This window comes from Lentzea sp. NPDC054927 (assembly GCF_053610285.1).
In genome coordinates, this window is record NZ_JBSGXZ010000001.1 from 225,322 (window position 1) to 272,987 (window position 47,666).

The following is a 47,666-nucleotide window of genomic DNA, read 5'->3' on the forward strand; positions in this document are numbered from 1 at the left end:
GACTTGTCCACCAACGAACTCAGAGTGTCCACATCGGACCCAGTGTTGTTCGAACCGGCGACGTCCAGAACCGCATCCAGGCCGGCGCCCCCGGAGAACACGGTGAACCGCGCGGCCAGGTCACGTTCGGCCTCGGTGAGCAGGTCCCAGCTCCACTCGACGACCGCGTGCAAGGTGCGATGCCTGGGCGCCGCGGTACGGCTGCCGCGAGACAGCAACCGAAACCGGTCATCGAGCCGCGCCGCGATCTCGGCGATGGGCAACGACCGCACCCGCGCCGCGGCGAGTTCGATGGCCAGCGCGATCCCGTCCAACCGCCGGCACACGTCCGCGATGACGTCCTGATCAGCACTGAACCCGGGCTTCACGGCCTGCGCGCGGTCCCGGAACAACCGGACGGCGGCCTCGGAGTCCAGCGCGGCGACCGGGCTCAACGTCTCACCGGTGATGCCCAGCGGTTCCCGGCTCGTCGCGAGCACCCGCACGTCCGGGCACGCGGAGAGAATCCCGCCGAGCACCCGCGCGGCCTCGTCGATCACGTGCTCGCAGTTGTCGACAACCAGCAACACCTCACGCGCCGACAACGCCGCCCGCAACCGTTCCTCGACGCTCACCGGCCCTGCCGACAGCAATCCGGCCTCCCGCACCCCCACGCCGTCGAGCAACGCGCGGGCGACATCCGTGGTGGCGCTGAGGTCGATGAACGCCGCCTCGCCGGGTTCGCGATGGGCGACCTCGACGGCGAGGCGGGTCTTGCCGGTACCGCCCGGCCCGATGAGCGTGACCAGCCGGTTCTCCTGCAGCCACTTGGTGACGCGGCGCAGGTCGTCGTCGCGGCCGACGAAGCTGGTCAGCTGCGCGGGCACACCTCGATGCGGCGCCGCGGCCCGCAGCACCTCGAGGTGGGCGGCGGCCAGGTCGGGGGAGGGGTCGACCCCGAGCTCGTCGGCCAGCAGCTCCCGTCCGGCCGCGAACACCTCGAGCGCCTCGGTCTGCCGCCCGTCCCGGTGCAGGGCACGTACCAGCGCCGCCCGGACGTCCTCACGCAGCGGGTGCTCCGAAAGCAACTCCCGGAGGTCGTTTTGGTCCCCGCCGGAAAGTGCGCATTTGATGAACACTTCAGCTAGCCGCTGCCGAGCGACCTGCACAAACGGTGCTTCGACGTCGGCCAGAGCGGGGCCACGCCACAACCGCAGCGCCTCGGCCGCGCGTCCGGCGTCGAGCAGCTCCAGGCACAGCAGCAGGTCCACCTCGGCCGGCGCGGCGACCAGCCGATAGCCGGCCGGGTGGTGTTCGATCACCAGCCCGGGGACGGTCCTGCGCAGCCGGGAGATCTGGGACTGCAGGGCATTCGCCGCTCCCGCGGGCGGCGCGGAGTACAAGCCGCCGATCAGCTGGTCGTGCCCCACGATCCGCCCAGCGTCGAGCGCGAGCATCGCCAGTAGCGCGCGCTGACGGGGCGCGGCGACCTCCACGCCGTCGACCAGCACCGGACCGAGCACCCCGAACCTCACAGGACGTGATTGTTCCCGAGTCACAAGATCCACGAGACCGGAACCGGCACTGGACCGAACTCAGGCGAAGGGGACCCCTCCCAGCTCGTGCCCGGTCGTCGCGTCCACGTGGTCCGGAACCTCGTCGTGCCGGTCGCCGACCGTCAGCGTTCCGGTGGGCTCGAACAACAGGATCGACGCACCCTGCGTGGATGACGGCTTGTGGAACGTCCCGCGCGGCACGGTGAACACCGCGCCTTGGGCGAGCACGACCGTGCGCTCGCCATCGGCCTCACGCAGCGCGATGCGCAGTTCGCCGTCGAGGACCAGGAAGAACTCGTCGGTGTCGTCGTGGACGTGCCAGACGTGCACGCCACGGACCTTCGTGACACGCACGTCGTAGTCGTTCACCCGCGTCACGATGCGAGGGCTCCACAGGGCGTCGAACGAGGCCAGGGCTTTGTCCAGGGCAATGGGTTCACTGTTCACACCGCCAACCCTGCCGCTGTACACGCGACGAGCGTGAGTGCTAGGAATCGCACATGTCGAAAGAATCCTCGCACCGGGTCGTCGTGATCGTCGACGAGAACTCCAACCCGTTCGAGCTCGGCTGCGCCACCGAGATCTTCGGCCTGCACCGCCCCGAGATCGGCCGCGACCTCTACGACTTCCGCCTCTGCTCACCCGAACCGCACACACCCATGCGCGACGGATTCTTCACCCTCACCGGCGTCGCCGACCTCACCGCGGCCGACACCGCCGACACCCTCATCGTCCCCAACCGCCCCAACGTCGACGCACCCCGCCGACCCGCCGTCCTCGACGCCATCCGCCGCGCCCACGCACGCGGCACCCGCCTCGTCGGCTTCTGCAGTGGCGCCTTCACCCTCGCCGAAGCCGGCGTCCTCGACGGCCGCCGCGCCACCGCCCACTGGCAGTGGGCCGACAACTTCCGCACCCGATTCCCCGCCGTGCACCTCGAACCGGACGTGCTGTTCGTCGACGACGGCGACATCCTCACCGCCGCCGGCAGCGCCGCCGCCCTCGACCTCGGCCTGCACATCGTCCGCCGCGACCACGGCGCCGAAATCGCCAACGCCGTGTCGAGGCGCCTCGTCTTCGCCGCCCACCGCGACGGCGGCCAGCGACAGTTCGTCGAACGCCCCGTGCCCGACCTCCCGGACGAATCCCTCGCACCCGTCCTGGCCTGGGCCCAGCACCACCTCGACCACGCCCTCACCGTCACCGACCTCGCCACCCGCGCCGCCGTCAGCCCCGCGACCCTGCACCGCCGCTTCCAGGCACAACTCGGCACCACACCCCTCGCGTGGCTCACCGGCGAGCGCGTCACCCTCGCCTGCCGGCTGATCGAACTGGGGGAGTCACGCCTCGACGTCGTCGCCCGCCGCACCGGACTCGGCACCGCCGCGAACCTGCGAGCGTTGATGCGCCGCGAGACCGGACTGACCCCGACGGCCTACCGCCGCCGGTTCGGCCAGGTCAGGCCAGCGCCCGCAGGATGATCCGCTCCACGATCGCCACCTTCGCGTCGGCGTAGTCCTGGACCCGATGCCACGTCCGACTCGCCAACGCGCGCTTGGTCCGCTCGTACTCCTCGCGGTCCTCGGGATGCGTGCGCAGCCTGTCGCGGAACCCCACCATCCGGTCCCACTCCTCGCACACGGGGGAGATGACGTGCAGGTTCACGTTCGGCTCCGAGCTCTTGAGCAACCGGTGCTCGTGCCAGCCGCGCTCCCGCAACCGGAACCAGTACCCGGCCTCGACCAACGCCGGCACGTAGGCGTCCTCGTCAGCCGAATCAGGCACCACCAGCAGGATGTCGATCACCGGCTTCGCCGCCAGACCCGGAATCGACGTCGACCCCACGTGCTCCAGCCGCACGACCACCTCACCCAGCGCCGCCCGGATCCTCGCCTCCTCGACCGCGTACCACTGCGGCCACGCCGGGTTGTAGTCCTCCAGCACCACCGGGGCGTCGTGCGGCGGCGTCTTCGTCACGTACTCCACCTCACCCGACGGCGGCCGCCACGTCAGGTACGCCCGCTCGAGGATCTCCAGCACCACCGCACCCTTGGCCGCGGCGTAGTCCTGCACCCGATCCCACTCCCGCGCCGCCAGCTCCCGCTTCGTCCGCGCGTACAACTCCCGATCACCGGACTCGGCCCGCAACCAGTCCCGGAACACCAGATGCCGCCGCACCTGAGCACAACCACGCGAGAACACGTGCAGGTTCACATTCGTGTCAGGCCCCTTGAGAATCCGATGGTCGTGCCAGTCGTCCTCACGCACCGTCACCCGATACCCGGCGGCCTCCAGAACGGGCCCGTACACCTCGTCCGCCGCCTGATCCACCACCAGCATCATGTCGATCACCGGCTTCGCACACAGCCCCGGCACCGACGTCGACCCGACGTGCTCCAGCTCGGCATCCGGCAGCACAGCCAGGATCCGCGCCCGCTCCCGTTCGTACAGACCCGGCCAGGCATCGTCGTACTCGGCAAGTTCGATGTTCACGCGCGACCCCCTCGTAGGCAGTCGGCCAGAATATCAACTCCCGAACAGGTCACCCGCCGAATCCACCCTGGCCAGCACCTCGTCCGCGGTGAACACCAGATCCTCCGCCACCCGGCACTCCTCGACCTCGTCCCACGTGATCGGCGTCGACACCGTCGGCCGCTCCCGCGACCGCAACGAATACGGCGCCACCGTCGTCTTCGCCGTGTTGTTCTGCGACCAGTCGATGAACACCTTCCCCGGCCGCTGCGCCTTCGCCATCGTCGCCACGACCAGCTTCGGCTCCTCCTTGGCGAGCCGCTGCGCGACCGCCTTCGCGTACTCCGACGTGTCCTTCGCCGGCGCATACGCGTACACCTGCATGCCCTTGTTGCCCGACGTCTTCGCCCACGAATCCACACCGTCGTCGTCCAGCACCGTCCGCACCAGCTCAGCGACCCGGCAACACTCCACCACCGACGCCGGCGCACCCGGATCGAGGTCGAACACCAGCAGATCAGGATCCCGCTTGCCCCCACGCGGCCCCACCGTCCACTGCGGCACGTGCAACTCCAGCGCCGCCAGGTTCGCCAGCCACACCAACGTCGCCAACTCGTCCACCATCACGTAGTTGACCGTCTCGTTGCCCTTCGAACTACCCGGCGACTCCAACCGCATCGTCCGCACCCACTCCGGACGGTGCTCCGGCGCGTTCTTCTCGAAGAACCACTTCCCGTCCACCCCGTTCGGATACCGCTTCAACGTCACCGGACGATCCTTCAGATGGGGGAGCAGCACCGGAGCGATCCGGGTGTAGTAATCGATCACCTCACCCTTGGTGAACCCGAACTCCGGATACAACTCCTTGTCCAGGTTCGTCAGCTTCACCACCCGATCCTCGACCCGCACGGTGACGTCTTTCCGGGCATCACTGCTCAACGCGACGCACCTCCTCAGGAGACTTGTCCGGCCGCAACCCCCGCCACGCCGGAAACCGCATCCGCCCGTCCGGCGTCCACTGCCGGAACACCACCTCCGCCACCAGCTCCGGCTCCACCCACAACGCGCCCTTCGCCCGTTCCCTCGGCATCTCCGTCACGAACGGCGAACCCTTGCGCGCCAACGCCTTCAACCGCGGCGTCAACACCGCCAACTCAGCGTCGTTGAACCCCGTGCCCACCGAACCCGCGAACGCCAGCCCGCCGTCCTGGGGGATACCCAGCAGCAACGCGCCCACCACGCCCGAGCGCTTGCCTTCACCCATCCGCCAGCCGCCGATCACCACCTCCTGCGCCATAAGGTCGGTGATCTTGCGCCACACCGGCGACCGCATCCCCGGCTGATAGACCGAATCCAGCCGCTTCGCGACCACCCCCTCCAACCCCTGCTCCCGGCTCGCGGCCAGCACCGCCGCGCCATCGGTGTCGTAAGACGGGGGAGTGAGCCAGTTCGACCCCTTCAACTCCAGGTCCCGCAGCAGCTCACGACGTTGCCGAAAAGGCAACTGCAGCGTCGAACGGCCGTCGAGGTGCAACAGGTCGAACAACAACAACGTGATCGGATACTGCCTGGCCGCCCGGCGCGCCGCCTCGGACTTCGTCACGTGCATCCGGTTCTGCAACGCGCTGAAACTCGGCCTGCCGTTCTGCAACGCGACGATCTCACCGTCGAGCAACGCCTCGGTCGAGCCGAGCTGCTCACCGACACCCTGGAGTTCGGGATACGCCACGGTGATGTCGTTACCCAGCCGCGACCACGCCTGAACCCGGCCACCCTCCACCCGCAGGATCGCCCGCACCCCGTCCCACTTGAACTCATAAGCCCAAAGATCATCATCGTCCTGGGGGAGGGGACCGGGCACCGCCAGCATCGGCTTCACCTGCTCCGGCAGCGTCTTCCAGTCCGGACGCGCCGGAGCGTGCCGGCGCTTCATCATCCAGTTCTTCCCGTCGTTGCCCGACCGGAAGAACACGAACTGACCCTCGACGCGGTGACCGTGCAGGATCACGTCCACCTCGCGATCCGACCACTTCACCGTCTCGTACCGGCCGCGATCCCAGATGAACATCTCGCCGCCGCCGTACTCGCCCTTCGGGATCTTCCCCGAGAACTCCGCGTACTCCAGCGGATGATCCTCGGTGTGCACCGCCAGCCGCACGACATCAGTCGTGGGCGGCAAACCCTTCGGCACCGCCCACGACACCAGCACACCATCACGCTCCAGCCGCACATCCCAATGCAGGCTGCTCGCGTGATGCTCCTGAATCACGAACGTGTCGTTCTCACCATGCGGAAGTTCCGCAGCATCAGGAACAGGCTCCGGCGTCCTGGCCGGATCCCGCTTCCGCCGGTACTCGTCGAGCCCGGCCATCTACGCCGACGAAGCCTTCTTCGGCGCGTCCTTCTTCGCAGCGCCCTTCCGCCCGGCCTTCGCCTTCTCCACACTGCGCTCCAGAGCCGTCATCAGATCGATGACATCGCCCTTCTCCTCCGCCTCAGGCTGCTCGGGCAACTCCGCACCCTCAGCCTTCGCCGCGATGACCTTCTCCAGCGCATCCCGATAGTCATCGGTGAACGTGTCCGGATCGAAGTCACCGGCCATCGACTCCACCAACGACGTCGCCATCTTCAACTCCTGCGGCCGCACCTCGACGTCCTGATCCAGGAAGTCGAACTCCGCCTTGCGGATCTCGTCCGGCCACAACATCGTGTGCATCACCAGCACGTCATCGCGCGCCCGGATCGTCGCCAGCGTCTCCTTCTGCCGAATCGTGATCTTCACGACCGCCATCTGACCCGTCTTCACAAGCGCGTCTCTGAGCAGCACATACGGCCGCGCCGCAGCCTTGTCCGGCTCCAGGTAATAAGTCTTCTGGAAGTAGATCGGATCGATCTCCTCCGCCGGCACGAACTCCAGGACGTCGATCGACTTGTCGGTCTTCACCGGCAACTTCTCGAAGTCCTCGTTCTCCATGATCACCATCCGGCCGTCGTCCAGCTCATAGCCCTTGGTGATGTCGCCGTACTCCACCTCGTTACCGCACACCGAACAGACGCGCTTGTACTTGATGCGCCCGCCGTCCTCCCGGTGCACCTGGTTGAAACGGAAGTCGTGCTCCTCAACAGCCGTGTAGAGGCGCACGGCGATCGTCACCAACCCGAAGGAGATGGCCCCACGCCACACGGATCTCATTCTCATTGGGTACCCCTGAAATGCGGTTTTCGCACTATCAGGTCACCCACTTGGCCTAACGACCCGGCAACTGAGCGACCCCCGGCCCACACGTGTCTCAGCCGAGAGTGCCCTACCGCAGTAGAGCCGGGCTAGATGTCCCTGAGCGCCCGATACGTCCTGTTGCTCGCCACCGCCGCCCTCCGCTCCCGCGCCGTCGCCTCGATGTAGTTCTGACTCGTCGCCAAACTCGCATGCCCAAGCAACGCCATGATCTCGCTCGCCGACGCCCCGTCCTCGGCAAGCCTCGTCGCGAACGTGTGCCGCAAAGCGTGCAGATTCGCCCCCGTCGGCACCCTGTCGTTCAACCCCGCCCACCGGAAACACGACTTGACCAGGTACTCCAGCCCACCCCGGCCGATCGGCTCACCGTGCCGATCCCTCAGCAGCGCGCTCTCCCGGTCGAACCGGCCCTGCGGGAAACGCTGCTTGCAGCTCTTGAGGTAAGCGTCGACGATCCGTTCCATCGGCGGCTCGATCGGGACGGACCTGTCCCGGTTGCCCTTGCCCTTCACGTGCAACCTCTGGTCACCCTCCCGCCCGACGATGCTCGCCAGCGTGAGGAGACGCATCTCCGCACTCCGCAGACCCGCGACCAGCCCCAGCGCGATGACCAGCACGTCGCGTTCAGGCCAGGGATCGCGACCCTTCCGCGCGCCCTCCGCGGCCGCCGTGAGCAACTGTTCGGGCGTGTCCTCACCCCGCAGCGGCTTGGGAACGAGCGGAGGAGTCTTGGGACGGGCGACGGCACCCATCGGGTTGCCGGCGATGAGGTCCTCGGCCACACAGAACGTCAGGAACTGGTTCCACGTCGACCAGGCCCGCAGCACGGAGCTCTTGGCGTGGGTGTCCGCGAACAACCCGAAAGCGTTGCGGAGGTTGGCGCCGGTCAGGTCCTGGACGACGAGATCCTCGACGGGGGAGAGGAGTGTCTCGGCCAGGAGCGTGTTCACGCCGGAGAGATCGCGCTGGTAGGCCGCGGTTGTGTGCGGCGAGTCCTTGCGAGTCCGGCGAGCGAGGAAGAAGGCGTCCTGAGCGGCGAGCACGTGCATATGGATCTTGTACCGCACACCACCGACAATTCCGTGATCCGTGCTGGATAATGGCGATTATGCATGAAATGTCCGTTTCGCCCGAGTTCGCCGGGCGCTGGACCAGGTGGCGTCACTTGTCGGGGATCGTGAGCGTAATGAGCCGCCGCTACGTACGTCTCACTGACGACACGTCGGTGTCGACCGCGCTCCGACATCGCCGAGGTTCGGATGTTGTGGCGTCTGCAAGCGCAGCCGGCCTGCCCGTTGGCTGACGCTTGCAGACGCGCCAACACGGGCGTTTCAGCCCCTTCTGAGACGATCTTCGCAGGTCGCCGTTTCGCCGATAATCTACATTATGTCAAGTAAAGTGGATCTGGGCGCCTGGAGGGCCCCTCCTGGTGTGCTTCTCGGCCGGGTCTGACTGGCGTCGGTTCGTGGAGTGCGTGCCGTGGTTCGTCGAGCTCGCACCGGAGGTCGTTGTCGCGGCGGCGCCGTGTCGCGGCGGGCCCGTCTGGGACGCGTGACGCACTTGCGGGGCTTCCGTCACTTCCGTCACCGTGGCGATACAGGCCGGCGTGGCAGGCTTCTGAGTCATGATCGACGATTTCGCGAAGGCGTACCTGCACAGCGATCTGCGTGAGCTGCGTGAAGCGATGCTGTGGAAGCTGGACGGTCTGTCCGATGCCGACATCCGTCGTCCGCTCACCGCCAGCGGGACGAACCTGCTGGGTTTGGTGAAGCACCTGACGTTGACGGAGTCGCGCTACTTCGGTGAGGTGTTCGGCCGGCCGTTCCCGGAGCCGTTGCCGCGGTGGGATGACCTGGCGGCGCGTGGGTTGGACATGCGGGCGGCTGAGGGTGAGACGCGTGAGGAGATCGTGGCGCGTTATCGGCGTGCGTGGGTGCATTCGGACACGACGATCGGTGCTCTTGCGGTGGACTCCCCTGGTCATGTGCCGTGGTGGCCGCGTCCGGACGTGATGTTGTTCAACGTGTTGGTGCACGTGTTGACGGAGACGGCTCGTCATGCGGGGCATGCGGACATCGTGCGGGAGCAGATCGATGGCGCGACGGGTGTTGGGCCGTGAGGCAGACTCCCCCGCATGCGTTTTGCGATCTACGTGCCTTGTTATGGCGAGACCTATGGCGATCCGGCGGTGTTGTGTTCTCTGGCCGTTGAGGCGGAGGCGGCGGGTTGGGACGGGTTTTTCATGTGGGACCACGTGGTGGCGGAGCCGTTGGTCGCTGATCCGTGGGTGACGTTGGGTGCGGTGGCGGTGCGGACGTCGTCGATCGTGCTGGGGCCGATGATCACGCCTGTCCCCCGGCGGCGGCCGTGGAAGCTGGCGTTGGAGGCGTCGACGTTGCAGCGGTTGTCGGGTGGGCGGTTGGTGCTCGGGGTGGGGATGGGTGTGCCGCGGGACTTCGCGTCGTTCGGTGAGGCTGTGGATGCGCGGTCGCGGGCGGCTCGGATGACCGAGGGTGTGGAGTTGGTGCAGAAGTTGTTGTCGGGTGAGCCTGTTGAGCATCACGGCTCGACGTTCGACGTGTCCGGGGTGCGGTTCGCGCCGGTGGAGGTGCCGGTGTGGACGTCGGGGATCTGGCCGCGGAAGGTGCCGTTCTTGGCGGCGTCGTACGCGTCGGGGTTGTTTCCGATCATTCAGGACGGTTCGGGTGGGTTCGCGGTGGCGTCTGCTGAGCAGGCGGCGCGGATGAAGGCTGATTTCGTCGCGGCGGGTGGGCCGGTGGACGGGGATCTGGCGATTTGGGGTGGTGGGGCGCGGCCGTCGGCGGCGGAGGTGTCGGAGTACGCGGACGCGGGGGCGACGTGGTTGTTGCTGGACGGGTGGAAGGCGTCGCTGCGGGAGCTGCGTTCGTACATTTCCGCTGGTCCGCCGCGTTAGAACGATCTTGTCGGGGGTGCTTGCCACACTTGGGGCATGCGATTTGCGATCTATGTGCCCAACTACGGTTCGTCGCTCGGTGACCCGTCGGTGCTGGTGTCGCTCGCTGTCGAGGCTGAGGCGGCGGGGTGGGACGGGTTCTTCCTGTGGGATCACGTCGTGCAGCCGGGTGAGTCGGTGGTGGCTGACGTCTGGGTGGCGTTAGGTGCGGTGGCGGCGCGGACGTCGTCGATCATGTTGGGGCCGATGGTGACGTCGTTGGGGCGGCGTCGGCCGTGGAAGTTGGCGTTGGAGGCGTCGACGTTGCAGCGGTTGTCGGGTGGCCGGTTGGTGTTGGGGGTGGGTGCGGGTGTGCCGCAGGACTTCTCCCCCTTCGGCGAACGGGTGTCGCGCGCCGAGGCGATGTCCGAGGGTGTTGCGCTGCTGCGGGGGTTGTTGTCTGGCGAGGTCGTCGAGCATCACGGTGACCTCTTCGACGTGTACGGGGTGCGCTTCGAGCCGGTGGACGTGCCGATCTGGGTGGGCGGGAACTGGCCGCGTGAGGTTCCGTTCCGTGCCGCGTCGCAGGCTGCCGGCGTGGTTCCGGCGACGTTCGGGGCTGAGGGTCTGGTGGTCCTCTCCCCCGGTGATGCCGCGCGGATGAAGGCTGACTTCGTGGCGTCGGGTGGTCCGGCGGATGGTGATGTGGCGTTGTGGGGTGGTGGCGTGTTGCCGGAGGAGGTGGCGGAGTACGAGGCCGCTGGGGTGACGTGGATGTTCACCGATGGCGGCGCTCTGGAGGTGGAGGAGCTGCGGGCGTTCGTGGCGGCTGGTCCGCCTTCAGGCGCTCAGGCCTCGTAGCAGGGTGTCGAGGTAGCGGCGGGCGGTGGGGAGCCGGTCGGCCGGGGTGTCGCTGTGGACGTAGGTGGCGTAGGCGACGCCGCACATGAGTGGGACGAGGTCGCCGTCGGCGAGGTCGGGTCGTACGGCTCCGGCGGTGCGGGCGCGGGCGAGCAGTTCGGTGCCTTGTGCGATGACCTGCTGCTTGAGTTCGGTGGTGCGCGGCAGGGTGTCCGCGGTGGTGGCGGCGACTTTGGCGAGTGAGGGGTCGCTGACCTGGGCTTCGACGAGCCGGGTGAGGAAGTCGGAGAAGGCGTGCCAGGCGTCGTCGTCCTGGAGTGCTTTGTCGCCGTGGGCGGCGAGTGCTTCGAGGCAGGGCGTGGCGACGGTCTCGAGGAGCGCTTCGGTGGTCGGGAAGTGCCGGTAGACCGTGCCGACGCCCAGTCCTGCGCGGCGGGCGACGTCGTTGAGCTGCAGCGGGGTGCCTTCGTCGACGAGTTCCCTGGCGACGGTGATGATGCGGTCCCAGTTGCGGGCGGCGTCCTTCCGCAGCGGCGTCATGTGCCCAGCTTAATTGGATACCCCATCCGCAACCGGGACGAGTGGCGCGTGCCTCTCGCTGAGCCTGCGCACGTTTTCGACGACACGCGGGTCCCTGGCAGCTCGAATCGGCGTGACGGGCACCCCGCGGCGTCCGACAACGGTGCCGGTGGGCAGGGTCTCGTCGATGGCGGCGATGATCGAGGGCCGCGCGGCGACCGATGCGGGCCCGGAGGTGGCGCGTTCGAACGCGCGTCGCACCAACGGCCACAGCAGCCGCAGCCCTGGTGACACGATCTGGGGCTTGCGCGTGCTGCCGTCGGTCATGTCGGTGGCCGCGCCGCCGGGGTCGGCCGCGAACACCGCGACGCCACTCCCCTTCGTCCGCCGGGCGAGGTCGAGCGTGTAGGCGAGGTTCGCGAGCTTGGCGCGCCCGTACCAGTGGAAGCCGTAGTAGCCACCGGGCGGCTCGACCTCGTCGAACACCTTCTTGGCCACCATCACGGACCCGGACGTCACGTTCACGACCCTGTGCAGCTGCGGCAGCAACAGCTCTGTCAGCAGGTACGGCGAGAGGTGGTTGACGACGAACGACGCCTCCACCCCGCCAAGCTCCGTGCGGTCCGCGAACATCGCACCGACGTTGTTGACCAGCACGTCCACCTCGCCCTCTGCCGCGATCCGCTCGGCCAGCGCCCGCACCTCGTCGAGCGAGGCGAGGTCGGCCTGCAGGAACCGTGCGGGCTCCCCTCCCCCGGCGTTGATCCTCTCGACGGCCCGAGCGCCACGCTCGGCGTTGCGCCCGACCACCGTGACCGCGTACCCGGCCTTGGTGAGCCCGAGGGCCGTCTCCAGCCCAATGCCTCCGGTCCCCGCCGTGACCACTGCCCTACGCACCATGACTCCTCCATCCGGATAGCCCATCCACTTACCCTTCCGAAGCTAGCACACATCCGGATCGACTATCCGTTTCATGCTTGTGGTGTTGTTCTCCGGCTGATCGGCCCAGTCGTGAGGTAGACACTTCGGGTGCGAAAGACCTACAGCTACAACGAGGCCGTGAAGATCCTCGGCGGCCGCGAGCACCCGACCGTCGCCGCCATGGACAAGCTGCTGAACGGCGCGCTGCTCGCGGGCTCGTTGGGGCTGTGGCAGGTGCTGGACCTGTTCGACGCCAAGCCGGACTTCATCAAGCTCAGCAACGAGCTGATCTCCAAGGTGTCGCAGAAGCGCCGCAAGGTCAGCCGCTACACCCGCACCCAGCAACTGCACGCCGCCCACGCCGTGCTGGTGATGACGGCGTTCTTCGAGGCCTTCGAGGAACAACGGGTCGGCGTGAAGCTGTCCACCCGGAACCGCGACCTCGTCGCCCAGTACAGCCCGTGGGATCTCAATCTGCCGTTGCCGTCGGTCGGGCGGCCGCACGAAGAGAACCTGTCCAGGATCAGGGAGGTCTACGTAAGCCTTGGCGCCGTCTTGTTCGAGGCGCTGACGAATCTGGCGTCCTGGGACGAGCTCGACGAAACCGAACGCGATCGCGTGCAGGACGCGGCCAGGGTCGCCGCGCCGGCTCGGGCGCTCGAACGGTACGAGGAGCTGCTCGGTGAACTCGCGGCCGAGTATCCCGAGGTCAGGTTCTGGTGCGCGATCCACGATGCCCGTTCGACGCGATCAGCGTTGGCGCGCCTGGAGGATGCACTGCGTGAGACCACGACCGACCTGGTCCCTGAGATGCGGATGGCTGAACTGGCCGGCGCGTACCGGGGTGCGTTGCGACGACCGCTGGTGAAGTCGACCGAAGTGCCTGACGGCGTCCAGATCCCGAGCCTGGCCGACGCCTACGTCGATCCGCGGTTCCAGGTGGTCATCGGCACCGAGCGCACCGGAGCGCCGTCGCTGCTGGCGTGGTGGGACGACGTGGCCGTGCGCGACGACCTCTACGCCTACCTGGTGGGCTATCTGACGTCTCCGGCAGCGTTGTCGGCTCCCCTGCTGGTGCTGGGTGATCCGGGTTCGGGCAAGTCGGTGCTGACGGAGATGTTGGCGGCGCGATTGCCCGCGTCCGACTTCGCCGTGGTGCGAGTCGAGTTGCGCAGCACTCCAGCCGACGCCGATCTGAAGCAGCAGATCGAGCACGGGCTGCGCACGTTGCTGCAGGAACAGGTGAGCTGGGCCGAGTTCTCCCGCACGACCGGTGGCGCGCTGCCGCTGGTGGTGCTGGACGGCTTCGACGAACTGCTGCAGGCCACCGGCGTGAGCCAGACGCGCTATCTGACGGTGATCGCCGAGTTCCAGCAGCGGCTCGAGGACATGGGCAGGCCGGCGGTGTTCGTCGTGACGAGCCGGTTGAGCGTGTGTGCCGGTCTTGAGTTGCCGCCGGGCACTCAGGTGGTTCGACTGCTGCCGTTCTCCGAGGACCAGGTGCGCGCTTGGCTGGACGTGTGGAACGCGGTCAACCGCCCGTTGCCCGCCGAAACCGTGCTGCTGTATCCGGATCTGGCGTCGCAGCCGCTGTTGTTGTTGATGCTGGCGTTGTACGACGCGGTCGACAGCTCGTTCCAGCGTGATCACCTCAGCATGAGCCGGGGGCAGCTGTACGAACGGCTGCTCGAGCGGTTCGCGCGGCGTGAGGTGACCAAGGACCACGCTGATCGGTCAGCCGCCGATTTGGCGGCGGACGTGGAGTTCGAGCTGGAACGGTTGTCGGTCGTGGCACTCGGGATGTTCAACCGGGGCGCGCAGTGGGTCGCCGAGCATCAGGTGACGTCCGATCTCGCACAGCTGCTCGACGTCGACTCCCCTGATCGACGGGTGGGGACCCGCACTCCCCTCTCCGCTGGCGAAACGGTGCTGGGGCGCTTCTTCTTCGTGCAGAAGACCGAGGCGGTGCGCGAGGACAACACCAAGCTGCGGACCTACGAGTTCCTGCACGCCACGTTCGGCGAGTACCTGGTGGCGCGGTTCGTGTGGGAACGGCTGCTCGTTCTCCAGCGTGAGGACGCGGCGCGATCGCGACGCAAGTCCACAGTGGACGACACGGAGCTCTACTCCCTGCTGTCATTCATGGCGCTGACCAGCAGCAAACCGTTGCTGGACTTCTTGCGTGAGTTCGCGCAGAAGTCCAGCAAAGACGGGTTGTTCGACCTCGTCACGCGGTTGTTCGCCGCACGGGGTGAGCGGCGACTGTCACGGGGCGAGTACGAGCCGGTCGCGCTGACGGACTCGGCCCGGGACGCGAAGTACTCGGTGAACCTGGCAGCGCTCGCGGTGGTGCTGAAGGACAACGTCTACGGCCCGGACCTGCGAACGGACGCGGACGGGTGGCATCGGGAAGCGCTGTTCTGGAAGTCACGGCTTTCGCCTGGCGAGTGGACGAGTGTCGTGCGGTACTTCTGGGTCGATGTGGACTTTGATCGTGACTTCGTACTGAGCCGGCGCCAGCCATTCCGGACACAGGACGTGCGTCCGGAATGGCTGGCGCTGTCACAACCAGACGTCATGCTTGACCCTGGCGCGATGACGCTGCGAGACGCATTGATGCCTCTGGCGTCGCAGCACAGCATGGAAGTGACCGCCGCCCTGATCGCGTTGACGGCGACGCCCCTTGAACGAGTCGCGCCCGCAATCCGGCGCCTCGCCCAGGCAGGCGCGCGCGGCGAGATCGTTCTCAGGGAGGCCGACGCCAGGCTGGGTCTCGGTGGTGACGATGTGGCAATCATCAGAGCGACCTACAACGTGTCCGGAACAGCGGACCGTGAGGTGCAGTTGGACGCCTGGCTGCGGCTGCACGAGCGGGGATTCCGGTTCGAGCTGGTGCCCGAGGTGCGGGACCTGACCTCGCTGTTGACCACTGTCGAGTTGCGGGACGTGCTTCAGCGAAGGCCTGATCTGTTCAAGCGGGCCACAGCGGCCGCTGCCGAGTTGGGTCTTGAATGGCCGCCGCCAGAGCGTCAGCCATCGCCGACAGATCGTCCTCGCTGAGGTCGCGCTCCCCCACCTGCCGCTGGATCTCCGACCGGGAGCACACCACCACCGCGCCGGTGTAGCCGCCCAGATCAACTGCGGCGACGATCTCGGTTGTGCCGTTGTGCACGACCAGGATCGGGTCGGGCGTTTCGGTGTAGAGCAGTCGCTCGATGTCCCGTCCGGTGATGGCCATGCTCAGTCTTGTACGGCGCGGGCGTAGCGGGCCGCAAGGGTGCGAACGTGTGCCACGAGTTCTGGTGGTGAGGTGACTTCGAAGTCGTGGCCGAGCATGCCGATCCACACGGCCATGGTTTCCACGGAGTCGGCGCCCGTCACGAGCACGCACGAGACGTCGTCCACGGCCTCGACGGTGCCGACCGCCGGGCTGATCCTGGCGGCCACCGCGTCGGCTGGGGCGTGGACGAGGATGCGGGCCTGGACGCGCCAGGCGGCGGCGCTGCTGCTGGAGGCGACGTAGGTGGTGGCGTCGAAGTCGCGGGGTGTGAAGCGCGGGCCGAACGGTGGTTGGGGCGGGGTGATGCGGTCTACGCGGAAGCTGCGCCAGTCGGCCTTGTCGCAGTCCCAGGCGACCAGGTACCAGCGGCGACCCCAGTTGACCAGGCGGTGGGGTTCGACGCGGCGGCGGGTCGGGGTGCCGTCGTGGGAGCTGTAGTCGAAGCGGAGGGTGTCGCTGTCGCGGCAGGCGGCGGCCAGGGTGGAGAGCAGTTCCGGGTCCAGGGCGGGGGCGACGGAGTCTCGTGGCACTGATTCGACGTGTTGCAGGGCTGAGACGCGGTGGCGCAGCCGGGACGGCAGGACCTGCTCCAGTTTGAGCAGAGCGCGCAGGGAGACTTCTTCCAGGCCGGTGACGGCGTTGGTGCGCAGGGCGGCCGCGACGGCGACGGCTTCGTTGTCGTCGAGCAGCAGCGGGGGCAGTTCGGCGCCGGCGCCGAGGCGGTAGCCGCCGAAGCTGCCGGTGGTGGCGTTGACCGGGTAGCCGAGTTCGCGCAGGCGGTCGACGTCGCGGCGGACGGTGCGCGGGCTGATCTGGAGCTCGTCGGCGAGTTCGCTGCCTTGCCAGTCGCGGCGGGACTGCAGCAGGGCGAGCAGGCGCAGCAGTCGCGCCGAGGTTTCCAACATGACCCCAGACTTTAGGACAGAGGCTGGCCGCAAGTACTTCTAGCCTTGGGTTATGACGGAGATCAGGGAATTCCACATCGCAATCGACGAGGCCGACGTCGACGAGCTGCGGCTCCGTTTGGCGCGGACGCGGTGGACGGACCAGGTGCCGGGAGCCGGTGCGCGGTATGGCGACGACGTGGCGGACGTCCAGGAGATGGCGCGCTACTGGGCCGAGGACTTCGACTGGCGGGCCGTGGAACGCGAGCTCAACTCCTTCCCGCAGTTCATCACCGAGATCGACGGCACGGACGTGCACTTCCTGCACGTGCGCAGCGCCAACCCGGACGCGTTGCCGTTGCTGCTGATCCACGGCTGGCCCGGGTCGATCATGGAGTTCGCCGGCGTCATCGAGCACCTGCGCGACTTCCACCTGGTGATCCCGTCGATCCCCGGTTTCGGGTTCTCCGGGCCGACCACGCAGACCGGCTGGCACTCCGGGCGCATCGCACGGGCGTTCGCCGAGTTGATGGCGCGGCTGGGCTACGAGCGGTACGGGGTGCACGGCAACGACGCCGGGTCGATCATCGCGCCGGAGGTCGGGCGGGTGGACCCGGAACACCTGGTCGGCGTGCACGTCACGCAGATCTTCTCGTTCCCCTCGGGTGACCCGGCGGAGATGGAGGGCCTGACCGAGGACGACTACCGGCGGCTCGGGGTGCTGCAGGACTTCTGGGAGAACATGTCCGGCTACGCGAAGCTGCAGCAGGCGCGGCCGCAGAACGTCGCGTTCGCGCTCGCGGACTCCCCCGTCGGCCAGCTCGCCTGGACGATGCAGCTGATGGGCGAGCCGGCCGTCACGAAGGACTTCCTGCTGGCCAACGTGTCGATCTACTGGTTCACCGCCACCGCTGGCTCCTCGGCGCGGCTGTACTTCGAGGACGCGCACCGCGAGGACCCGCCGACCGAGCCGACGACGTTCCCGATGGGGGTCGCGATCTTCGCCGACGACTTCCAGACCATCCGCCGCTTCGCCGAGCGCGATCACCACAACCTGGTGCACTGGTCGGAGTTCGCCAGCGGCGGTCACTACTCCGGGCACGACTCGCCGGAGCTGCTGGCCGGTGATCTGAAGGCGTTCTTCGACAAGATGTTCAGCTGACTGCGCCAAAGCCCGATCTGATCAAGGATGTCTGTCCATCCGGGACCGACGGGTTCGGTGAATGTCTGATCTTCGACGGCTGCTCATGGAGCGGCAGGGCGGCCGTCGGGAGTGATGGCGTGCACGAGCAGCCCAGGGGCTGTGGTTGCCGGGGTTTCCCATCGGGTGGCGTAGTGGTCGAGGAAGATCTGTCCGACCAGTTCGCCGCGGCTGCGCACACCGGTCTTGTCGAAGATCGACTTGAGGTGGTCCTGCACGGTGTAGGGCGAGAGGGACAGTGCCCGGGCGATCTCCTTGGTGACCCGCCCCTGGACGCATTGCATGGCCACATGGCACTCCCGCTCTGTCAGGCCGTAGGAGAGGGCGATGACCGGCGCGACGTCCTGAGGCGTGGCGGGATGGATGATCACGGCCGTTCGTCCGTCGGTGTCACCGGCGAGCCGAGTGCCGTAGAGCAGCAGCCAGGCACCGGAGCGGGTGCGGACCCTGGCGCGGGCAGTGAGTTCGAGCGGGTCGGTGCCGGGCGCGATGGCGCGGGCGCGGGCGGCGATGGCCTGCACTGTTTTCGACTCGCTCGGCGTGCTCGGTGGCGGTTCCTCGATCAGCTCGCCGATCCAGCATTGCGCCGCTGCGGAGATGGACTCGGGCTCGCCGTGCTCGTCGAAGACGACAACCCCCGGGCCGTAGTCCACCGGCGCGCCCGGCCGCATGACTGGCGCGAGCATGCTCCTGCGCAGGCCGGCGCCGATCGCGGGTGCCAGCGTGGCCAGTGTCCGCACGTCGGCCTCGGTGAACCATGGTTGGCCGGCGTAGCGCAGGAGCGCTGCCGCTCCCCAGTAGATGCCGTCGACCACTAACGACACGCGCAGTTCGTCGCCGAAACCGAAGGTCTCCTGAGAGCGGTGCCGGGGGGAGCGGGAGAGTTCGCCGTGGGTGTCGATGCTGGTGGCCCCGGCGATCCGGCCTGTGCGAGCGAGGAAGGACCACTTGTTGACGTCCTCGATGACGTACTCGTGATGAGCCAGCCATGATCCGGAGCAGCCGACGTTGTGGTTGACGCTGCCGGTGAACAGGATCGTGCCGGGGTCGACCGTGTGGCAGCACCAGGCATCGAACGGGATGAGGGGCGCGAGCACATCGGCGACGGCGGCGCTGTAGTCCACCCAGCCCAGTTCGCGGGCGCGCAACCGCTCGATGTCCTCGCGGACTCTCGGCACCAACGCTGCGCTCATACCTGAGAGTACGGCGGCCGTGGTCTGCGACGGCACCCCCAGAATCATGGGATGGCGGCCGCGGCCCGCCAGTTCGCAGGCTGAGTGCATGACTACCACGCATGAAGCCCTGTCTGGGGCAGCCCACGACGTCGTGACGCCCGATCGGATCTTCGAGATCGCGCAGGGCTTCATGGCCAGCAAGCACCTGTTCGCGGCGAGCGCGCTCGGTGTGTTCGAAGCCCTCGGCGAGGGGCCGGTGGACCTGGCCGGACTCGCCGCCCGCACCGGACTCACCCGGCGCACGGCACGCATCAGTGCCGACGCCATGGTCGCGCTCGGCCTGCTGGAGCGGCACGGCGACCGCTACGCGAACTGCCCGGTGGCGGCCACCTACCTGTCCGGGACGACGCCGGCCGACCTGCGACCCCTGCTCACGTTCTGGGACCGGCTCAGTTACCCGGCCTGGGACGACCTCGCCGGGGCGCTGGGCCGCGGCCGGCCCGCCCGCGAGATCTTCGAAATCGGTGACGAGCTGGTACCGGTCATGTCGGCAGGCATCGCGGCCGCCACCGCCGCCGCCTGCCACGCCCTGCCCGAGGCGGCCGGGCTGCCCGTCGGCAGCCGGGTGCTGGACGTCGGCGGCGGCACCGGTTCCTGGTCGATCGCACTGGCGGCTGCCGACCCGACGCTGACCGCCACGGTGCTCGAACTCGCCGACGTCGCCCGCGTCGCCCGCGAGCACCTGCGCACAACGGCCCATGCCGACCGCGTCGACGTCCACGTCGGCGACATCCTCGTCGACGACCTGCCGCGGGGGTTCTCCGCCTTCCTGCTCGCCAACCTGCTGCACTACTTCACGCCCGAGACGAACCGCTCGATCCTGCACCGGATCCGGGCCGCGGCCGAACCCGGCACCCGCCTGATGCTCGCCGACTTCTGGACCGACTCGACCCACACCCAGCCGCTCCCCGCCGCGCTCATGGCAGGCGAGTTCGCGATCCACGTCAACGACGGCGACGTCTACAGCGCCGAGGAAGCCACCGCCTGGCTGCACGACACCGGCTGGCGTTACCTCGCTCATCGGCCGCTGGCCGCAGCGATGAGCGTCATCGTCGCCGAATCCGCGTGAGCAAAGGAGCGATCGCCATGACCTCGTACCAGGTCGCGATCATCGGCGCAGGCACCTCCGGCGTCTCGACGGCCGTAGCCCTCGCCGATCGCGGCATCCAGTCCCTGCTCATCGACCGGGCCGACCGGGTCGGCTGGTCGTGGCGCAATCGCTACGAACGGCTGCGCCTCAACACCGGCAGGCAGTTCTCGCACCTGCCGAACCGCCCCTACCCCAAGGGAACACCAACCTTCCCCACCCGGGACCAGGTGATCGACCACCTCGAGCGACACGCGCACGAGGACGGCATCGAACTGCGCCTGGGCTGCACGGTAGGGCGGCTCGACCGAGCAGACGGACGCTGGCGGCTGACCACCTCCACCGGCGTGGTCGACGCCGCCGAAGTGGTGATCGCGACCGGCTACGATCACGAGCCCTTCATCCCCGAATGGCCAGGGCGCGACATGTGGCCCGGTGACCTGGTTCACTCTTCGCGTTACCGGAATCCGTTGCCGTACATCGGCAGACGGGTCCTGGTGGTCGGAGCGGGCTGTTCCGGCATGGAGATCGCCTACGACCTGGCCACCGGCGGCGCAGCCAAAGCGTGGCTCGCGGTTCGCACGGCGCCGAACATCATGCTTCGCCAAGGCCCTGGGGGCATAGCGGGCGACTTCATCGCGACACCGCTCTACCACGCCCCGATCCGGATCGCCGACGCGATCGCTCGTTTCGGCCGCCGGATGGACATCGGTGACCTGAGCGAATTCGGGCTACCGGTGCCCGCAGAAGGCATCTTCGCGCGCAGCGCGCGGCTCGGCGTGGCCCCCGCGATCGTCGACAAGGACGTCATCACGGCGATTCGGCACAAGTCCATCGACATCGTGCGCGGGGTCAAGACCCTCGACGCGCAGGGCGTGACGCTGGCCGACGATGCACAAATCAACCCGGACGCCATCATCTGCGCGACCGGGTTCCGGCGAGGCCTGGCACAGCTGGTCGGGCACCTCGGCGTGCTCGACGAGCGAGATCGACCCAAGGCCACCGGCCACCACCCCGCCGCCGACGGCCTGCGCTTCATCGGGTTCGTGCCCAGACCGTCGCAGATCGGATTCGCCGCCAAGCAGGCCCGCCGCGCGGCCAAGGCGATCGCCAGGGAACTGCGGAACGGGAGCGACCACCGTCACGACCCAATCCGAGCGGATCAGGAGCGTTGCAACGACACGGACGTCGTAGCGTAGGCATCCGCGGTCCCGCAGGTCGAAGGCCGTCCCCGAGGGAATCGGGGTGAACCGAGCGCAGGTTCTTCCCCATTCCTGTGGAGACAGGCACACGAAGATGGGTTGAGGCTGGGCTGTGGGGGTTGGCAGGCGGCGGTGCGCTCGTGCTGGGCGCGCTCGTCGCCTGGTTCCTGCGCGTGCCCCGAGACGTCGTCGCCGTCGTGATGGCGTTCGGCGCGGGCGTGCTGACCGCCGCGGCGGCGTTCGAGCTGATGGACGAGGCCGAGAAGAACGGCGGGCTGCTCGCCACCTCGGCCGGGTTCCTGACGGCCTTCGTGGTGGAACGGTTGGGCTGGTTGACCTGGTGCGGCCGGGCCGGTGGCGGTAGGAGTGCAGCCATGGGTGTTCCGCTGGTGGACTTGTCCGGGTGGTTCGACGGCACGCGGCGTGCCGAGGTGGCGGCGCGGGTCGACGCGGCGCTGCGGGAGTCGGGGTTCCTGCTCATCACCGGGCATGGCGTCCCGGACGCGCTGCGCTCCCACGTGCGTGAGCTGACCCGCTCGTTCTTCGCGCTGCCGGTCGCGGAGAAGTCGGCGTACGCGGTGCGGACCGGTGGGCGGGGCTGGCTGCCGCCCGACGAACAGGCCACCGGCCGGGCCTCTGGCGGTATGGCGCCCGCGGACCTGAAGGAGACGCTGGCGTTCGGCTCCGACGACCCTGAAGGAGACGCGTTCTTCTTCCGCCCGAACGTCTTCCCCGCCGAGGTACCGGCGCTCGAACCCGCCGTGACGGAGTACGTGCGCCGCATGCGGGCGCTGTGCGACGAGCTGCTGACGATCTTCGCCGTCGCGCTCGGCTCACCCGAGGATCTCTTCACCCGCTGCACGCGCCGGCCGTCGTACACGCTCAACGTCAACCACTACCCGCCGTTGCGGCAGGTCGGACCCGCGCGACCGGGCCAGTTCCGCATCGGCGAGCACACCGACTTCGGCACCGTGACGATCCTGGACCGCCAGCACGGCGTCGGCGGCCTGCAGGTCCGCACCATCGACGGCACGTGGGAGGACGCGCCGTTCGACCCGGCCGCCTTCACCGTCAACATCGGCGACCTCATGGCCCGCTGGGTGTCCGACCGCTGGCGCTCCACCCCGCACCGCGTACTGCCCCCGGACGCCAGCGCACCCGACGAGGATTTGGTGTCGCTGATCTTCTTCTACAACACTGACACCGACGCGCGGATCGTGTCGCTGGACGGCCGCTACCCGGAGGTCGGCGGCGGCGAGTACCTGCGAGCCAAGCTCGAAGCCATCTCGATCGGACAGTAGGGGGAAGTTGTGGCGATCGGTGAGCTCTACGACGTGGTGATCGACTGCCCGGACCCGGACGCGCTCGCCGAGTTCTACCGGCAGGTCGTCGGCGGCGAGATCACCGACTCCGACAGCGAGTGGACGACCCTGGCGACCTCACGCGGCCGCGTGTCGTTCCAGCGCGTCGACGACTACACGCCACCACAGTGGCCCGGCCAGGAGCACCCACAGCAGATCCACCTCGACATCGTGGTCACCGACCTCGACGTGGCCGAACCGCAGGTGCTGGCCCTGGGCGCGACCCTGCTCGACGGCTCGGACAAACCGATCGGCTTCCGCGTGTACGCAGACCCGGCCGGTCACCCGTTCTGCCTGGTCACGATCTAGATCGCCCACACGGTCGCGGACCGAGTCTCCGTGCTCTCCAGGGTCAGCGGCACCGGCACGTCGTAACGGCCCTGCGCCCGGAACCGGTCGCGGGGCAGATGCGCGCGGTCCGGATCGCCGAGCAGCACCAGCGCACCCCGCGCCGCGGCCCTGGTGAGGAACGGCAGCATCAACGCGGTGATCTCCGCGTCGTAGAACACGTCGCCCGCCAGCACGACATCGGCCCCGTGGGCGTCGCTGTCGAGCTGATCACCGGGCAGCGTCATGACCGTGACGTCGTTCGCGGCGGCGTTGAGCTCCACGGCGGCCAGCGACAACGGATCGATGTCGTTGGCCGTCACCCAGTCCGCGCCGGCCAGCGCCGCGGCGATCGCGACCAGCCCACTGCCGGACGCCAGGTCGAACACCTTCTTGTCCCGCACCAGCCCGGGATGGTCGAGCAGGTGCCGCGCCAACGCCTGACCGCCGGCCCACGGGAACGCCCAGAACGGCGGCTGATCGTGATGGGTCAGCTCCCACAGGTCCATCGCCTCGGCCGCGCTGTGCAGGACGACCTCGGGCACCAGCGGCACCGGCGTGAGAGCCGTGTTGGCGAGCACGAACTGGCTCAGTGTGGGCGCGGACATGACGGAGAAGCTTAGGGGCAGCGGCGCCGGGGGTCGCAGAGGCGAAAGGCCGTAGGTTCGCGCAGGGTTCGGGCGCGAACCCCGTCACCCACCCAGTGCGGCCACCAGTGCCTTGTAGGTCTGGCCGGCGTCGGCCTCACCGGTCTCGATCACCACCGACTCCGGCGTCACGTACCCGGCGAACTGGTCGCAGATCCGGTGGATCATCGCCGCGCCGCCCAACGCCTCCACCGTCCCGTCGATGTGGTGAGAACGCCGCCGGAAGCGTCCCACGGCGACTTCCGCCGGGGCGAGGAGCACGAACTCCAGGTAGTCCGCGCCTGCGGATCGCGCCACTTCGGCGAAGCGGTCCCGTTCGTCGTGGCGGGCGATCAGTTGGGGCATCACCACGTCGTTGCCCGAGGCCAGGTGGGTGGCCGCCATGGTCAGGGCCAGCGGGCGGACCAGGTCGACGGTGCCGAAGAAGTCGTCCTGCCAGCCGCCGACCAGTCGCACGATCTCGTCGGCGTCGAGGTTGAGGGTTTTCGGGTGGTCGGCGGCGTAGCGGGCGGCGATGGTGGACTTGCCGACACCGGTGGGGCCGTTGAGGTGGATCAGTCTGGGCACCGGGCCGAGGTTATCGACAGACCTTCGCCAGTTCGTCGATGGCGGTGGCGACCAGGGCGATCGCGATGTCCGGGGACTTGCCGCAGCTGGCCGGGCGCGGGGGCACGGGTTGTTCGGTCAGGGTGACGCGCCATTCGCGGCCGTCGGTGTGGCGGACGGTGGCGGAGTCCGGGGTTTCGGCCACGACGGTCAGGACGTCGCGGGTCTCGCCGATCTGGTGGCGGACGGCCACTTCGGCCACTTGACCCCGTGGGGTGAAGCAGGAACGGCCGCGGCAGCTGTCGGCGACGATGCCCTCGGTGACGACGCGCTCGGCCAACTGGTGGTCGAGTCGTCCGTACAGGTGACCGGTGGGCAGCAGGACGCCGGTGGGGGCGAAGCGGTGGCCGCCGGTGTGGGTGCACTCCCAGAGGTTCAGCGCGGTGGCGATCGGGCGGCCGTACAGCGCGCAGCAGACGTCGCGTTTGCTGTTGGTGCAGACCAGCAGCAGGGGCTCGTGGACCGGGGTGCCGAACGCGGTCGAGCGGCCCGCGCCGAGGGCCTCGAAGTCGAGTTCGAGTGCTTCCTCAGGGGAGGCCAGGTCGGCTTGTTCGAGCCAGGACGCGCCGGGCTTTGCCGAGGCCAGGTACAGGCGCCGCGTCGCGGGCAGGTGGTCGTCGGCGTGCTTGCCGGGGCGGCGGATCAGCAGGATGCGCACGCCGGTGCCGGCCGCGCGGCGCTGCAGTTCGGCGCCGAGTTCGGGGTCGAGGTGGCTCTCCACGATGGCGTCGCGGCCCCACGGGCCCGGCTGCTCCAGACACAGCCACGCCGTCGCGGTCGCGGCCGTGCCGGCCAGCGGTTCTCCCGCGAAATCGGAGAGTATCGAGCACCTCATCTGCACACTCTATACGGCCGATCGGGTGAGGAATAAGGACACCCTTACCTCATCTCTGTGAGCTTGAACATCAGTGGTTCCCGCACTGAGCCACCGGCTAGGTTTCGTACATGAACCTCGCCGCGTGGATCGTGTCCGGCGTGCTGGCGGCCCTGTACCTGATGGCGGGCTTCACCAAGCTGGCCAAGTCGAAACAGGCCCTGCTCGCCGAGCCGCGGATGTCGTGGGTCTCGGACTTCACCGAGGGCCAGGTCAAGGGCATCGGCGCGGTGGAGGTCGCGGGCGCTCTCGGCCTGGTGCTGCCGTGGCTGACCGGCGTCGCGCCGATCCTCACCCCGATCGCGGCGCTGGGGCTCGCGCTGGTGCAGGTGGGCGCCGCGATCACCCACGTGCGGCGCGGCGAGGGCGGCACGGTGCCGATCAACCTCGTGCTGTGCGCGCTGGCGGTGTTCGTCGCCGTGGTCCGCTTCGGTCAGCTCTGAGACTCCAGTTGCGCGACCCGCTGGCGCATCCCGGCCTCGAGCCGGGCGCGGTAGCCGATGAACAGCTTGTTCGCCAGGTACGGGGCCCAGTTGCCCTGCTTGGCGATGTTGTAGACGCGGTGCACGACCAGCGCGCCCTCGGGATGGGCCTGCAGCGTGTCCTCGCCGCGGTACCACCAGTCACCCCAGTAGGCGATCACGCCCTGCTCGCGGTCGACGAGCCGATGCGACCCGGACTCACCGGCGTCGCGGAACATGCGCTCGCGCACGTCCTCCAACGGCGCCCGCACCACACCCCGCACTTCGAACAGCAGTCTCATCGGTGCTTCCCCTCCCAGTAGTCGTAGCCGCCGACGGTGCCTTTGCGGGTGGCGGCGGCGAACCAGGTGAGCCACGAGCGTTCGGCGCGCAGCATGGCCATCCGGTAGTCGAGTTCGATCCACGCGAGCTGCGGCAGCCCCATCGTCTTGAGCTGCTCGATCAACGTCGCCAGCGCGATGATCTGCTCCCCCACGGCCTGTTCACGCTGCTCGACGACGGTCACCGCCTCGACCGGGTGCAGCAGCCCGACCAGCGAGATCCCCGCCTCGAACCGCGGGTACTCCTTGGCCGGCACCGCGATCAGCTCGCGCAACCAGTCGTGCAGCTCCTCCGTGCCCGCGTCGGTGACCGCGTAGACCGTCCGCTCAGGCCGGTTGCCCGCCTTCTGCGTGGCGCTCGCGGTGATCAGCTCGTGCTTCTGCAGCGACTCCACGACGGTGTAGAGCGACCCGTAGTTGAGCTTGATCACCTCCTCCTGATGCCGCTCCCGCATGGTCTGCGCCATCTCGTAGGGGTGCATCGCCCGCTCCGACAGCAACGCCAGCACCGCGAGGGCCAGGGGGTTCGTGCGCTTGAACGACATATCCGCTCCCAAATACTCGGCACCGAATATAAGGGTAGTGTGGACGGCATGACAACGGTGATCACCGGGGGAAGCCGGGGTATCGGTGCCGCGACCGCACGCAGGCTCGTGAGGGACGGGCACCGGGTCGTGATCAGCTACCGCCAGGCCGCCGACGAGGCGCGCCTGCTGGAGAAGGAACTCGGCGTGCTGGCGGTGCGGGCCGACACCGCCGACGAGAACGACGTGGCCCGCCTGTTCGACGCCGCCGGCGACGACATCACCGGCGTGGTCAACAACGCCGGCATCACCTCGCCGTCCGGCCCGCTCGCCGACCTGCGCACCGAGGACCTGCGCCGCGTGGTCGACGTGAACGTGATCGGCGCTTTCTTCGTCGCCCGCGAAGCCTCACGCCGGATGACCGGGGGCTCGATCGTGAACGTGTCGTCGGGCGCGGCGACCCTGGGCAGTCCCGGCGAGTACGTCCACTACGCCGCCACCAAAGCCGCGGTCGACGCGATGACGATCGGCCTGGCCAAGGAACTCGCGCCGCGCGGCATCCGGGTCAACTGCGTGCAGCCCGGCACGATCCGCACCGACATCCACCAGCTCTCCGGCCAGCCCGACCGGCCGGACAAGGTCGCAGGGCGCGTGCCGATGGGCAGGGCGGGCGAGGCCGAGGAGATCGCGAACGCCATCGCGTGGCTGCTGTCGGACGAGGCCTCCTACGCGACCGGCGCGATCCTGCGGATCACCGGCGGGACCTGACGGCGAACCGCGCCGGAGTGTCAGACCCGGTAGGTAGGTTGATCCAATGGGTCAATTGCGCAGCACTCATCCCGTCGCCACCGATCGAAGACGCGTCCTGGGCCGCGTGTCGCTCGTCGTGGCCCTGGCCAGCGCCCTGCTGCTGGTGCTGATGTTCGTGATCGACCTCGGCGGCGCCCAGTACGCGCTGATCTTCGCCGCCTTCCCGTTCCTGCTCGCCGCCCCGGCATCGGTGGTCCTGCTGCGCAAAGCCCGCACGCCCGAGCTGATCGAGCTCTACGACGATGGCATCGCGCACGTCCTGGGCGGCGTCAGGCGCAGCTGGACGTGGGACCAGGTGCGGGCCATCGACGTCGCCGAACGCGGCGAGCACTCCTACACCGGCTCCGACCTCGACTGCACGATCCGGTTCGCCGACGGCAATCTGCTGCACTTCAACGGCCTCACCGAGAACAGCCGGGAGATCATCGGCGCACTGGGCACCCACTGCCTGGACGCCGCCAACGAGCCGGTGCGCAAGAAGCACAAAGCGCGCGCGGCGACGATCCTGGGCTCCATCACGCTCGTCGGCGGCGGGGTCGCGACCTGGGCGTTCTTCACGGTTCCGAGCACGCCGGACGGTGGCGACCAGTTCGGGCTGGCCATGCTCGCGGTCGCGTGCGTGGTACCGGCCGTGATCAGCCTGATTCTGCTGATCTCTGTTCTGGTGACCGGCCGGCGCTAGGCACGGTCGCGGAGAACACGCCGATCCCCAGCGCGTACGGGTCGTCCAGGCCGACGGTCTCGAGCGTCTCCGTCGGCAGCGCCAGCAGCGAGATCGCCACGCCCAGGAAGTACGCGTCCAGCAACCCGGTGTCGCGCACCGTGGACGGCAGGCCCGCCGCCTGCTGCAACGCCGCGGCCGCCTCGGCGTTGGCCAGCACCATCCCGGACAACGCCGCCCGCACCCCGGGACGGCGCACGGCCTCCAGGTACAGCTCGACCATCGCGAGCATCTGCGTCGGATCGTCGGCGACCGCGCGGCGCAGCAGGGCCGGGTAGAGCTCGGCCACGTCCGAGGCGCTGATGTCGGCCGGGGTGGTCTCGCGCAGGCGGTCGACGGCCGCGCGGTGCAACGACGTCATGCGCGCCGCGGAGGCCTCGAGGATCGCCTCCCGCGTCGGGAAGTAGTTCTTGGTCGTGCCGATGGGGACACCGGCCTCGCGGTCGATCGCGCGGTGGGTCAGTCCCCTGCCGCCTTCCACCGCGAGGATCTGGATCGCGGTGTCGCACAGAAGATCACGACGGCTCACGGTCCGGGACACTAGCAAGATCACCACAGCCGTGGTGAATCGGGGCGAACGTGCTGGTCCCGGCGGTCGCGGTGACCACTCCGCGTTCCACGACCAGGAACAGGCCGCAGACACATCTGACGTAGGACACCGAGCCGTGCGACGACACGGCGGCGGTGCAGGACCAGGAGCACGCGGGGCAGGTGGCGATCATGCCCACCAGCGTGCTGTCATGGTCTAGTGCATTTCAACCCTTACGGCGGGGCGGCCGCCGAGCTCGCCGCGACGCTGGTCAACGCCGACACCGGCGCGCACCTGCTCGACGTGCTGAAAGCGTCCGGCTACAAGCCCCTGGGCTCGCTCGACGCCCGGCAGGAACGTGACGTACGAGACTGGATCGAACGGCTGCGGCAGGTCTTCGAGAACCCCACGGTGGAGCTGCTCAACGAGCTGCTGGCCGAGTCGTCGACCACGCACTACATCTCCACCCACGACGGACGCGCGCCGCACCTGCACTACGCCCGTGAGGACGCACCGACCGACGTGCGCGTGAAGGCGTACACGGCGGCGGGCATGGCCGCGCTGTTCTGCGAGGACCCGCAACGCATCGGGAAATGCGGCCGCGACGGCTGCGGCACGGTATTCGTCGACACCAGCCGCAACGGACGCCGCCGGTTCTGCTCCACGAAGTGCGCGAACCGGGTCGCCGTGGCGAACCACAGGCAGCGCCAGTCAGCATGAGATCAGTCGGCGTGAATGCGGTGCCCGAACCGGGTGTTCTCGAACGACGACTCGCCCCCGAACGCCGCGTCCACGAAGTCCTCCCGGCCCCGGAACCACGCGCCCGCGAACGACGACGACCCGGCGAACCAGGCGCGGCGGAACACCGCCCGCCCGCCGAAACGCACCCCTGAGCAGTCCAGATCCGATCCGAACCGGGCGCAGGTGAAGTCCGCGCGGCCGGAGAACCGGGCACCGCGCAGGCTCACCGCCCCGGCGACGTGGATGCCGGAGAACTCGCCGTTGCCGCACACCGCCGTGTCCCGCAGACCCAGGCCACGGGCGAACACCGACTGCGTGAACAGCACGTGCCGCCCGAAGAACGCGCCGGCGGCGTCGAACTCGCCGAGGAACGTCGTCTGGTCGAACCGCGTGTCACCCAGAAACCGCGTCCCGGCGAAACGGGCGTCACGCAGCCGACATTCCGACAGGTCGAAGTCCACCAGCGTGGTGTCGCGCAGGTCGACGTCGCTGCCCAGCCAGAACCCGGGCCCGGGACGCAGGTGTGCGGTCAGCGACGCCTGCAGCACCATCCGCCATCGCTGATCCACCTCGGTACCGGGCCACGGCAGCTCCCGCAGCGCCTCGCACAGCACGTCGAGCGCCGGTTGCCGGTTCTGCGCCGACCGCCCGCCGTACTCGACCCAGTCCCGCAGCCCGCCCAGCCGCGCGTCGGCCTCCGCTGCCATGAGACGGCGGCGGATGTCCTCCAGCGGTGTGTGCTCCAGCGCTGTGTGCTTCTCGGCGCGAGGCGCGACGACCTCGACGTCGTGATGCACGGTCAGACGACGCCTGCCCAGCGTCACCGCCGCGACGGTCAGAACAGAGGAGGTCGCTGTGAGCCAGCGCGAGAGAAGGGACATGACTCGATGATGTGACCTGGGTCATTGCATCGGACAGTGGTGGAGTTCAACGCCGCGGGCAACGACGGGCCCACCGACCGTCACTTGTCGATGACGTTGTGCAGCCTGCGCGCCTTGTAGTCGGAGTAGGGCTCCAGGCCGTAGGTGCGGGAGCGGTAGTCGGTGCCCCAGTCGCCACGCTGCTCGTAGGCGAAGTAGCGGGTCCTGCTGGTGTCGGTCCACCGGTCGAAGATCACGACGTGGCGGTTGTCGCCGTCGCCGATGGCGTCGATGACGAGGTCGCCGCGCTTGAGCTCGGCCATCGAGATCGAGAACGTCCAGGTCGAGGAGTTCAGGCCGACGGTGTTGGGGCCCGGCTTGTCGAGCTTCGCGGCCATCGACGCGTAGCCGGAGCAGTCCATGCGGTAGCCGTCGGTCCACTCGCGTTCCTGGGAGTAGGGCACACGGGTCCCGTTGTTCGCGGTCAGCCAGCTGTTGGCGCGGTTGATGATCTCGTAGCGGTACATCGGCGTGGCGGCCTGCGCCGGTGCCACCAGCGTGCTCAGGGCGACGAGGGTGGCGGCGACTGTCGCGAGGACTCTCATGCGTGGTACTCCCATTCCGTAGATCACCTGTCGGCGCTTAGGGTCGTTTCATGGAGCTGACGGAGCTGTGTTTCGCCGGGGTGGCCAGGCAGGCCCAGGCCGTGCGGTCCGGCGAGGTGACCGCGCGCGACCTCGTCGCCGAGCACCTCGGCCGCATCGAGCGCGTCGATCCGCAGCTCAACGCGTTCCGGCTGGTCTTCGGCGAGAAAGCCCTGGCGGAGGCCGAGGAGGCGGACGCGCGCAGGGCCGCCGGTGAGGAGCTGCCGTTGCTGGGTGTGCCGATCGCGGTCAAGGAGGACATCGCGATCGAGGGCCTGCCCACGACGAAGGGCACGAACGCCGCCCGCACCCCCGAACCCGCCGACTCCGCGATCGTGCGGCGCCTGCGCGAGGCCGGTGCGGTGATCATCGGCAGGACCCGCATGCCCGAACTCGGCCTGTGGCCGTACACCGAGAGCAGCTGGGCGGGCCCGACGCGCAACCCGTGGTCGCTGACGCACTCCCCCGGCGGATCCAGCGGTGGCTCGGCCGCGGTGGTCGCCGCCGGCCTCGCCGCGGCGGCGATCGGCACCGACGGCGCCGGCTCGATCCGCATCCCGTCGGCGATGACGGGGCTGTTCGGGCTCAAGCCCCAGCGCGGCCGCGTCTCCCTCGCGCCCGAACGCGAGGTGTGGGGTGGTCTGGTGGTGGCGGGGCCGATCACCCGCACGGTGCTGGACTGGGCGTTGGTCGCCGACCAGATCCACGGCCCGGTGCCCGGTGACGCGCACGTCGCGCACCCGCCGCGCACGAGCTTCAGCCAGGCCGCGCGGACCGATCCCGGCCGGCTGCGGATCGGGGTGTCGCTGCGGCCGTGGGGTCCGGGCATCCCGATCGCCGACGAGGTCCGCGACGCCGTGCAGGACACCGCCGCGCTGCTCACCGACCTCGGCCACGACGTCGTGCGCCTCGACCCGCCGATGCGCGACGTCACCGCCTCCACGCAGTTCGCGTTGCGGTACCTCTACAACGCCTACCTCGCGCGCAACGGCATGGAGTTCCCCGACCTGGTCGAGCCCCGCACCCGCGCGATCGGTGAACTGGGCCGCCGCATCCCGCGCGGCGCGGTGCGGTGGGCGACGAAGGACGACGCCACGCTCACCGCGTACGCGAACCGGGTGTTCACCTCGGTCGACGTGCTCCTCACCCCGGCGCTGACCCGACCGCCGATCCGCGTCGGCGAGTGGGACGGCCGCAACGTGGTCACGGCGCTGCTCGCCGCCTCGCACTACACGACGTTCCTGCCGCTGTGGAACATCGTCGGCAACCCCGCCGCCTCTGTTCCCGCCGGTCGCACGTCGTCCGGCCTGCCGCTCGCGGTGCAGCTCGTCGGCCGTCAGCACGACGAGTGCACGCTGCTGTCGGTGTCCGCCCAGCTGGAGCGCGCTCGGCCGTGGGCGGACCGGACACCCTCCGGCCTCGGTCATGCGAAGTAGGATATTACGAGTACGGACTATCCGAAACGGGAATGGTCAGAGTCCGCGCCGGGACAACTCGTCGAGCAGTTGACGGTCCGCCACGTGCCGCGACTTGATGTGCTCCAGGTAGTCGGCGAACGCGTCGGGCTGCAGGCCGCGTAGCTGTTGCAGCCATTCGACGACGAGTTCCTGCTCCTCGATGCCGCGCCGGGCCAGTTCGACCTCGACGATCCGCCGGTAGACCTCGATCGCGAGCCGGCTGCCGTCCTGCACGAGGTGGTTCACCAGCTCTGCCCGCAGCGGCGGCCACTCGTCGGTGTGCACGACCAGCGCGCGGGCCTTGAGGTAGATGTCGAGGTTCGGCCGCGCGAAGAACGCCTCCCGGCACACCTCCACCGCCCGCTGCGGATGTCCCCGCCGCAGGTGTTCCTCCACGGCCAGGTCGATCAACCGCAGCGCCGCGCCACGGCCACCGACGGCGCGCAGGCCGCGTTCGACCCACTCCAGTGCCTCGTCGGAGCGGCCGTTGTCGCGCAGCACGGTCGCGACCTGCAGGTAGTGCCAGCCCGACGAGAGGTCCTTGGACAGCACCAGCAGCTGCAGGTCGACGTCCTCGCTGTACTCGGCGAGCTCCTCCATGACGCGCAGCAGTGCCCAGCGGGCGCGGTCGTAGCGGCCGGTCTCGCCGAACCCGATCACCGGCAGCGGCTCGAACAGCTCCACGGACCGCCGGCGGTAATGGGCGAGGCCGTCGTCGTCGAGCGCGTCGGCGTAGGCGGAGAGGGTGACGTCGGGGGCGTCGGGGTGGTGCAGCTGCAGGTCGAGCAGCCAGTCGGCGAGCCGGATCGGGTCGGGGCGGGTCTCGGCGCAGGCGCGGGCATGGGTGGACAGCACGCGGTGGGCCAGCTCCGCGAGTTCGACCCGGTGTCTTCGGCTGGTGGCCACTCCGTCGGCGAGCTGGGTGACGATCCGCTCGATCAACGCCACCAGTTCCGGCCCCGGATCGGTTACCAGCAGTGACTGCAGCTCGATCGACACGGCGGTCAGCGCCTGCCAGCGGGCGGGCCAGTCCGTCTCGCTGTCAGCCTCGACGAGCGCGGAGGCCACGGTGGCGGGCAGCGAGTCCATCACAACATCATTCCCGCGTCGCCCGGTCGAGTGCTACAGATGTCGCCCTAACGGATTTAAGGTTCACCCCGCGTGGTCAGATGCCTACAGCTCGGCGAGCTTCCGGGTGAGTACCGCGCGTTCGCGTTCGTTGCCGCACAAACGAATCGCCTGTTCAAGCTCGGTGCGTGCCTCGTCGACCCGGCCGAGCCGGCGCAGCAGCTCGCCGCGTACTCCGGGTAGTTGGTGCGAGTCCTTGAACGCCTCCCCGGCCGCCAGCGAGTCGACGATCGGCAGCGCGGCGGCGGGGCCCTGGGCCATGGAGACGGCGACCGCGCGGTTGAGGTCGACGACCGGGGACGGGGCGAGGCGGCCGAGGGCGTCGTAGAGCACGACGATGCGGTCCCAGTTCGTCTCCTCGACCGACGGTGCCAGCGCGTGGCACTCGGCGATCGCGGCCTGCAGCCCGTAGTAGCCGTAGCCGCGGCCGATGTCGGCGGCTTTGGCCAGCGCCGCACGACCACGGGCGATCGCGGAACGGTCCCAGCGGCGCCGGTCCTGGTCTTCGAGCAGGACCGTCTCGCCGTCGGGCCCGCGGCGGGCGGGAAAACGGGCGGCGGTCAGCTCCAGCAGGGCGAGCAGGCTGTGGGCTTCGTGCTCCTCGGGCATCAGCCGCGACAGGATCCTGGCGAGCCGCTGCGCCTCCCCGGCGAGGTCCAGGCGCATCACCTCGTCGCCGGAACTGGCCGACGAGCCCTCGGTGAAGATCAGGTAGATGCAGCTCAGGACCTGGGCCAGGCGCGCGGGGCGTTCGGCGACCGGCGGCACCTCGAACGGCACGTTGGCCGCGCCGAGGGTCTTCTTGGCCCTGGTGATGCGGGCCTGCACGGTCGCGGTCGGCACGAGGAACACCCGTGCGATCTCGTCGCTGGTCAGACCGCCGATCACGCGCAACGTCAACGCGACCGCGGCTTCCCGTGACAGCACCGGGTGACACGAGGTGAAGATCAGCGCGAGGGTGTCGTCGTCGATCTGGTCCGGGTCCCACAGCACGTCGTCGGGCGCGGGACCGGGATCGGTGGCGCCGGTGAGAGCGCCGCCCTCGCTCAGGTTGTGGGCGAGGGCGGCGTACTTCTCGTCACGGGTGCTGCGGCGGCGGAACGCGTCGATCGCGCGGCGCCGCCCGACCGTGAGCAACCAGCCGGCCGGGTTGTTCGGCACGCCTTCGCGCGGCCAGGTCACCAGTGCCTCGGCCAGGGCTTCCTGGGCGAGGTCCTCGGCCAGCGCGAAGTCGCCGGTGTAGCGGGTGAGCGCACCGATGATCCTCGCGGAGTCGATGCGCCACACCGCGGCGACGGCCTTGCGTCCGGTGGGGTCGCTCATGGTCCCTATGAGATCAGAGCTGGCCGGTGGACTCGCGCCAGGCCCGTTCCTTCTTGATCCACTCGTTGTCCTGGGGGAACTCGTCGATCGTGGGGACGCGGCGGATCTCGGTCTTGAAGCCCGCGGCGGTCATCGGGGTGCGCTTGGCCCACTCGACGGCGTCCTGGATGGTGGGGACGTTGATCAGGTAGAAGCCGTTGAACAGCTCCTTGGTCTCCCCGTACGGGCCGTCGGTGACGACGGGCGGTTCGGAGGAGAAGTCGACGACCACGCCTTCCTCGGCGGGGGCGAGGCCCTCGGCGGCGATCAGCACACCGGCCTCGATCAGCTCCTCGTTGAACTTGCCCACGGTCTCCAGCATCTGGTCGAAGTCGATCTCGCCGAGGTTGCCCCAGGCCTCGTCGGAGGTCACGCGCCAGATCAGCATGAACTTCATATGTGCTCACTCCCCAGTGGGATCGTCGGGTCCGTTGTGGACCCTTTCACGCTGAGGTCGAACGGGCACGCGGTTCGATCGACACACGACCCGAAAATTTCTTCGAACTTTCTGTTCGCGCTGGTCAGACGACTGAGCGGCCCACCCCGGAGTCCGGGACGGGCCGCTCAGTGATGGTGCTCAGGCGGTGTTGCTCAGGCCTGGTCGTCGGGCTGGTGCAGTGACCGCGGCTGGTCCGCCTCGAGCTCGGGCAGCACCGACGCGGCGGACACCGAGCGCGGCGAGCTCAGCGGTCCGGGGACCTCCTGGCGTGCCACGGCCTCGGCGGCGGCGACCGCCTCGGCGACCTTCGGGTCGGACTTGAGGTCGAACCACGCGGCGACCGACTCGTCCTCGTCCTCCGGCTTCGACAGCTCGCCCGCCTCGGTGGCCGGGGGCTCGTAGCGGAACACGCCGTCGTCGCCGGGGGCGCCGAGCATGCGGGCGAAGCCCTCGAGCGCCTTGCCGTAGTCGGACGGGATCATCCACACCTTGTTCGCGTCGCCCTGTGCCATCTGCGGCAGGGTCTGCAGGTACTGGTAGGCCAGCACCTCCGGGGTGGGCTTGCCGGCCTTGATCGCGGCGAAGACCTTCTCGATGGCCTTGGCCTGACCCTGCGCCTGCAGGTAGCGGGCGGCACGTTCACCCTGCGCGCGCAGGATCTGCGACTGCCGCTCACCTTCCGCGGACAGGATCGCGGCCTGCTTGCCACCCTCGGCGGCGAGGATCTGCGACTGCTTCTGGCCCTCGGCCGTCTTGATGGACGACTCCCGCTGACCTTCGGCGGTGAGGATCATGGCGCGCTTCTCGCGGTCCGCGCGCATCTGCTTCTCCATCGAGTCCTGGATGGAGGGCGGCGGGTCGATCGACTTGAGCTCGACGCGGGCCACGCGCAGGCCCCAGCGGCCGGTGGCCTCGTCGAGAACGCCGCGCAGCTGGCCGTTGATGTGGTCGCGGGAGGTGAGGGTCTCCTCCAGGCTCATGCCACCGACGAGGTTGCGCAGCGTCGTGATGGTGAGCTGCTCGACACCGATGATGTAGTTCGAGATCTCGTACACCGCGCTGCGCGGTTCGGTGACCTGGAAGTAGACGACCGTGTCGATGGACACCGTGAGGTTGTCCTGGGTGATCACCGGCTGCGGCGGGAACGACACGACCTGCTCGCGCAGGTCGATGCGGGCCCGCACCTTGTCGATGAACGGCACGATGATGTTCAGGCCGGGTGCCGCGGTGTTGCGGTAGCGGCCGAGGCGTTCGATGACAGCGGCCTGCGCCTGCGGGATGACCAGTACCGACTTGACGGCGATGGTCAGCACGAAAATGGCGATGACGGCCACGACCACAGCGGTGATCGGGTCCAACTCGGTTCACACCCTCCTGGGAACGCTCATACCGCGGCAATCACCACGGCCATCGCGCCCGAGATCTCGACAACGGTGACGGCTTCGCCTTCTTCGACCACGGACCCGTCCAGGGTCCGCGCGCTCCAGGTGTCGCCGCCGATCTTGACCTGCCCGCCGTGCTCGTCCACGCGTGACACCGCGACGGCCTTGCTCCCGAGCAGCGCCTCGTGGTGCATCCGGATCCCGGAACCGAGCTGCAACCTCTTCTTGAGCAGCGGCCGGGCTCCGACGATCAGGCCGACCGACGACGCGGCGAAGACGAACACGCTCACCAGGTCGGCGGCACCCAGTGCGGACACGCCCGCTGCCGCCAGCGCCGCGGCGCCGAGCATCACCAGCACGAAGTCACCGGAGAGAACCTCGGCGACGACGAGCAGTATCCCGACGATCAGCCAGATCAGCGCGGCCATGAGCCCATACATACACCAACGGGGACCCCCGGTCGGCGAGATTCACCGTGCTGGTCCCCCGACCGTGACGAAATCGATCAACCGGCGGTGTCGAAACCACGTTTCGCCGTTCGTACAGCTCCCGACAGGCAATTCGGAGAAGGAGTACGGCTCATGGGTTCGATCAGCGCGACGATGTTCACGACGCTCGACGGCGTGGTGCAGGGCTTCGGCCGTCCCGACGAGGACACCCGAGGCGGTTTCACCCACGGCGGCTGGGGCGGCCCGTACAACGACGAGGTCCTCGCCGCCGAGATGGGCAAGGGCATGGCGCGGTCGGGCGACATGCTGTTCGGCCGGCGGGCCTGGCAGGACTTCGCTTCGGTGTGGGGTTCGGCGACCGACGGCAACCCGTTCTCCGCGCACATGAACGCGGCACGCAAGTACGTGGTGTCGTCGAGCCTGACCGACGTGGACGCGTGGCAGAACTCGGTGCTGCTGCGCGACCTCGACTCGGTGGCCGCGCTGGAGGGTGAGCTGTCGATCATCGGGAGCGCGTCGCTGGTGCGGTCGCTGCACGCTGCCGGGTTGATCGACCGCTTCACGCTGGTGATCCACCCGCTGACGCTGGGCAGCGGGGCGCGGTTGTTCGAGGGGCCGGCGCCGGTGACGGAGTTCTCGCTGACCGGCAGCGTCGTGACGACTCTGGGCGTGATCGTCGCCCACTACACGCGGGTCAGTCCTGGGGGACGGTGACGAAGTCGATGAGCCGCTCGACGGCGCCGAGCAGGTCGGACTCGATGTCGCGGTAGCTGCTGACCGAGCTCAGGACGCGCTGCCAGCCTTCCCACGTCTCACCCCAGCCGAGCTCGGCGCAGACGCCTTCCTTCCAGCCGATGCCACGGGGGACGACGGGCCAGGCCTTGATCTTCACGGCCTGTGGTTTGACGGCCTGCCAGATGTCGACGTACGGGTGGCCGGTGACCAGGACGTTGTCGTCGTGGATCTGGTCGACGATGCGCTGTTCCTTGGAGTTCGGCACCAGGTGGTCGACGAGGACGCCGAGGCGGCGGTGGGGTGCGGTGCCGAACTCGGTGATGAGGCCGGGCAGTTCGTCGACGCCGTTGAGCGGTTCGACGACGATGCCTTCGACGCGCAGGTCGTGACCCCAGACGCGTTCGACGAGCTCGGCGTCGTGCTTGCCCTCGACCCAGATGCGGCTGGCCTTGGCGGTCTTGGCGCGCAGGCCCTCGACCTTCACCGAGCCGGACGCGCTGATGCGCGGCTGCTGCTTTGGCGGTGCGGGTTTGACGAGGGTGACCGGTTGGCCGTCGACGAGGAAGCCGGCGGGGTTGAGCGGGAACAGCCGGTGGCGGCCGTGCCGGTCCTCCAGCACGACCTGGCCGTACTCGAACTTGACGACGGCGCCGCAGAAACCGCTGGCGGGGTCCTCGACGACCAGGCCGGGTTCGGCCGGGATCTCGGGGACCTTCTTGCGCTTCGGGGTGTTGAGGATGTCGCGGCCGTAGTCGTGGGAACGCACGATGTCGAACCCTAGCTGTAGAACGGTTTGAAGGCGGTGAGCCACTCGTGGACGCGGTCGAGGTCGACGTCGGCGCCGTGCAGGTCGTGGTTGCCGTGCACGAAGTCCATCCAGTCGACCGCCGGGTCGCCGATGCATGCCCTGGGGTCGATGGCTTTGGGGCCGTGCGGGCCTTGCAGGACGTTGCCGGGGTGCATGTCGCCGTGCAGCAACACCGGTTGGACGTTGTCGTCGGCGAGTTTGCGGGCACGGTGGTGTTCGGTGGCGTAGTAGGTGCCGGTGCGCCGGGTGAGCACGGTTTCGAACAGGAAGTCGACGCGGGCTTTGAGCGGCGGGAACCCGGTGGGCTCGGCTTCGTGGAGGTGCGGGACGACGCGCGCCGGGTCGGTGGCGGGCGTGCCGGGGGTGATCGCTTCGAGCAGCAGGGCGCCGCGGTCGAGGTCGGTGTCGAGCAGGTCGACCATCGAGTCGGTGTAGGCCCAGGAGGTGAGTGCTTTGGCCTCGTGGACGGCGATGTCGTGGTCCGGGGTGATCTTCAGGACCGCGTGGGCACCTGGGCTCGTGGTGCCTGGGCTCGTCGTGCCCGGACTAGTCGTGCACAGGAAGGTGGTGCTGGTGCCGCCGGGCATGAGCTTCACGACGGTGAGGCCCCAGTGGGCGGTGAGGGTGGCGACGAGGTCGGGTAGTGCGTCGATCCACCCGGTCACGTCGGTGCCGAAACGGCGGATCAGCCGGGATCTGGCGCTCTCGTCGATCACCCGGTTCAGGCTAGCGAGTCGGCTCCGGCTTGGCGGCGGAACTGGTAGTCCGCGAGGGCCGGGCGCCACAGGCCGTTGACGTCGAAACAGGTCGAGAGCAGTCGCAGGTCCGCGCCGTCTCCTGCGAGTGCGACCTTGCCGTCGATCACCCACCGGTTGACCGGCAGCAGGGGCACGGGCCAGCCGACGACGACCAGGCGGTCGCAGACGAGGCGTTGCAAGCGGCCTCCATCGTTGTCCACGACGACCGCGGGGGTGTCGAGGTCGAGGTCGCGGACGGTGGCGAGCGGATAGCGGCGCACTCCGATGTCGGCCAGCGCGTCGGCTCCTGGGCCGATCAGGTGGACCGGGCCGAATCTTCGTGCCAGTGAGGCGGCCGCTCGTGCGCCGAGATCGGCGGCACCGACTACCACGATCCGTTCGAAATAGGTCATGTCACCCGTGTCCCGCATTCACGATTCGAATGTTTTCGCAGGTCGGAACGCCTTCAAGAAGATAGAGGCGCTGTGGTCGGGCGTCAATGTCAGGGCATCTCAATTGGGTTATAACAATGGAAGAGGAATAGCCCAGCTGCAGTAGGCGGTTGCTGGCGGCGGGTCCGGTCGGTCAGTAGGTGACGGTGATCGTGCGGTCGGGTCCGTTGACCTCGACGGTGCCGCCGACGGGCATGACGAGCTGCGGGTCGGTGTGGCCGAGGTCGACGTCGAACACGATCATCGTCTCCGGCGCGTACTCGCTGAACGCCTCGATCACGGCCTCGCGCTGCTCGGCGGTGTAGGTGGCGCGGTCGGTGTCCTGGTTGGTGAAGAACCACGACTTGGCCCGGCCGACGAGCGCGGCGGGGAACCGGTGCAGCAGGCCGCGTTCGCCCATGTTGCGCAGGATCCGGTAGACCTCGGTCGCGGACGGCATCTCCTCCGAGGTCTCGAAGAACAGCACGCGGCCGTCGTAGTGCTCGGGGTCGTTGATCTCCCGGCCGGCCATCATCAGCCACGACAGGATCTCCAGGTTGCCGCCCCACGACGGGCCCTCGACGGTCTTGCCGGGCTGGTGCCAGATCCACCCGCCGCTGGGTTCCAGGACGGGTTCGGTGTCGAAGGTCGCCGGGTCCTCCCACGGGCTGTCCTTGTCGCCGTAGGCGGTGCTCTCGGTCAGCCGGTACTCGCCGGGAGTGAACAGGGCGGCGCGCAGCGAGTCGGCGCTGGCGGGGTGCATGGCGCCCGGCCGGCCGAACTGGACCATGACGCTGCCGCCGTAGAAGCCGACGATGCCGCGGTTGGCGAGCCACACCAGCAGGTTCGTGTTGTCGCTGTGCCCGAAGAACGGCTTGGGGTTCGCGGTGATCAGCTCGGCGTCCAGGTGCGGCAGGACGGTGATCTGGTCGTCGCCGCCGATGGTCGCGATCACGGCTTTGATGGTGGGGTCGGCGAACGCGGCGTGCAGATCCGCCGCGCGTTCCTGCGGGGTGGAGCCCATCTTGCGGGTGGCCGGGTACTCGACCGGGTCGAGGCCGAAGTCGTTCTTGAGGCGCTCGAGGCCCAGTTCGTAGGGCAGGGAGAACAGGCCGGGCAGGCCCGCGGCCGGGGACACGATCGCCACTCGGTCGCCTGGCCGGGGCTTGGGCGGGTTGATCACGCTTCGACCTCTCGGAACGCTCGGGCTGACTTGGTCCACACCAGCACGACGGTCGCGATCTCGGCGGCGGTGACCACCGGGATCACCGCGTGGGCCGCCGCGACACCGACGAGCAGGCCCCGCGCCCAGCGGGTGGTGGTCACTAGAACGCGGGCCAAGGGATGGCGGGCCAGTCGCCGGACGGTTCCGGGAACACCCCGGCGGCGAGGAGTTTGTCGGTGCGCTCCCCCACCGCCCTGACCTCGGCGCGGGTGAGGTGGTCGTGCAGGGTCTCGCCGAGTGCGCCGTCGAGCTCGGATCTCAGCCGGCGCAGCGACTCCAGCACGGCGTCCGGGAGCGGTTCGCGGGCCCAGCCCCACAGGACGGTGCGGAGTTTGGGTTCGGTGTGCAGGCAGATGCCGTGGTCGACGCCGTGGACCGCGCCGTCGAGGGCGTGCAGGACGTGCCCGCCCTTGCGGTCGGCGTTGTTGACCACGACGTCGAAGGCGGACATCAGGGCGACGCGGGGGTGGTCGGCGTGCACGAGGACGGCGGGGTCGCCGAAGCGGTCGTGGGCGTGGAAGACGGGGATCCAGCCGGGTTTGACGTCGTCGACACTGACGATGTCGACGAGTTCGTCTTCCTCGCGGGTGTCGATCCAGAGCTGGACCATGCCGCTGCCGAACGGGCCGGGGCGCAGCACCGTGGGCGGCACGACGTCCAGTTCGGCGGCGGCGGAGATCAGGTAGGTGGCCACCTCGCGGCCCGCGAGCGTGCCGTCGGGGAAGTCCCACAACGGGCGTTCGCCGCGCACGGGCTTGTAGACGCACTGGGCGTCGACGCCGTCCAACGAGATCTTGCAGAACAAGGTGGCGTTGGAGGCGTCGACCAGGCGGCCTTCGACCTCGATGCGGCCGTTGTTCAGCAACTCCAGGGCCGCGGAGGTGTCCATGTCGGTGTTCTCAGTCTTCTTCGGTGCGGCGGTAGCCGTTTTGCCGTGGGCAGATGTGGCCGTCCGGGTCGAGCGGTTCGGCGCACAGCGGGCACGGTTTGCGGCCGGCGTTGATGACGCGGTCTGCTCGTTCGGCGAAGGCGCGGGCGGCGGTCGGCGACAGGAAGACCCGCACGGCGTCGGGGCCTTCCTCGGTGTCGTCGAGCACGACGGCCTCGTCGACCTCCTCCTCGGAGACGGCGAGGAGTTCGATCACGACGGCTTTGGACTCGGCGTCCCACCCGAGGCCCATGGTGCCGACGCGGAACTCCTCCTCGACGGGCACGTCGAGGGGGTCGGTGTCGAGGTTGTCGTCGTCCGGCGGCGGATCGTCGGGGACGTCGGCGCCGAAGCGGCGGTGCACCTCCTCGAGCAGCGAGCCGATGCGCTCGGCGAGGACCTGGACCTGTTGCTTTTCCAAGGCGACGCTGATCAGCCTGCTCTGCTCTGAGGCCTGCAGGTAGAAGGTGCGGTCGCCGGGCTGCCCGACGGTTCCTGCGACGAACCGGTCGGGTGCGCGGAATACGTGGATGACACGAGCCATGGCACTGACGACCCTAGGCCACGCGGAGATCGTCGGCAGGTCCTCCCCCACCAAACACTCCGCGTATAGGGTCGGGTTGTGGTGAAGATCGCTTCGTACGGAACCTGGACCTCGCCGATCAGCGCCGGCGACACCTCGAAGCCGGGTGGTGGCTTCCAGTGGGCCGACCTCGCCGGTGAGCGGGTGTGGTGGGCGGAGAGCCGTCCGGCCGAGGGCGGCAGAGTGGCGTTGGTGCGTGACGGCGTGGAGGTGCTGCCCGCGCCGTGGAACGCCCGCAACCGGGTGCACGAGTACGGCGGCAGGCCGTTCGTGGTGCTCGCCGAGGACCGGGTCGCGTTCACTCATTGGGACGACCAGCGCGTCTACGTCTTCAACCCCGACGACCCGAAGCCGGTCGCGTTGACGCCGGAACCCGAGCGTCACCACGGGATCCGCTACGCCGACCTGTCCGCGGGCCCGGACGGCGAGGTGTGGTGCGTGCGGGAGACGATCACCGGTGACGCGCGCACGGACGTGCGCCGCGAGCTGGTGGCGATCACCTCGTCCGGTGATGTTCGCGTGCTGGGTTCGTCGCACCACTTCATGACCGGCCCGCGGATCAGCCCGGACGGCACGAAGTTCGCGTGGATCGGCTGGAACCACCCGCAGATGCCGTGGGACGGCGCCGAGCTGTGCGTCGCCGACCTCGATTCGTCCGACCTCGATTCGTCCGGCGCCGGGTCGTCCGGGCACCGGGTGGTGTCCGGTTCGGAGACCGAGGCGGTGTGCCAGTTCGAGTGGGAGGGCGACTCGCTGCTGGCGCTGACCGACCCGGACGGCTGGTGGAACCTGTTCCGTGTGGGCCTGGACGGGTCGCGCAAGAACCTGGCGCCGTGCGAGGAGGAGCTGGGCGGCCCGATGTGGCGGCTGGGCAACCGCTGGTTCGCCACGCTCTCGCCGGGCCGGTACCTGGTCGTGCGGTCGGGGCATCTCGCGGTGCTCGACGAGCGCAGCGCGACGGTGACCGACGTGCAGACCGACCTGCCGACATGGGCCGGCGACCTGTCGGTGCGCGACGGTGTGGTGGTGTGCGGCGCGGCCGGACCGACCTCGGAGTTCGCCGTGGTGCGGCTGGACCTGTCCAACGGTGAGCTGACCTACCTGACCGGCGGGGAGTCGTCGCCGGAGGACGCGTACCTGCCGGTGCCGGTGGAGCGGACGTTCGGCGAGATCCCGGCCTACGTCTACGCGCCGGCGAACCCGGACTTCGCCGCGCCCGAGGGTGAGCTTCCGCCGTACGTGGTGCACGTGCACGGCGGGCCGACGGGGCGTGCGTTGCCGAAGCTGGACACGGACATCGCGTACTTCACCAGCCGTGGCATCGGTGTGGTGGCGGTGAACTACGGCGGTTCGACCGGCTACGGCCGTGCGTTCCGGGAGCGGCTGCGTGAGCAGTGGGGTGTGGTGGACGTGGAGGACTGCGCGTTCGTCGCCCAGCAGCTGGCGAAGGAGGGCACGGCGGATCCGCAGCGGCTGGGCATCCGGGGTGGTTCGGCGGGTGGCTGGACGTCGGCCGCGTCGCTGACCTCGACCGATGTCTACCGGTGCGGCATGGTGGCGTTCCCGATCCTGGATCTGGCGGGGTGGACGTCGGAGGGCGGGGAGACGCACGACTTCGAGTCCCGTTACGTCGAGGGCCTGGTCGGCACGCTGCCGGAGGCCGCTGATCGCTACCGGGACAGGTCGCCGTCGAACAAGGCGCGGTCGGTGTCGGGGCCGGTGCTGTTGCTGCAGGGCCTGGAGGACGAGATCTGCCCGCCGGAGCAGGCCGACCGGTTCGCCGCGGATCTGGCCGGGTCGGGGATCCCGCACGCCTACATCACGTTCGAGGGTGAGCAGCACGGGTTCCGCAAGGCCGAGAACATCAGGACCGCGCTGGAGGCGGAGCTGTCGTTCTACGGCCAGGTGTTCGGGTTCACCCCGCCCGGTGTGCCGGTGCTGGAACTGTCCGAGTGAGCTTGCTGGTCCGCGGGGATCGGGTCGCGCTGGTGTCACCGGCCGGCCCGGCCTCGCTCGTGAAGGTCGCCGCGGGCATCGAGGTGCTGCGGTCGTGGGGTCTCGAGGTCACCACACCTGTGGTGGCGCCGTGGTCGTTGCCGTACCTGGCGGGGTCGGACGAGGCGCGGGCCGCGGAGTTCGTGGCGGCGTGGTGCTCGGACGTGGCCGCGGTGATCTGCGTGCGGGGCGGGTACGGGTGTCTGCGGATGACCGACCTGGTGCCGTGGAAGGACCTGCCACCTCGGGTTTTCGTGGGGTCCTCGGATGTGACGGTGCTGCACGCCGAGCTCAACGCGGTGGGGTTGCCGACGGTGTTCGGGCCGATGCCGGGCACGTCGGACTTCGTGGACGATCCGCTGGCGCAGTCGCGGCTGCGCGAGGTGCTGTTCGGGTCGGTGTCGTCGTGGACGGCGGGTACGCCTGTGGTGCCGGGTACCGCGCGCGGGGTGTTGACGGGCGGGAACGCGGCGTTGCTGGCGGCGTCGGCGGGCGGGCCGCGGTGGGCGCCTCCGGTCGCGGGTTCGATCGCGTTGCTCGAGGACATCGGCGAGGAGCCCTACCGGTTGGATCGGATCCTGACGCAGTTGCTGCGGGCGGGCTGGTTCGCGCCGGTGTCCGGGATCGTGCTGGGGTCGTGGACGGACTGCGGGGACGTGTCGTCGGTGCTGCACGACCGGTTGTCCGGGCTGGGTGTGCCGATCCTGGGTGACTTCGGGTTCGGGCACTGCGCGGGCCAGTGGTCGCTGCCGCTGGGTGTGGAAGCCGCGCTGGACGTCGAGGCCCGCACGCTCACGGTGCTCTAGTTGTTCATGGCCTCGCGGGCGGTGAGGGCGGCCCGGCAGGCGTGCACGAAGTCCCAGAACACCTCGGTGGTGGTGTGCCGGCGTTCGGGGCGGGTGTTCTCGGCGAACATCGCGTTGCGCAGCGGTGTGGTGAGCTCGAGCTGGCCGCCCTGCCTGGAGCGGGTGCGGTTGGCGATGTTGGCGCGGTCGTAGCCGCCCAGTACCGGGTGGTCGACGGCGTCGACGGTGTGGAAGCCGGCGCGCCGCAGCCGGGTGAGCAGCTCGAGGCGCAGCAGGGCGTCGCGGCCGCCGACGAGCACGGCCCGGTCGTGGTCCTCCAGGCCCGCGGCCGCGGAGGTGCAGCCGTGCAGGCCCAGGGCGTGGGACGCGCCGGTGACGAGGGTGCGGGCCACGCGGTCGTCGCAGTTCGACGAGGTGACGTGCAGTTCGTCGTTCGCGACCGGCCGCAGGCCCTCGAACATCCAGTAGTCGTGGGTCTGGCCGATCGGCACGCGGGTGGAGGGGTGGTAGCCCGCGATGGCGAGGCAGAGTTCCGACGTGCCGATCTCGATGCCGCCGCCGTGCGGGGCGAGAACGACCGACTGGGTGCGGGGCCGGTGCCGCTTGAAGCGCCGCCGGTAGTCCACCCGTTCCACCAGTCGAGGATCGGCGTAGAGGTCGGAGTTGGAGGCGTAGAGGTCTAACGCCGCCCACTGAGGCTGGGGTCTCATGGCGGGCGGAAGCCTACCTGGCGTCACCCGGTCGGCCGCCGCCCGCCGGGTGAGTCACGCGTCGATCTGCCGGGGCTGCTCGTCGGCCGAGGTGATCGCGATCTTGCGGGGCTTGGCGCGTTCGGCGATCGGGATCCGCAGCGTCAGCACGCCCGCGTCGCAGGTGGCGTCGATGTGGTCGGTGTCGAGGGTGTCGCCGAGGAACAGCTGGCGGGAGAAGGCGCCCAGCGGCCGTTCCGACACCTGCATCTCGACGTCCTTGCCGATCGGCCGGCGCTCGGCCTTGACGGTCAGCACGTTGCGTTCGACGTCGAGCTCGATCGCGTCCGGCGAGACGCCGGGAAGGTCGAAGCAGACGACGAAGTGGTCACCGTCGCGGTAGGCGTCCATCGGCATCGCCGTGGGCCGCGACCACGTACCCGGAGTGCCGAACATCTGCTGGGTCAGCCGGTCCAGCTCACGGAACGGGTCAGTGCGCATCAACATCTGACACCTCCTCCATCTCTTGTTGGGCTGTCAATGCGCTGCCCCACTGTTGTAACATGTCGTCAGAACGATGACAAGTCCTCAAGTCATCGGAAGGACGACATGACGAGTGACTACGAATCAGTCCGCGCGGCCGCCTCCTCACCGGGCGACGCCGCGTCGGTGCTGGCCGCGCTGATGTTGCTGCGGGAGCTGCGCGACGAGCTGTCCGGATGGGAACCGCAGCTGATCGAGGCGGCCCGGGCACTGGGCACGAGCTGGGCGGATCTCGCGCCGGCGCTCGGGGTGGCCAGCCGGCAGGCCGCGGAGCGCCGCTACCTGCGGGTGCGCCGCACGGGCGAATCCGGCACCGGCGACGAGCGGGTGCAGGCCGAGCGCGACCGGCGGGCGGGCGACAAGGCGGTCGCGGCGTGGGCGCGGGAGAACGCGGGTGTGCTGCGAATGCTGGCCGCGCAGGTCGGGCCACACGCCGCTGACGTGCAACGGGCGCTCGGGGGTGAGGACGCGGCGGGGCTGCTCGGGCCGCTGGCCGAGGCGGGGCCGGGGTTGCGGGCCGGGCATCCGGGGCTCGCGGACCAGATCGCGGAGATCGGGGACCGGACCGATCAGCTGCGCACGGACGCGCGGCGCCGCCGATCCGAGGCGTGAGCGGCGCGCCGACAGTTCGACGCGTGAACGGCGCGAACCGATCTTGTCGGAGGTGTTGAGTACGTTGAGATGTAGGGGTTCCCGGCTCAGGAGGACGCCTGCGCGAGCGTGCCGGACCTGCTCGAACTGGCTAGCGTCGGCCTGATGCGGCTCACCTCGGTCACCGTCGGCACGTCACAGCCACGCGAGCTCGCCCGGTTCTACGCCCGGCTGCTCGGTGCGGCCGTGGCGACGGAGGAGGACGACTGGGTGCTCGTGCGGGTGCCGGGCGGGTTCTCGCTGAACTTCGAGCGCGAGCGGCAGTTCCGCAGGCCGGTGTGGCCGAGCGTGGCGGGTGAGCAGACGGCGTCGCAGCACCTGGACATCGAGGTCGACGACCTGGCCGAGGCGGTGGCGCACGCCGTGGCGTGCGGTGCGGTGCTCGCGCCGATGCAGCCGCAGGACGACGTCCGGGTGCTGTTCGACCCGGACGGGCATCCGTTCTGCCTGTTCCTGGGGTAGACGTGGGGGGGCCCGGGCGGCCCCCGAACCCCGCGGAACAGGAAATGTAGTGTTTGGGCATTGG

55 protein-coding genes and 1 pseudogene (1 of these 56 running past the window's edge) are annotated in these 47,666 nt (G+C 69.2%); 21 read left to right on the plus strand and 35 right to left on the minus strand.

What is annotated here, in order from left to right; all coding sequences use genetic code 11:
- Positions 1-1,514: the 5' portion of a BTAD domain-containing putative transcriptional regulator gene (locus ACWGE0_RS01100; protein ID WP_452258842.1), read on the minus strand. 1,225 nt of this gene lie to the left of the window's left edge; only the first 1,514 of its 2,739 coding nucleotides appear in the window; the start codon lies at positions 1,512-1,514; its stop codon lies off the left edge, out of view.
- A 60-nt stretch (positions 1,515-1,574) separates the two neighbouring features.
- A complete protein-coding gene (locus tag ACWGE0_RS01105; RefSeq protein ID WP_452258843.1) occupies positions 1,575-1,982 on the minus strand; it encodes a cupin domain-containing protein in 408 nt (135 codons plus the stop codon).
- 53 nt (positions 1,983-2,035) lie between these two features.
- On the opposite strand from ACWGE0_RS01105, the gene ACWGE0_RS01110 reads away from it, so the two are divergent.
- The gene (locus tag ACWGE0_RS01110; RefSeq protein ID WP_452258844.1) at positions 2,036-3,016 is read left to right on the plus strand and encodes a GlxA family transcriptional regulator; all 981 of its coding nucleotides are present in this window, start codon (positions 2,036-2,038) and stop codon (positions 3,014-3,016) included.
- On the opposite strand, the gene ACWGE0_RS01115 is transcribed toward ACWGE0_RS01110, so the two are convergent.
- The 5 genes from ACWGE0_RS01115 to ACWGE0_RS01135 form a co-directional block, all read right to left on the minus strand.
- Positions 2,994-4,028: a GrpB family protein gene (locus ACWGE0_RS01115; protein WP_452258845.1), complete on the minus strand. Its 1,035-nt coding sequence runs from the start codon at positions 4,026-4,028 to the stop codon at positions 2,994-2,996. The genes ACWGE0_RS01110 and ACWGE0_RS01115 overlap by 23 nt on opposite strands.
- Before the next feature lie 33 nt (positions 4,029-4,061).
- Positions 4,062-4,946, minus strand: a complete 885-nt coding sequence (gene ligD / locus ACWGE0_RS01120) for a non-homologous end-joining DNA ligase (protein WP_452258846.1) — start codon at positions 4,944-4,946, stop codon at positions 4,062-4,064.
- Positions 4,936-6,378: a non-homologous end-joining DNA ligase gene (gene ligD / locus ACWGE0_RS01125; protein WP_452258847.1), complete on the minus strand. Its 1,443-nt coding sequence runs from the start codon at positions 6,376-6,378 to the stop codon at positions 4,936-4,938. Before ligD (ACWGE0_RS01125) ends, ligD (ACWGE0_RS01120) begins: the two co-directional genes overlap by 11 nt.
- A complete protein-coding gene (gene ku / locus ACWGE0_RS01130) occupies positions 6,379-7,200 on the minus strand; it encodes a non-homologous end joining protein Ku (protein WP_452258848.1) in 822 nt (273 codons plus the stop codon).
- Between the two features lie 131 nt (positions 7,201-7,331).
- Complete coding sequence (locus tag ACWGE0_RS01135) at positions 7,332-8,309, minus strand: tyrosine-type recombinase/integrase (RefSeq protein ID WP_452258849.1); 978 nt, start codon at positions 8,307-8,309, stop codon at positions 7,332-7,334.
- Between the two features lie 557 nt (positions 8,310-8,866).
- Here ACWGE0_RS01135 and ACWGE0_RS01140 point away from each other — a divergent pair.
- From ACWGE0_RS01140 to ACWGE0_RS01150, 3 genes are read left to right on the plus strand one after another with little or no spacing between them, the layout of a single operon-like run.
- Complete coding sequence (locus ACWGE0_RS01140; RefSeq protein ID WP_452258850.1) at positions 8,867-9,361, plus strand: DinB family protein; 495 nt, start codon at positions 8,867-8,869, stop codon at positions 9,359-9,361.
- Between the two features lie 15 nt (positions 9,362-9,376).
- The gene (locus tag ACWGE0_RS01145; RefSeq protein ID WP_452258851.1) at positions 9,377-10,177 is read left to right on the plus strand and encodes an LLM class flavin-dependent oxidoreductase; all 801 of its coding nucleotides are present in this window, start codon (positions 9,377-9,379) and stop codon (positions 10,175-10,177) included.
- 36 nt (positions 10,178-10,213) lie between these two features.
- The gene (locus ACWGE0_RS01150; RefSeq protein ID WP_452258852.1) at positions 10,214-11,017 is read left to right on the plus strand and encodes an LLM class flavin-dependent oxidoreductase; all 804 of its coding nucleotides are present in this window, start codon (positions 10,214-10,216) and stop codon (positions 11,015-11,017) included.
- Here ACWGE0_RS01150 and ACWGE0_RS01155 read toward each other — a convergent pair.
- Together ACWGE0_RS01155 and ACWGE0_RS01160 are read right to left on the minus strand one after the other, a co-directional pair.
- The gene (locus ACWGE0_RS01155) at positions 10,997-11,557 is read right to left on the minus strand and encodes a TetR/AcrR family transcriptional regulator (protein ID WP_452258853.1); all 561 of its coding nucleotides are present in this window, start codon (positions 11,555-11,557) and stop codon (positions 10,997-10,999) included. The genes ACWGE0_RS01150 and ACWGE0_RS01155 overlap by 21 nt on opposite strands.
- Before the next feature lie 9 nt (positions 11,558-11,566).
- Positions 11,567-12,436 carry an SDR family NAD(P)-dependent oxidoreductase gene (locus ACWGE0_RS01160; protein ID WP_452258854.1) on the minus strand — a complete coding sequence of 290 codons (870 nt, stop codon included), beginning with the start codon at positions 12,434-12,436 and terminating at the stop codon, positions 11,567-11,569.
- Between the two features lie 129 nt (positions 12,437-12,565).
- On the opposite strand from ACWGE0_RS01160, the gene ACWGE0_RS01165 reads away from it, so the two are divergent.
- Positions 12,566-15,517, plus strand: coding sequence for an NACHT domain-containing protein (locus tag ACWGE0_RS01165; protein ID WP_452258855.1), 2,952 nt, complete (start codon positions 12,566-12,568; stop codon positions 15,515-15,517).
- Here ACWGE0_RS01165 and ACWGE0_RS01170 read toward each other — a convergent pair.
- A complete protein-coding gene (locus ACWGE0_RS01170; protein WP_452258856.1) occupies positions 15,429-15,695 on the minus strand; it encodes a hypothetical protein in 267 nt (88 codons plus the stop codon). The two genes, ACWGE0_RS01165 and ACWGE0_RS01170, sit on opposite strands and share 89 nt — an antisense overlap.
- Positions 15,696-15,697: 2 nt before the next feature.
- Positions 15,698-16,642, minus strand: coding sequence for a helix-turn-helix transcriptional regulator (locus ACWGE0_RS01175; protein WP_452258857.1), 945 nt, complete (start codon positions 16,640-16,642; stop codon positions 15,698-15,700).
- 52 nt (positions 16,643-16,694) lie between these two features.
- Here ACWGE0_RS01175 and ACWGE0_RS01180 point away from each other — a divergent pair, with 52 nt between their 5' ends.
- Positions 16,695-17,783 carry an epoxide hydrolase family protein gene (locus ACWGE0_RS01180; protein ID WP_452258858.1) on the plus strand — a complete coding sequence of 363 codons (1,089 nt, stop codon included), beginning with the start codon at positions 16,695-16,697 and terminating at the stop codon, positions 17,781-17,783.
- Between the two features lie 83 nt (positions 17,784-17,866).
- Here the strand turns inward: ACWGE0_RS01180 and ACWGE0_RS01185 are convergent, their stop codons facing one another.
- On the minus strand, positions 17,867-19,015 hold the full coding sequence (locus ACWGE0_RS01185; RefSeq protein ID WP_452258859.1) for a LuxR C-terminal-related transcriptional regulator: 1,149 nt from the start codon (positions 19,013-19,015) through the stop codon (positions 17,867-17,869).
- Positions 19,016-19,103: 88 nt separating this feature from the next.
- Between ACWGE0_RS01185 and ACWGE0_RS01190 the strand changes: the two genes are divergently transcribed.
- The 5 genes and pseudogenes from ACWGE0_RS01190 (at position 19,104) to ACWGE0_RS01210 (ending at position 23,016) form a co-directional block, all read left to right on the plus strand.
- On the plus strand, positions 19,104-20,126 hold the full coding sequence (locus ACWGE0_RS01190; RefSeq protein ID WP_452258860.1) for a methyltransferase: 1,023 nt from the start codon (positions 19,104-19,106) through the stop codon (positions 20,124-20,126).
- A gap of 17 nt (positions 20,127-20,143) precedes the next feature.
- On the plus strand, positions 20,144-21,343 hold the full coding sequence (locus ACWGE0_RS01195) for a flavin-containing monooxygenase (RefSeq protein ID WP_452258861.1): 1,200 nt from the start codon (positions 20,144-20,146) through the stop codon (positions 21,341-21,343).
- Between the two features lie 77 nt (positions 21,344-21,420).
- A pseudogene (locus ACWGE0_RS01200) lies at positions 21,421-21,648 on the plus strand (ZIP family zinc transporter); the annotation flags it as partial.
- Between the two features lie 72 nt (positions 21,649-21,720).
- Positions 21,721-22,647, plus strand: coding sequence for an isopenicillin N synthase family dioxygenase (locus ACWGE0_RS01205; RefSeq protein ID WP_452259321.1), 927 nt, complete (start codon positions 21,721-21,723; stop codon positions 22,645-22,647).
- 9 nt (positions 22,648-22,656) lie between these two features.
- Positions 22,657-23,016 (plus strand): VOC family protein, encoded by a 360-nt coding sequence (locus ACWGE0_RS01210; RefSeq protein WP_452258862.1) that lies wholly within the window; start codon positions 22,657-22,659, stop codon positions 23,014-23,016.
- Here ACWGE0_RS01210 and ACWGE0_RS01215 read toward each other — a convergent pair.
- The 3 genes from ACWGE0_RS01215 to ACWGE0_RS01225 all read right to left on the minus strand — a co-directional run bounded on the left by ACWGE0_RS01215 (position 23,013) and on the right by ACWGE0_RS01225 (position 25,122).
- Positions 23,013-23,642 (minus strand): class I SAM-dependent methyltransferase, encoded by a 630-nt coding sequence (locus ACWGE0_RS01215; protein WP_452258863.1) that lies wholly within the window; start codon positions 23,640-23,642, stop codon positions 23,013-23,015. The two genes, ACWGE0_RS01210 and ACWGE0_RS01215, sit on opposite strands and share 4 nt — an antisense overlap.
- An 84-nt stretch (positions 23,643-23,726) precedes the next feature.
- Positions 23,727-24,248, minus strand: coding sequence for an AAA family ATPase (locus ACWGE0_RS01220; RefSeq protein WP_452258864.1), 522 nt, complete (start codon positions 24,246-24,248; stop codon positions 23,727-23,729).
- Positions 24,249-24,258: 10 nt separating this feature from the next.
- Positions 24,259-25,122 carry a sucrase ferredoxin gene (locus tag ACWGE0_RS01225; protein ID WP_452258865.1) on the minus strand — a complete coding sequence of 288 codons (864 nt, stop codon included), beginning with the start codon at positions 25,120-25,122 and terminating at the stop codon, positions 24,259-24,261.
- Positions 25,123-25,232: 110 nt separating this feature from the next.
- Here ACWGE0_RS01225 and ACWGE0_RS01230 point away from each other — a divergent pair, with 110 nt between their 5' ends.
- Positions 25,233-25,604: a DoxX family protein gene (locus tag ACWGE0_RS01230; RefSeq protein ID WP_452258866.1), complete on the plus strand. Its 372-nt coding sequence runs from the start codon at positions 25,233-25,235 to the stop codon at positions 25,602-25,604.
- On the opposite strand, the gene ACWGE0_RS01235 is transcribed toward ACWGE0_RS01230, so the two are convergent.
- Positions 25,595-25,924, minus strand: a complete 330-nt coding sequence (locus ACWGE0_RS01235; protein WP_452258867.1) for a hypothetical protein — start codon at positions 25,922-25,924, stop codon at positions 25,595-25,597. The two genes, ACWGE0_RS01230 and ACWGE0_RS01235, sit on opposite strands and share 10 nt — an antisense overlap.
- Positions 25,921-26,508, minus strand: coding sequence for a PadR family transcriptional regulator (locus ACWGE0_RS01240; protein WP_452258868.1), 588 nt, complete (start codon positions 26,506-26,508; stop codon positions 25,921-25,923). The genes ACWGE0_RS01235 and ACWGE0_RS01240 overlap by 4 nt, the downstream gene beginning before the upstream one ends.
- 48 nt (positions 26,509-26,556) lie before the next feature.
- Here ACWGE0_RS01240 and ACWGE0_RS01245 point away from each other — a divergent pair, with 48 nt between their 5' ends.
- Both ACWGE0_RS01245 and ACWGE0_RS01250 read left to right on the plus strand, forming a co-directional pair.
- Entirely contained in the window at positions 26,557-27,255 is a 699-nt protein-coding gene (locus tag ACWGE0_RS01245; protein ID WP_452258869.1) for an SDR family oxidoreductase, read from the plus strand.
- 46 nt (positions 27,256-27,301) lie between these two features.
- On the plus strand, positions 27,302-27,979 hold the full coding sequence (locus tag ACWGE0_RS01250; protein ID WP_452258870.1) for a hypothetical protein: 678 nt from the start codon (positions 27,302-27,304) through the stop codon (positions 27,977-27,979).
- Here the strand turns inward: ACWGE0_RS01250 and ACWGE0_RS01255 are convergent.
- Both ACWGE0_RS01255 and ACWGE0_RS01260 read right to left on the minus strand, forming a co-directional pair.
- On the minus strand, positions 27,933-28,547 hold the full coding sequence (locus ACWGE0_RS01255; RefSeq protein ID WP_452258871.1) for a TetR/AcrR family transcriptional regulator: 615 nt from the start codon (positions 28,545-28,547) through the stop codon (positions 27,933-27,935). The two genes, ACWGE0_RS01250 and ACWGE0_RS01255, sit on opposite strands and share 47 nt — an antisense overlap.
- Positions 28,534-28,740 (minus strand): hypothetical protein, encoded by a 207-nt coding sequence (locus tag ACWGE0_RS01260; protein WP_319965480.1) that lies wholly within the window; start codon positions 28,738-28,740, stop codon positions 28,534-28,536. Before ACWGE0_RS01260 ends, ACWGE0_RS01255 begins: the two co-directional genes overlap by 14 nt.
- 26 nt (positions 28,741-28,766) lie before the next feature.
- Here ACWGE0_RS01260 and ACWGE0_RS01265 point away from each other — a divergent pair, with 26 nt between their 5' ends.
- A complete protein-coding gene (locus ACWGE0_RS01265; protein ID WP_452258872.1) occupies positions 28,767-29,267 on the plus strand; it encodes a CGNR zinc finger domain-containing protein in 501 nt (166 codons plus the stop codon).
- 2 nt (positions 29,268-29,269) lie between these two features.
- On the opposite strand, the gene ACWGE0_RS01270 is transcribed toward ACWGE0_RS01265, so the two are convergent.
- Positions 29,270-30,169 carry a pentapeptide repeat-containing protein gene (locus ACWGE0_RS01270; protein WP_452258873.1) on the minus strand — a complete coding sequence of 300 codons (900 nt, stop codon included), beginning with the start codon at positions 30,167-30,169 and terminating at the stop codon, positions 29,270-29,272.
- Positions 30,170-30,249: 80 nt separating this feature from the next.
- A complete protein-coding gene (locus tag ACWGE0_RS01275; RefSeq protein WP_452258874.1) occupies positions 30,250-30,753 on the minus strand; it encodes a hypothetical protein in 504 nt (167 codons plus the stop codon).
- Positions 30,754-30,803: 50 nt separating this feature from the next.
- Between ACWGE0_RS01275 and ACWGE0_RS01280 the strand changes: the two genes are divergently transcribed.
- Complete coding sequence (locus ACWGE0_RS01280) at positions 30,804-32,228, plus strand: amidase (protein ID WP_452258875.1); 1,425 nt, start codon at positions 30,804-30,806, stop codon at positions 32,226-32,228.
- A 36-nt stretch (positions 32,229-32,264) separates the two neighbouring features.
- Here the strand turns inward: ACWGE0_RS01280 and ACWGE0_RS01285 are convergent, their stop codons facing one another.
- The 5 genes from ACWGE0_RS01285 to ACWGE0_RS01305 all read right to left on the minus strand — a co-directional run bounded on the left by ACWGE0_RS01285 (position 32,265) and on the right by ACWGE0_RS01305 (position 36,988).
- Positions 32,265-33,338: a hypothetical protein gene (locus tag ACWGE0_RS01285; RefSeq protein WP_452258876.1), complete on the minus strand. Its 1,074-nt coding sequence runs from the start codon at positions 33,336-33,338 to the stop codon at positions 32,265-32,267.
- An 84-nt stretch (positions 33,339-33,422) separates the two neighbouring features.
- Positions 33,423-34,700: an RNA polymerase sigma factor gene (locus ACWGE0_RS01290; RefSeq protein WP_452258877.1), complete on the minus strand. Its 1,278-nt coding sequence runs from the start codon at positions 34,698-34,700 to the stop codon at positions 33,423-33,425.
- Between the two features lie 13 nt (positions 34,701-34,713).
- A complete protein-coding gene (locus tag ACWGE0_RS01295; RefSeq protein WP_319965487.1) occupies positions 34,714-35,136 on the minus strand; it encodes a YciI family protein in 423 nt (140 codons plus the stop codon).
- Positions 35,137-35,330: 194 nt separating this feature from the next.
- Positions 35,331-36,527: an SPFH domain-containing protein gene (locus ACWGE0_RS01300; protein WP_452259322.1), complete on the minus strand. Its 1,197-nt coding sequence runs from the start codon at positions 36,525-36,527 to the stop codon at positions 35,331-35,333.
- A gap of 35 nt (positions 36,528-36,562) precedes the next feature.
- Positions 36,563-36,988, minus strand: coding sequence for an NfeD family protein (locus ACWGE0_RS01305; protein WP_452258878.1), 426 nt, complete (start codon positions 36,986-36,988; stop codon positions 36,563-36,565).
- Between the two features lie 153 nt (positions 36,989-37,141).
- Here ACWGE0_RS01305 and ACWGE0_RS01310 point away from each other — a divergent pair, with 153 nt between their 5' ends.
- The gene (locus ACWGE0_RS01310; protein WP_452258879.1) at positions 37,142-37,723 is read left to right on the plus strand and encodes a dihydrofolate reductase family protein; all 582 of its coding nucleotides are present in this window, start codon (positions 37,142-37,144) and stop codon (positions 37,721-37,723) included.
- Here ACWGE0_RS01310 and ACWGE0_RS01315 read toward each other — a convergent pair.
- From ACWGE0_RS01315 to ACWGE0_RS01345, 7 genes are all read right to left on the minus strand, one after another.
- Positions 37,704-38,510, minus strand: a complete 807-nt coding sequence (locus tag ACWGE0_RS01315; protein WP_452258880.1) for a DUF3097 domain-containing protein — start codon at positions 38,508-38,510, stop codon at positions 37,704-37,706. The two genes, ACWGE0_RS01310 and ACWGE0_RS01315, sit on opposite strands and share 20 nt — an antisense overlap.
- An 11-nt stretch (positions 38,511-38,521) precedes the next feature.
- Positions 38,522-39,268 (minus strand): aminoglycoside phosphotransferase family protein, encoded by a 747-nt coding sequence (locus tag ACWGE0_RS01320; protein WP_452258881.1) that lies wholly within the window; start codon positions 39,266-39,268, stop codon positions 38,522-38,524.
- 5 nt (positions 39,269-39,273) lie between these two features.
- On the minus strand, positions 39,274-39,702 hold the full coding sequence (locus ACWGE0_RS01325; RefSeq protein ID WP_452258882.1) for a hypothetical protein: 429 nt from the start codon (positions 39,700-39,702) through the stop codon (positions 39,274-39,276).
- Positions 39,703-39,874: 172 nt separating this feature from the next.
- Positions 39,875-40,903: a S66 family peptidase gene (locus tag ACWGE0_RS01330; RefSeq protein ID WP_452258883.1), complete on the minus strand. Its 1,029-nt coding sequence runs from the start codon at positions 40,901-40,903 to the stop codon at positions 39,875-39,877.
- Positions 40,900-41,046 carry a hypothetical protein gene (locus tag ACWGE0_RS01335; RefSeq protein WP_452258884.1) on the minus strand — a complete coding sequence of 49 codons (147 nt, stop codon included), beginning with the start codon at positions 41,044-41,046 and terminating at the stop codon, positions 40,900-40,902. Before ACWGE0_RS01335 ends, ACWGE0_RS01330 begins: the two co-directional genes overlap by 4 nt.
- On the minus strand, positions 41,046-41,834 hold the full coding sequence (locus tag ACWGE0_RS01340) for an SCO1664 family protein (RefSeq protein ID WP_452258885.1): 789 nt from the start codon (positions 41,832-41,834) through the stop codon (positions 41,046-41,048). The genes ACWGE0_RS01335 and ACWGE0_RS01340 overlap by 1 nt, the downstream gene beginning before the upstream one ends.
- A gap of 10 nt (positions 41,835-41,844) precedes the next feature.
- Entirely contained in the window at positions 41,845-42,417 is a 573-nt protein-coding gene (locus ACWGE0_RS01345; protein WP_319965496.1) for a DUF3090 domain-containing protein, read from the minus strand.
- A gap of 78 nt (positions 42,418-42,495) precedes the next feature.
- Here ACWGE0_RS01345 and ACWGE0_RS01350 point away from each other — a divergent pair, with 78 nt between their 5' ends.
- Complete coding sequence (locus ACWGE0_RS01350; protein WP_452258886.1) at positions 42,496-44,412, plus strand: S9 family peptidase; 1,917 nt, start codon at positions 42,496-42,498, stop codon at positions 44,410-44,412.
- Positions 44,409-45,257 carry a S66 peptidase family protein gene (locus tag ACWGE0_RS01355; protein WP_452258887.1) on the plus strand — a complete coding sequence of 283 codons (849 nt, stop codon included), beginning with the start codon at positions 44,409-44,411 and terminating at the stop codon, positions 45,255-45,257. The genes ACWGE0_RS01350 and ACWGE0_RS01355 overlap by 4 nt, the downstream gene beginning before the upstream one ends.
- Here ACWGE0_RS01355 and ACWGE0_RS01360 read toward each other — a convergent pair.
- Together ACWGE0_RS01360 and ACWGE0_RS01365 are read right to left on the minus strand one after the other, a co-directional pair.
- A complete protein-coding gene (locus ACWGE0_RS01360) occupies positions 45,254-45,967 on the minus strand; it encodes a poly-gamma-glutamate hydrolase family protein (protein ID WP_452258888.1) in 714 nt (237 codons plus the stop codon). The two genes, ACWGE0_RS01355 and ACWGE0_RS01360, sit on opposite strands and share 4 nt — an antisense overlap.
- Positions 45,968-46,021: 54 nt before the next feature.
- Complete coding sequence (locus tag ACWGE0_RS01365; RefSeq protein WP_452258889.1) at positions 46,022-46,453, minus strand: Hsp20/alpha crystallin family protein; 432 nt, start codon at positions 46,451-46,453, stop codon at positions 46,022-46,024.
- 102 nt (positions 46,454-46,555) lie between these two features.
- Between ACWGE0_RS01365 and ACWGE0_RS01370 the strand changes: the two genes are divergently transcribed.
- Positions 46,556-47,101 carry an HSP18 transcriptional regulator gene (locus ACWGE0_RS01370; protein WP_452258890.1) on the plus strand — a complete coding sequence of 182 codons (546 nt, stop codon included), beginning with the start codon at positions 46,556-46,558 and terminating at the stop codon, positions 47,099-47,101.
- Positions 47,102-47,245: 144 nt separating this feature from the next.
- Entirely contained in the window at positions 47,246-47,602 is a 357-nt protein-coding gene (locus ACWGE0_RS01375) for a VOC family protein (protein ID WP_452258891.1), read from the plus strand.
- Positions 47,603-47,666 lie beyond the last annotated feature (64 nt).

Bases quoted from the DNA above. Each gene is read 5' to 3' on its own strand.
- ACWGE0_RS01190 (WP_452258860.1), top strand. From the start codon at position 19,104: ATGACTACCACGCATGAAGCCCTGTCTGGGGCAGCCCACGACGTCGTG.
- ACWGE0_RS01160 (WP_452258854.1), bottom strand. From the start codon at position 12,436: ATGGTGCGTAGGGCAGTGGTCACGGCGGGGACCGGAGGCATTGGGCTG.
- ACWGE0_RS01175 (WP_452258857.1), bottom strand. From the start codon at position 16,642: ATGTTGGAAACCTCGGCGCGACTGCTGCGCCTGCTCGCCCTGCTGCAG.
- ACWGE0_RS01235 (WP_452258867.1), bottom strand. From the start codon at position 25,924: ATGAGACTGCTGTTCGAAGTGCGGGGTGTGGTGCGGGCGCCGTTGGAG.
- ACWGE0_RS01205 (WP_452259321.1), top strand. From the start codon at position 21,721: ATGGGTGTTCCGCTGGTGGACTTGTCCGGGTGGTTCGACGGCACGCGG.
- ACWGE0_RS01310 (WP_452258879.1), top strand. From the start codon at position 37,142: ATGGGTTCGATCAGCGCGACGATGTTCACGACGCTCGACGGCGTGGTG.
- ACWGE0_RS01325 (WP_452258882.1), bottom strand. From the start codon at position 39,702: ATGACCTATTTCGAACGGATCGTGGTAGTCGGTGCCGCCGATCTCGGC.
- ACWGE0_RS01305 (WP_452258878.1), bottom strand. From the start codon at position 36,988: ATGGCCGCGCTGATCTGGCTGATCGTCGGGATACTGCTCGTCGTCGCC.
- ACWGE0_RS01240 (WP_452258868.1), bottom strand. From the start codon at position 26,508: ATGTCGTTCAAGCGCACGAACCCCCTGGCCCTCGCGGTGCTGGCGTTG.
- ACWGE0_RS01365 (WP_452258889.1), bottom strand. From the start codon at position 46,453: ATGTTGATGCGCACTGACCCGTTCCGTGAGCTGGACCGGCTGACCCAG.
- ACWGE0_RS01375 (WP_452258891.1), top strand. From the start codon at position 47,246: ATGCGGCTCACCTCGGTCACCGTCGGCACGTCACAGCCACGCGAGCTC.
- ACWGE0_RS01185 (WP_452258859.1), bottom strand. From the start codon at position 19,015: ATGAGCGCAGCGTTGGTGCCGAGAGTCCGCGAGGACATCGAGCGGTTG.
- ACWGE0_RS01225 (WP_452258865.1), bottom strand. From the start codon at position 25,122: ATGAGGTGCTCGATACTCTCCGATTTCGCGGGAGAACCGCTGGCCGGC.
- ACWGE0_RS01140 (WP_452258850.1), top strand. From the start codon at position 8,867: ATGATCGACGATTTCGCGAAGGCGTACCTGCACAGCGATCTGCGTGAG.
- ACWGE0_RS01275 (WP_452258874.1), bottom strand. From the start codon at position 30,753: ATGAGAGTCCTCGCGACAGTCGCCGCCACCCTCGTCGCCCTGAGCACG.
- ACWGE0_RS01170 (WP_452258856.1), bottom strand. From the start codon at position 15,695: ATGGCCATCACCGGACGGGACATCGAGCGACTGCTCTACACCGAAACG.
- ACWGE0_RS01345 (WP_319965496.1), bottom strand. From the start codon at position 42,417: ATGGCTCGTGTCATCCACGTATTCCGCGCACCCGACCGGTTCGTCGCA.
- ACWGE0_RS01290 (WP_452258877.1), bottom strand. From the start codon at position 34,700: ATGAGCGACCCCACCGGACGCAAGGCCGTCGCCGCGGTGTGGCGCATC.
- ku (WP_452258848.1), bottom strand. From the start codon at position 7,200: ATGAGATCCGTGTGGCGTGGGGCCATCTCCTTCGGGTTGGTGACGATC.
- ACWGE0_RS01150 (WP_452258852.1), top strand. From the start codon at position 10,214: ATGCGATTTGCGATCTATGTGCCCAACTACGGTTCGTCGCTCGGTGAC.
- ACWGE0_RS01270 (WP_452258873.1), bottom strand. From the start codon at position 30,169: ATGTCCCTTCTCTCGCGCTGGCTCACAGCGACCTCCTCTGTTCTGACC.
- ACWGE0_RS01250 (WP_452258870.1), top strand. From the start codon at position 27,302: ATGGGTCAATTGCGCAGCACTCATCCCGTCGCCACCGATCGAAGACGC.
- ACWGE0_RS01145 (WP_452258851.1), top strand. From the start codon at position 9,377: ATGCGTTTTGCGATCTACGTGCCTTGTTATGGCGAGACCTATGGCGAT.
- ACWGE0_RS01295 (WP_319965487.1), bottom strand. From the start codon at position 35,136: ATGAAGTTCATGCTGATCTGGCGCGTGACCTCCGACGAGGCCTGGGGC.
- ACWGE0_RS01215 (WP_452258863.1), bottom strand. From the start codon at position 23,642: ATGTCCGCGCCCACACTGAGCCAGTTCGTGCTCGCCAACACGGCTCTC.
- ACWGE0_RS01260 (WP_319965480.1), bottom strand. From the start codon at position 28,740: ATGATCGCCACCTGCCCCGCGTGCTCCTGGTCCTGCACCGCCGCCGTG.
- ACWGE0_RS01280 (WP_452258875.1), top strand. From the start codon at position 30,804: ATGGAGCTGACGGAGCTGTGTTTCGCCGGGGTGGCCAGGCAGGCCCAG.
- ACWGE0_RS01340 (WP_452258885.1), bottom strand. From the start codon at position 41,834: ATGGACACCTCCGCGGCCCTGGAGTTGCTGAACAACGGCCGCATCGAG.
- ACWGE0_RS01285 (WP_452258876.1), bottom strand. From the start codon at position 33,338: ATGGACTCGCTGCCCGCCACCGTGGCCTCCGCGCTCGTCGAGGCTGAC.
- ACWGE0_RS01195 (WP_452258861.1), top strand. From the start codon at position 20,144: ATGACCTCGTACCAGGTCGCGATCATCGGCGCAGGCACCTCCGGCGTC.
- ligD (WP_452258847.1), bottom strand. From the start codon at position 6,378: ATGGCCGGGCTCGACGAGTACCGGCGGAAGCGGGATCCGGCCAGGACG.
- ACWGE0_RS01230 (WP_452258866.1), top strand. From the start codon at position 25,233: ATGAACCTCGCCGCGTGGATCGTGTCCGGCGTGCTGGCGGCCCTGTAC.
- ACWGE0_RS01110 (WP_452258844.1), top strand. From the start codon at position 2,036: ATGTCGAAAGAATCCTCGCACCGGGTCGTCGTGATCGTCGACGAGAAC.
- ACWGE0_RS01155 (WP_452258853.1), bottom strand. From the start codon at position 11,557: ATGACGCCGCTGCGGAAGGACGCCGCCCGCAACTGGGACCGCATCATC.
- ACWGE0_RS01245 (WP_452258869.1), top strand. From the start codon at position 26,557: ATGACAACGGTGATCACCGGGGGAAGCCGGGGTATCGGTGCCGCGACC.
- ACWGE0_RS01370 (WP_452258890.1), top strand. From the start codon at position 46,556: ATGACGAGTGACTACGAATCAGTCCGCGCGGCCGCCTCCTCACCGGGC.
- ACWGE0_RS01360 (WP_452258888.1), bottom strand. From the start codon at position 45,967: ATGAGACCCCAGCCTCAGTGGGCGGCGTTAGACCTCTACGCCTCCAAC.
- ACWGE0_RS01180 (WP_452258858.1), top strand. From the start codon at position 16,695: ATGACGGAGATCAGGGAATTCCACATCGCAATCGACGAGGCCGACGTC.